This is a genomic window from Microcystis sp. 0824 (genome assembly GCF_003112475.1).
Lineage (GTDB): Bacteria > Cyanobacteriota > Cyanobacteriia > Cyanobacteriales > Microcystaceae > Microcystis > Microcystis aeruginosa_C.
In genome coordinates this window covers 1-57,671 of sequence record NZ_BDSM01000014.1, presented here as the reverse complement: position 1 = coordinate 57,671, position 57,671 = coordinate 1, and the positions used below count along the sequence as shown (strand labels likewise).

The following is a 57,671-nucleotide window of genomic DNA, read 5'->3' as shown; positions in this document are numbered from 1 at the left end:
ATACTTGGTCAAATTTATCGAATGATCTCACCAGTTGGCTCTACGAACAAAATCGCAATCTTGGTTTTACTAATGATAATGAGCGAGTGACACCCTGGCAAATTTGGGCAAGTAAAGTTAATCCCTCCTGGTTAAAACGAGTATTAGAAAGTTTAGCTAATCAACAAGCTTTTGATTCTATCACTGAGGATTTAACTTTAGCCGATTGGGTAGAAACTGCTATTGTTTTTCAATATATCCAGAGAGGACTAATTAACTTTTTTGATCAGCGTATCTATAGCGAAAAACTGGGAGCTAAATTATCCATTTCTACCTTTCTCACCTTTGCTTTAATTTGGTCACTTTTAACCAATAGTTTCGAGCAAGTTAGTAAAAATTCTCTCTATAGTCGGGGCTGTTTTCAGATGGCTTTACAAATTCTGAGAACCTTTGCTCAACGGGATTATTTTCCTTTATACGGGGGAATTTTTGCCTCCTTTTCTGGCAGTTATCTCAAGGAGGCCTTAGATTATTTATCAATTCCTCTGCGTTATGTGGAAGGTACGGGAGAAAAGGCGAGAATTTTAACTTTAATTGCCTATTCTAATCGCATTCGCGGCGACTATCCACAGGCCAGAGAATGTCATCAACAAGCTTTAGAAATTGCTCGTCAACAGCAGGACTCTGCTTGTGAAATAGCTAATTTAAACCATTTATCGCGTCTCAATGCTATCCAAAAAAACTATACAGAAGCGATTAATTTAAGTCAGAGAGCTTTAATTTTAAGTCGTCAACAGGGTAATAGTTTAGGACAGGCTAACGCTTTAGCTAATTTGGGTTATAGTCAGGTACAGGAAGCGCAACAGTTAGAGAGATATGATCACGAAATTTATCAAAGTTCGATCGAGTATTTAAAACAGGGATTAAAGTTAGCAGAAAGTCTCCAAGATTGGCAGAGTAAATCCCTTTGTTGTAGCAGTTTAGGTTTAGCATATCTTGTCCTTGAAAGAACCCAAGAGGCGATTAATATTCTCCTGCAAGGATTGGAATCGGCCAAATACTACGGGGATGTATATCTGCAAGGTTTATTACTAACTTATTTAGGCGAAGCTTACTATCAAGACAAGAATTTTGAACAGGCAATTTATATGGGTTCTCTAGGAATGTATTGGCTACACGAAATCGGTGCAGTAGAATGGCGACAAGCTGCTAGTCTATTAACGGTTATTCGCGGCAAAAATATCGCAGCTTTTGAGCAGACTTTCAGTCTGGAACGTTCCTCCCTGATTAAATCTATTGGACTGGAAGGCTACCAATATATCTCAGAAATTCTCAGCAAATATCAACAGGGTAATTAGTGAATACACAGCATAACCTATTAATTAATCTCTCGGTACTTTTTCCCCAACCCACGGGAATCAGTACCTACATTCTTAACCTCTTACCCTACCTAAAAAATTTAGAACCAACCCTACTAACAGCTAATAGTTATCCCGACTTTAACTGTTATTCTATCCCCAAGGGTCTCGGCCCCGATCGAGGAGCGAAAGGTCATTTAAAACGCTTACTCTGGACTCAATGGCAGTTACCGTCAATTTACCGACAATTAAACGCCAATTTACTCTTTTCTCCCCTCCCAGAAGCGCCAATAAATTCTCACTGTCGCTTTGTCGTCATGGTCCACGATTTAATTCCCCTGCGGTTTCCCAGTCTTACTTCCCCCTTAACCCACTATTTCCGTTATTATGTGCCGCAGGTATTACAACAGGCAAAACATATTATCTGTAACTCTCAGGCAACGGCCAAAGATATCACTGAATATTATCAAATTCCCGCCGATAAAATTACTTCTATTCCCCTAGCCTACGATCATCATCACTTTCGCCCTACTGAAGATAATAAGCCAGAACATCCCTATTTTCTCTATCTGGGTCGTCCCAATCCCTATAAAAATTTACCGCGTTTAATCGCCGCTTTTGCCCAACTGCCCCCAGATTTAAGCGATTATCATCTTTGGATTGCCGGCAGCTTTGATCGCCGTTATACCCCCAATTTACAACAACAAGCGCGAGAATTGGCAGTTAGCGATCGCATTAAATTTCTCGATTATATCCCCTACGATGAGCTGCCCAAAGTGATCAGTCAAGCCACTGCTTTAATCTTCCCCAGTCTCTGGGAAGGCTTCGGATTGCCCGTTTTAGAGGCTATGGCCTGCGGTACACCCGTGATTACCTCAAATTTGTCATCTTTGCCCGAAGTCACGGCAACAGCGGCAATTTTAATCGATCCCTATCGAGTCGATTCCATAGCCGATGCCCTGAAAATTATCGCTCAAGATCGACAATTACAGTCAAAATTAAGTCATTTAGGCAAAAAACGAGCTAATGAGTTTAGTTGGCAAAAAACCGGTCTAGCTACGGCCGCAATCTTAAATCAATATCTAGGGTGTGCTTGAAAAGTCTTGCAGTGGGGACCCCAGACAGGTGACAGCGTTTCCCATCAAAAAATAATTTGACAGATCGGCAGCATTTGCTGTAGGATTGATGATCGTGACCTCAATTGGAGAGATGGCCGAGCGGTTGAAGGCGCAGCACTGGAAATGCTGTTTAGGGGTAACTTTAACGAGGGTTCGAATCCCTCTCTCTCCGTACCCAAAGCACCTCATATCTATGAGGTGCTTTTTATAACAGAGTATAGGAGTCAGGATTCTGAATTCACGAGATTACTCTTATTTATTATCTTCTCCCCTGCTCCCCAGTTCATAATTGATAATTTATAATTGATAATTCATAATTCCCACTCCCCACTTCATAATTGATAATTCATAATTCCCACTCTCCTATACTTTTTAAACAGGATTTAGTCTAATTCCTCGTCGGTAAACCATCTTTACACTTAGCCAACCAGTCCAATAAACTATCTAACTGCTGTTGCGGTTTTACCGTTCCTAAACCCCTAACTGTCACCTGTTTGGGACTATAAACAAAGCGTGATTGTATATGTTGGGGTAGGTGTTCTTGTAATAATTTCCACGCTGGTTCCTCCATGGGAGTTTCTAGGATAATATGCTGTTTTCCATCGGGTTTAATGCGCGAAAAACCGAGGGATTTAGCCAGATGTTTTAACTCGATTACCTTAAATAATTGTGCCACCGGTGAAGGAATTGCACCGTATCTATCCACTAAATCGGCGGCAATTTGTCCTAAATTTTTCTGAGAATTGGCAGTAGCGATCGCCCGATAGACATCCATTTTCTGCTCCAGATCGGATATATAATCATTAGGAATAAATGCCGTTAATTTCAGATCGATTTGGGTATCCTCCACTTGGGGAATTTCTTGACCTTGAATTTCCCGCAAAGCTTCCTGTAACATTTCCATATATAGATCAAAACCAATCGCTTCCATTTGTCCCGATTGTTCCGCACCCAATAAGTTACCCGCACCGCGAATTTCCAGATCCCTAGTCGCTAATTGATACCCCGATCCTAACTGGGTAAATTCTTGAATTGCCTTTAATCTTTCCCGAGCGGTTTCTGTTAGTTCTCCCTTAGCTGGATACAGTAACCAAGCGTGCGCTTGTACTCCCGATCGCCCCACCCGTCCCCGCAGTTGATAGAGTTGCGCTAAACCGAATTTTTGGGCATCTTCAATGATAATTGTGTTAACTCTGGGAATATCTAACCCCGACTCCACAATAGTCGTACAGACTAAGATATCCGCTTCCCCATTATTAAAAGCTAACATGGTGGTCTCTAATTCGGACTCATCCATACGACCGTGGCCGATGGCAATTCTAGCACCAGGAATCATCCCTTGAATTGCTGCCGCTTTTTCTTCAATTCCCTCGATTCTTGGTACTACATAAAAAACCTGTCCCCCCCGATCCAATTCATTGCGAATTGCCGTTCTAATCACATCAGAATTATAACTGGAAAGGTGGGTTTGGATGGGACGACGAGAGGGAGGGGGTGTGGTAATTAAACTCATTTCTCGCACCCCAGAAAGGGACATATAAAGAGTCCGGGGAATCGGTGTCGCACTCAAGGTTAACACATCAATATTACTTTTAAAAGCCTTAATTTTCTCCTTTTGATTGACTCCAAAACGCTGTTCTTCATCAATTACCAATAACCCTAAATCTTTAAACTCCACCGCTTTACTCAATAACAATTGAGTACCCACTACTATATCCAATTCCCCCGTTTTCAAGCGCTGGACGATATCTTTTTTCTCGGAATTGGTGCGAAAACGATTTAATAAACCCACGTTGACGGGATAGGGGGCAAAACGCTCCTTTAGGGTGTGATAATGTTGTTGGGTTAAAATCGTTGTTGGTGCTAATAAAGCCACCTGTTTATGACCCGTGGTGACAGCTTTAAAAATAGCACGAATGGCCACTTCTGTCTTACCAAAACCCACATCCCCACAGACTAAACGATCCATCGGGCGATCGCTTTCTAAATCCCGTTTCACATCCTGTATCGCTTTCAGTTGATCAGCAGTGGGTTGGTAGGGAAAAGAATCCTCTAACTCCCGCTGCCAGGGATTATCCATCGGATAGGCAAAACCCGATTTTTTGGCCCGTTGGGCGTAAATATTGATTAAATCAACCGCTAACTTCTTAACTGACTTCCTGACGCGGGCTTTCGTCGCTTCCCACGCTTTGCCAGAGATGTTATGTAATTCTGGCTCTTGACTACCTGTATGACGATAACGGGAGAGATTATCAACAGAATCGGCAGGAACCCGCAATAATCCATCGGCATACTTAATAACTAGATAATCTCGACCTTGCACTACTCCGCTAATTGTGCTTTCCTGCTTTTCTAGTTTGATAAACTGTCCGATGCCATGGTGTTTATGTACTACAAAGTCGAGGGGACGGAGTTTGTTCACGTCCACCTGTACCGAGGCTGCTTGCCGACGTTTGCGGACGTAACCAGCAGTATTTAGAAGATGTTGTCCGAAGAACTCTCGATCAGTAACGACGACTATGCGATAGGTGGGTAGGATAAAACCTTCTAACTCAGCTAATCCTGAGTATTTTAGGGCTGTAGCAGTGTTTTGAATGATTAAGCGCTCGATCGCCCCAAAATCGAGGGGATTGGGGATAAATTGGGCCGGACAGTCGTGTTCCTGTAATAACGAGACTGTGCGGGAGGGTTGGGCAGATATTAACCATGTAGCATACTTATTTACTTTAATACCGCTATAAATCTCTCTTTTTCCCCGTAAAATTTCCGCTAGTTTGGCGAATTGCCCCGGACTGGTGGGAATCCGACGACTGGAGAGATTAAGGCTATTTTCGCAGAGGTGATCGTCTATTTCTGAGAGGTAGAGATGGGGAAATTTGACCGATATTTGCAGAGATTCACCAAAAGAACGGTGAATTTTCGGTAAAGCTGGTTCTATCTCTTGCCAGCGTTCCCCAATATATTCTATCCAGCGATCGCTTCTAGCTTGACAGCTTTCCAGTTCATCAAAGGCAATAAGAGTATTTTCGGGGAGATAATCCAATAAAGAGGCAGGTTGAGGGAAGGACAAGCCTAAAAATCGCTCAATTCCCTCTGGATAAATGCCATTAGCTAATTTTTCCCGCTCTTCAGCCCCTAGATAATCGGCCACTGTCGGGGGGAGAGAAGGGGCAATGATCGCTGCGAAGCTAGTGGGAGTAAGAAGCAGATTGGGGATAGAATCGAGGGATCTTTGGGTGGCAGGGTCAAATTCTCGCAATTTTTCCAATTCATCGCCGAAAAATTCTAACCTGACTGGTAATTCTGCCGAAACTGGGAAAATATCAACGATATCGCCGCGACGACTCCATTGTCCTTCGGTTTCTACCAGTGAAACCCGTTCATATCCTAATCTAGCTAGGGTTAGATCGAGGTTTTTGGCTTCTATAACCCTTCCTACCGCAAAATTATCGCTATATTGCTCGAAAACCTCTCTAGGGGGTAAATGGGGCTGCAGGGCCTTTTCGGTGGTAACGATCGCAATTCCGGCCTCTTGAGGACTGATTAGGGTTTGCCCTGAGCTACGTCGAAGGGACGATAATACCTGCATCTGTCCCCAAATCATCTCCGATTCCCGATTAAATCTCTCGTAGGGGCAAGCTTCCGAGGTGGGATAAAAGAAAACACCTTTCCACGTCATCGCTTCTAATTGTGCCGCCCAACGTGCCGCTTCTTCCAGATTGGCACAGATAATTAAAAGATTTTTTCCTTGACAACGGGCGAAAGCTGTGCTTATTAATCCTTTCGGTAAGCGGGCAAGACCAGTTAGGGTTAAATTGCCGTTTTTCTCCAGTTTTTGGATAAGTTCGGCAGTTAAAGGCGATTTTTCAATGTTGCGAATAACGGAGGCAAAAGTCATTTTTTAGTGATCGGCACTCGGTTTTTGGTTAGGGTTTGCGGCAAAAAGTTTTTCGTGGGGGTAGGGTGTGGGGTGTGGGGTGTGGGGTGTAGGGTTTTACCGATTTTGAGGGGGTCAATTACCTAATTTTCACGGAAAAAGTCCCTGAATTTTCCCCCCGATCACTCCCATGTCCGGTACTTTTTGATTGACAAAAAGTCTGAAAGTTTTACCCAACAAGGTTTTTAGATTTATTCAGCAAGCTCTAGTTAAGCTCTACTGAATTTAAACTGCCTCTTGGGAGTTTTAGTACAAATGCTCAGGCTTCCTCTCCCAACTCCAGCACTCCGGCGCAGTCTTAACGAGTATCAGTTATCAGTTCACCCACTACTTTTTGGAGTTAATTTTTTTGGGCTTTATTTGACTTGACCAGAGGGGGGTCGCAGGCGCACGGATTTTCCATTATCTATATAATATCATGTCAAGCGTTGCTTGGCAAGAGAAATTTTTTAATTGGGAGCGAAAGATCGATGGCAGCAAAACCAGTGCATCTATACCACAATATTTTTAGAATGATAACGATTCTCACCGACTGTGATAAGATGAGAACTATAATCAGACTCAGTTAATCCGATGGGTAAAAATTTCCAGTTAACAGCGATCGCTTTAACCCTGACTATAGCCAGCTTAACAGCTTGTAGTAGTCCTTCGGTCAAGGAAGAGGAAGCAAAGACACCCTTACAGGTGACAGTCAGTATCGTACCGCAGGAATATTTCGTCAAACGCATCGGCGGTGATAGAGTCAGTGTTAATGCCATGATTCAACCCGGGACAGATCCCCACACCTATGAACCAAAACCCGAACAATTAAAAACCACAGCCCAATCGCAAGCCTACTTTAAAATCGGTGTATCCTTAGAGGATGCCTGGAAAGATCGCTTAAACAGTGTTAACCAACAGATGTTAATCGTCGATACCAGTCAAGGAGTAGATAAAATCCCTTTGACAGCAGAACATAATCACGATCATGATCATGATCACGATCACGCTAAGGAAGAAAAACATCAAGCTGGAAAAAACACCCTAGATCCCCATATTTGGTTATCACCAAAACGAGTCAAAGCACAAGCAAAGACTATTTATCAAACCCTAGCACAACTCGATCCGGGTCAGGAAGCTATCTATCGAGCTAACTTGGAAAAATTCAGTCAGGAATTAGACGCATTAGATCAAGAAATTCGGCAAAACTTGGCAGGGATTAAAAACAAAAAATTTATGGTATTTCATCCCGAATGGGGCTATTTTGCCCAAGATTACGGTTTAGAGATGATTGCGATCGAAATCGACGGTAATGAACCCAGTGCTGCCCAGTTAAGTCAACTAATCAAACAGGCCAAAAAAGAGAATATTAAAGTTATTTTTACTCAACCAGAATTTAGCCAGAAAAGTGCCGAAACTATTGCTAGGGAAATTGGGGGACAGGTAATCCCTATCAGTGCCTTTGCTCAAAATTGGAGTGAAAACCTGCGACAAGTTTCCCAAAAGATGGCCACAGTTTTAAATCAGTAATTGTTTGTATATGTAGCTAGACACAATTAATTGCACATATCTAACTACCTCTTGCCTATTGCCCATTGCCTTTTGCCTATCCCAACCAAGAAGTTAATTTTGCCCTAAGTAGTCGGACATAAATTTTGTTGTCTATCTTAAGAAATGTAAACTGCCGCAATTCTTACTGACTCCTGACTCCTGACTCCTGACTCCTCACCCCACAGTTAACTTTACTTTTGTCCAACTACTTATTACTTATGTCAACGATCATTACCATTAATAATCTCTGGGCCGGCTACGAACAGGAACCCATCCTCGAAGATATTAATTTAACCATTGAAGAATTGGATTTCCTGGGAATTATCGGCCCGAATGGAGGAGGAAAAACTACCCTCCTTAAGGTTTTACTGGGATTAATTAAACCTTGGCGGGGAGAAGTCAGTATTTTGGGGCAAAATGTCGAAAAAGGTCGGGAATTAGTCGGTTATGTGCCGCAGTTTGTCGAATGCGATCGCTCATTTCCCATTACTGTGGGTGAGGTGGTGAAAATGGGGAGATTGAGCAGCAAAAAACTCTGGCAAGGCTATAGTAAAAAAGATGAGGTAAGGGTAGATAAAGCTTTAGATAGTGTGGGAATGTTAGCGTTGAAAAAAAGATCGATTGCTGAACTTTCAGGAGGACAGCGCCAACGGGTTTATATCGCTCGCGCTTTAGCGGTAGAACCCCGTCTCTTGATTTTAGATGAACCCACTGCCAGTGTCGATCCCCAAATGCGTGCTAGTATTTTTTCCCTGTTGCAAGAATTGAATGAGTGGATGACCATTTTAATTATTTCCCATGATCTGGGAACCCTATCTACCTATGTTAAATCGATCGGTTGTCTCAATCGTCGTCTCTATTATCACGGCCAAAAATCTCTCACTGCTGCTATGTTAGAACAAGTGTATTGTTAAAAGGTTTCTCCCTTTCTACTGTCAAAACCCTTGACAAATCCCCGCACTTGACATATACTTATATATACAATGGGAATCCGTGCCTTCCTACAGACCCTCTTTTTTTAGGTTAGATAAGCGTCAAGAAAATAAAAACCTAATACCTGACCAGCGCTAAGGAGGATAGGTTATGACAACTAAAGACCTATACGAACAAGACTATCTTGCTTGGTTAGAAGAAACGGCCAAACAACTGCGACAAAAACAGACAGATGTATTAGATTGGGAACATCTCGAAGAAGAAATCGAAGCATTGGGGAACGAACAGAGACATCAAGTAGATAGTTATCTCCTAAAATTGCTCATTCATCTGCTTCTTTACCAATACTGGCTGGAGGAACGAGAAAGATGTGCGCGGGGATGGCAGGACGAAATCGGTAACTTTCGGGTGGAATTAGAACTTTTATTGGAGTCAAAAACCCTTTATAACTATTTTTTAACCAGAATCGCCGTTATTTACCCCAAAGCAGTGAAGCGAGTCCGACAAAAAAGCCAATTACCGGCCGCTATCTTTGCCGAAAGCTGCCCCTATAGTCCCGAACAAATCCTCGATTCCGATTTTCTCCCCTGAAATTCTGGCAGATTTTTTCAAAAAAACCCTTGACAAATCCCCGCCCTTGACAGATACTTATATATAGAATGGGAATCCGTGCCTTCCTACAGACCCTCTTTTTTCAGGTTAGATAAGTATCTAAGCACAATTAATTACACATCTAAGCCACTACTCCGTCAGGCTTCTGCGGTGGTGAGCAAACAGAGAACTGAAAACTCAAATCCGATCCCTAATAGCTGTATCCCCTCTCCTGTCTCCTGTCTCCTGTCTCCTGTCTCGACTAGGAAATTAATTTTGCACGACTACTTGAGCGTCAAAAAAATAAAAACCTGATAACCGATCCCTAACTACCTATAAGCTTTTCACCCAATCACTAATCAACTGGTTAACCTCTGTGGGAATTTCATCGTGGGGACAATGACCGGCAGTTAGATAATATTCTGTCAGAGAAGGATAGTATTGACGGAATTTGGCCCCGCGTTCCCTAGTATTCATCCAAGGGTCCCCCTCACCCCATAACATCAACAGGGGACAACTTAACTTTTGCAGGAGAATATCCACATTTTCCCCCCGGGGAGATTTAAACACAGAAGCAAAAACTTTGGCTGCTCCCGCATCCAGGGAAGGACGACGGATATCTTCTATTAACTGCTCAGTAATGGCACTGCGATCGAGATATACTTTCTCTAGGGTTTTGCGGATAGTTTTGGGTTGACGGGTATAGAGAAATAAGAGATAACTAGCCCAGGGTTGCAGCAAGACTGATCGCAGTAATTTTTGTGCTAAATTAGGCTGACGATTGCTTTCTGTATCGCTAAAGGGACCGGCGCTATTGAGGAGAATTAATCCCCGAACATTCTCGGAATGATTAGCAGCCACACAGAGAGAAGCGTAACCCCCCAGAGAATTACCCGCTAAAACCGTCGGTTGGCCCACAACTTCCTTGATAAAATCGTTTAATTGTTGCTGCCAAAGATTGCCACTATAGACAATATCCGGTTTAGCTGATCTACCAAATCCTAGCAGATCGATCGCCCATACTTCCCATTCTGAGGCTAAACCTTGCACATTTTTTCGCCAATGGTCGGTGGAAGCGCCAAAACCGTGGACTAATAGTAACGGGGGTTTTCCCGCAACTCTAGTACCCGCTTGCACATAGTGTATAGAATTTCCTTGCCATTGCCAATTTTGCCTTATCGTCAGAGCAGCTGTATTCATCTGGTGTTTTGTTAAGTAATGTGAATAATTCTTAGTCTAACCGATTGGGAAACTGGAGACCAAGCTAGAGATTTTTAGCCAAACCCCTTGACTGAAAAGGGAACTTGACATATACTTATATGTAGAGTGGGAATCCGTGCCTGCCTGCAAACCCTTCATTTTTGGGCAAATAACCCTAAAAAACACTCTCAAAAAAAATCTTGAGCGGGATTAATCTGCTGGTATGGGTGGCTAACCCGGGAGAATTACTCCTGAATCACTGGGACAGTTTTTTCCTAATTCCGATAACAGCTATGAAGATTTTGACGATTTTACAGGGATTAATCGACAAAAATCCCTTAACTGAGGCGGATCTAGAAGATTTACTAGCGATCGAATCCTTAAATTTTAGGGAGACTAACCCTCTCATCCTACAGGAAAGGGCGGAACTATTAACGATTCTCTGGCCGCGAGTCTGGCAAAAATGTCAGGAGTTAGGGATAAATCAGCAAAATCAGATTTTGATCAGCTGTTGGCGCTTGTGGATTCCCTGGGCGCTAGAGCTACGCAGCCACGCAAAACCGTTGATTCAAGGCATTTTGGCTCCTCAAGGCACGGGAAAGACCACCTTAACATCCATAATGTCGATTATTTTAGCCTATTTTGATTTAAAAGTAAATAATCTCTCTTTAGATGATATTTATAAGACCTATAATGAGCGAATAAAATTACGTCAAAAGGATGAAAGATTGCGCTGGCGTGGTCCACCGGGTACTCATGATATAGCATTAGGAATTAAAGTTTTAGAACAGGTTTGTCAGCAAGAAAGTCCGATTTTAATCCCGCGTTTTGACAAGTACCTGCATCGAGGACAAGGAGATAGAATTGCAGCGGAACAAGTGGAGCGAGTCGATATTCTTTTTTTCGAGGGTTGGTTTGTGGGCATGAATCCAATAGAAGAAACAGTCTTTGATCATGCCCCCGATCCGATTAATAGCCAAGAAGACCGACAATTCGCCAGGGATAATAATCAAAGATTGCGGGAATATCTACCCCTCTGGTCAAAAATCGATCGCTTACTGATTCTTTATCCCCTTGACTACCGTTACAGTTTACAATGGCGACAGGCGGCCGAAGCAAAAGGAGGTATGAACCCATCAGAAATCGAGGAATTTGTCAAGTATTTTTGGAAAAGTTTACATCCGCAATTATTTCTGCCACCCCTGCTCAAACAAGCGGATATAGTGGTAGAAATTAATCGCGATCATAGTCTGGGAAAAATTAGTTATCAGTGAGCAGTAATCAGTAATCTGTGAAAAGAAAGCCCTAAACTTGTCACTTAACACTATTGACTGAAAACTCCCATCTGATAACTGGTAACTGATAACTGATAACTGATAAAGCTTATGATTGAAGTCGAACATCTGAGTAAAATTTATGGTTCTACCACGGCAATCAGTGACGTGGATTTTACAGTAGAAAAGGGAGAAATACTCGGTTTCTTGGGACCCAATGGAGCCGGAAAAACCACCACTATGAGGATTTTATCCGGTTATATTCCTGCTACGACGGGAACAGCAAGGATAGCAGGATATGATGTGCATCAACAATCCTTAGAAGTGCGTCGTCGCATTGGTTATCTTCCCGAAAATCCTCCCTTGTATCCGGAGATGACCGTGGAAGGTTTTCTTGATTTTGTCGCACGGATTAAAGGCATCTCATCGGGGGATAGAAAAGCGCGGGTAGATTTAGTGTTAGGCAAATGTCAGTTACTAGAAAAAAGAAAAGTTATTATCCGCAAGTTATCCAAGGGTTATAAACAGCGTGTAGGAATTGCCCAAGCGATCATACACGATCCACCGGTAATTATTTTAGATGAACCGACAGTAGGATTGGATCCGAAACAGATTATCGAGGTGAGAAATCTGATTAAAAGTTTAGCGGGAGAACATACAATTATTCTCTCCACTCATATTTTGCCAGAAGTGAGTATTACCTGCGATCGAGCGACAATTATTAATCGGGGTCGCATCGTGGCCAATAATATTACTACCGCTACCCCTGCCGGTTCCAGTTATGAAATTGAGATCGAAGGTGATAGGGATTCTCTGCTAGAAATCCTGCAACAAATACCCCAAGTCGAACAAGCAGCAAAAGTCGGCGATAACCTGCTTAAAATTGTTGGTCAAGTGGGAACAAACCTAGGAGCAGAACTTGCTAGAATAGTTGTCAACAATGGTTATAACCTATTAGAAATGCGTCGCACCCGCAAAACCCTAGAAGATATCTTTCTGGAAGTAATCGGCAGCGGGGAAAGTAATCAGCAAGAGGAGAGACATGATCAATAATATCTGGGCGATTTTTCGCAAGGAATTTCAAAGCTATTTTACCGCCGCCAATGCCTATATCATTATGGGGATATTTTGGTTAGTAGCGGGATTTTTCTTTAACTCCCTTCTCTACGGCATTATTCTCGATATTGGTATCCAAGAACAATCGGGATTTCTGGTAGCCAGAGATACGGTATCTGAATTTATGACCACTTTCATCGGCATGATTTTATCCTCTTTATTGTTGGTAATTTTGCCAGCCCTGTCTATGGGATTATACGCAGAGGAAAAAAAACAGGGAACCCTAGAACTTTTAGCCACTTCCCCCCTGACTAATTGGAGTATAGCCATCGGTAAATTATTGGGAGTGCTGGCCTTTTTTACCGTGATGATTACCCCCCTCTGGATTTATGAAATAGTGGTTTTTAGTACCGCAGTTCCCCCGGTGAATATAGCCAGTATTTTACTAGCTCATCTAGGATTAATTTTACTGGCAGCGGCCATCCTAGCCATCGGGATGTTTATATCTTCCCTCACCAATAGTTCTATCCTTGCTTACATCATCACCTTTATCACCATCTTATTTATCTGGATACTGGATGTAATTGCTAACAATGCCGAAACCTTCTTTCGAGATCGCATCGGAGGAGAAGTGGGAGAACAGATCGGATTTTTCCTGAAAGAATTACTATCCCATCTATCTTGGTATCAACCCTTTAACAATTTCGTGCGGGGAATTTTTGACAGTAGTAGTTTAGTCATCCTCCTCAGTTATATTCTGCTGGGAATCTTCCTAACTACTCAAGCGATCGAAGCGGACCGTTATCAAAGAAACTAACTATGATATACTGGCAAAAATACCGTAAATTTCTCTATATACCCGCCCTATTTCTCGGTAGTGCCGGCCTAACCGTGGGGTTAATTTCTGGTCAATGGTCATCCCTCTCTCTGGGGTTATTAATTGCTGGGGCTATTCTGTTTCTAGGGTGGCTGTTGTTATTAGTAATCACTTCCAAAGACTTTTGGCAAAAAAGAAGTACCCGCACCGGCACTCAAACCCTCATTACTACTATTATTGTCCTCAGCGTTATCGGTTTAATTAACTTTCTCGCCCTCCGTTATCCCTATCGAGTTGATTTAACCGAAAACCAAATCTTTAGTTTATCCCCCCAAACCGAAAGACTATTAACCAATCTGTCAAAACCTGTCAAAGTCTGGATTTTTTCAACCCGGGGAATCAGTGGCAACGAAGAGGAACTTTTAGCCAATTATCAACGCAAAAACCCCCAATTTCAGTACGAGATAGTTAACCCGGAGAAAAAACCCAATATTGTCCAGGAATTTAAAAAACTAGCTGATGATAATCTGTCTAGAGTCTATCTACAGTATGGTGACAAAAAACAACCCCTAAAAACTATTAGTGAAGAGGAAAGTCTCACCGAAGCGAAACTGAGTAACGCCATCGAAACCGCTAAAACTAATCGCACTTTAACCGCTTATTTTCTGCAAGGTCATGGAGAAAATGCCATCAAAGAGCCTCAAGGGGGTTTAGGACAAGCAGTCAATAGTTTAGAAGCAAAAGGTTATCAAGTAGAACCACTTAATCTAGTGGAACGTTCCACCATTCCCAATAATGCCGATGTCATTATTATTGCCAGTCCCAAAAGAAAAATATTTCCCCAGGAAGTCACCGCTTTAAAAAACTATCTTGAGCAAGGGGGCAAAATTTTATTAATGATTGACCCCCAAACCGAAACCGGATTAGAACCCTTATTAACCTCTTGGGGTGTGAAACTAGATAATCGGATTATTATTGATGCTTCTGGTGCCGGGGAAATCATCGGTTTAGGTCCGGCTAGTCCCATTATTACCAATTACGGTAATCATCCCATTACCCGGGATTTTGCTAACGGTATTTCTATCTTTCCCTTTGCTCGTCCCATCGCTACCGTTCCCATCGAAGGAATTGAAGCCATATCTTTAATGATTACCAATGATAAAATGTGGGCTGAGAGTGATTTAAATGATCAGAATCTCCAGTTTAACCCTGAAAAAGATTTAGCTGGCCCCTTTGATTTAGGAGTTGCTCTAACAGGAAAAAAAGGTAAATTAATCGTGATTGGTAATGCCAGCTTTGCCAGCGATGGACTATTTGAACAACAGTTAAACGGAGATATATTTTTAAATTCTGTGCAGTGGTTAGCCAGTGGTGAAACAGCCACCTTATCTATCCGGGCCAAGGAACCAGAAAATAGAAGAATCAATTTAAATCCCCTGCAAGCTAACGCTATTTTTTGGATAGCGATGGTAGTGATGCCTTTAGTAGGATTTACCCTAGCTGGATTGACTTGGTGGCAACGTCGTTAATCGAGTTAGAATCTAGAAAAATCATCTCTCTTATTTACCCTAACTGCCATGACCACAACCCAAACTATCCCCCAATTGTTGACTTTTGATGACTATATCAATCAATATCCCGATGATGGACAACAATACGAATTAATCGCAGGAAAATTATCGGCCATGATGCGACCGATCGGAAAACACGAAGAAATTGGCGGTTTTATAAGCATGGAGTTAGGATTGGAGATTAGAAGACGGCAATTGCCCTATTTTATCCCCAATACTGCCGCAGTAAAACCCCTTCGCCCCCATACGGGTTATCTACCCGATATTATTGTCCTAGACAGAGAAAATCTAGTTAATGATCACTACTGGGAAACCGCTTCCTCAATTTCTCTGGCAACATCAGCTAAATTAATTATTGAAATTGTCAGTTCCAATTGGCGAGATGATTATCTAAAGAAATTCGACGACTACGAACAATTAGGAATTGCCGAATATTGGATTATCGATTATTTAGCCAAAGGTTCGTCCCGATATATTGGCAGCCCCAAAGAACCCACCATTTCTATCTATCAATTAATCGATGGAGAATATCAAGGTAATTTATTTAAACAGGATCAACGTCTTATTTCAGGGATTTTTCCAGAGTTAAACCTCACGGCTAATCAAATTTTTCGTGCTAGAGCTTAAAGAAAAAACCGTATTTTTAAGTAAGTAGTTATAATTAAATTGAAGATAGATTTTGCCTCTGATCCCCCCTGCCCCCCTTGATAAGCTATCCCTTATAGGGATCTTTCTTAACAATTTTTGCAGTAAGCACTCCAACCCTTATCCTGAATTGATTTCAGTTTTTTCCTTGTCAGTAAGGGTGTCAACAAGGAATATTACAGATTGTTAACCGAGTCTTGAAAGCCTTGTGCTACAAAGGTTTGAAATGTTAAGAAAGATGTGACTAAAGGACAGCCTTGATAAGGGGGGTGTCTGACAACTTTTAACACCTACCTACTTAGATTAATTACTATTTTCTTCAGGAGGAGAAGGTGATAAAACAGGAGGAGCGATCGGTTCAATTTTATCCTCATTAACCGGGGGATTAATCACCTCTGGAACAGGGGAAGGAGAAGGAGAAGGGGAAGGAGAAGGAGAAGGGGAAGGAGAAGGGGAAGGGGAAGGAAGGGGAGAAACTTGAGGACTCGGCTCTGTTTCAGGAAGGGGAACAGGAATAGGAATTACTTCTTCTGGGGTGGGACTAGGAGTTAATTCTGGAGTCGCTTCTGGACTAGGAATCACCTCTGGGGTAGGAGTCGGGGATGGAGTAGGAGTCGGGGAATAAATGGGAGTCCGTTGACGAGAAGGTCGTCGGATAGGGGGAAAATCTTGGGAGGGAGGAGGAATGATTTCAGGAATAGGAGAAGGTTCGGGGGTTGGTGATGGTTCGATTTCCTCATTTTTGGGAAAAATAGCCATAAATCCCCGATATCCTAGGACAAAAGCCCCAATTGTCACTGCAAAAATCAGCAAAATCCACGGCCAAGTATTCTTTTTTTCCCCAGAATTGGGTTTAATAACCACAGTGGGGGAGACGGTTGGTTTTGGGGGTGTAGAGGACTTTAATCGGGGACTATGGGGAGAAACTGCGATAGTCGGTTGGGTGGACAAATCGGGGGATATTTCTCCTAAAGCTGCCAACATTTCCCTAGCAGTAGCAAACCGATCGCGGGGATGAAAACGGATCGCTCGATCGATTACCATAGCTAAATTAGGATTAACATTTTCTGCCTCCTGTCGCCAGAGAATTTCCCCCGTGCGCGAGTCAGTTTCTAGATATTGGGGAGTTTTTCCCGTTAATAAAAAAATCGCCGTTAAGCCTAAGCTATAAAGGTCACTAGAAAAGACCGGTCTCCCAGCAGCCTGTTCCGAAGCCATATAACCGGGGGTGCCAAGGGCGATCGAATAGGCACTTTTTCCCGTAGGATCGAGTAAGGTGGCCACTGCCTCTTTCATTACCCCAAAATCGATTAAAACGGGCAAATTATCACTATTTCTTAAGATAATATTATCGGGTTTCACATCCCGGTGAATAATGCGGCGACTGTGAATAAAATCAATAACAGGCAGTAAATTCTCTAAAATCGTCCGCACTACCGAGGAGGATAATTTTCCCTGTCGTTGCTGTTTTTGGGTTAGTGTCTCCCCTTCAATCCACTCCTGCACCAGATAGAAGTGATTATCTTGGGCAAAATAACCGTATAAACGGGGTATTTGGCGATTTTGCTCCCCCAATTCCTCTAAAACGCTTGCTTCTTTCTGAAAACGTTCTTTTAACCATTCTGGCATCTCCTCACTTTGAATAGCCGGCTGCAATTTTTTAATCACACAGCGCCGTTGAGAAGGCATATTCGTATCGATAGCGATATAAGTTTCCCCAAATCCCCCCCTAGCAAGGATACTAACAATTTGGTAGCGATTGTTTAAAAGCACTAGATTCATTACCCTGAGAGTGCAAGCGTGGTCATCGAAAATTTGGGTCTGAAACCCCGTCGTTCTACGACGGCTTTACTGTTAAATATTAGCGCATTTACACGATATATGCTAGAATGCGAGACATGGAAAAAGCCTATTCTTACCGATTTTACCCAACACCAGAACAAGAGTCGCTATTGCGGCGCACTTTGGGCTGTGTAAGATTGGTTTACAACAAAGCTCTCCATCTCAGAACACAAGCATGGTATGAAAGACAAGAAAGAGTAGGCTACGCTCAAACTTCTTCAATGCTAACTGATTGGAAAAAACAAGAAGAATTAAACTTTCTCAATGAAGTAAGCTGTGTACCTTTACAACAAGGGTTAAGACATTTACAAACAGCTTTTACTAACTTCTTTGCTGGTCGTACTAAGTATCCTAACTTCAAGAAAAAACATCAGGGAGGAAGTGCCGAATTTACCAAATCTGCTTTTAAATTTAAAGACAGACAAATCTATTTAGCCAAATGCACGGAACCCTTAGCGATTCGATGGTCAAGACAAATACCAGAAAGCTGTGAACCAAGCACAGTAACAGTCAGATTACATCCTTCTGGACGTTGGCATATATCAATTAGATTTGATGACCCAACAATTAAGCCATTACCAGTAACAGATAAAGCCATTGGAATTGACTTAGGAATTAGTAGCCTCGTGATTACCAGCGATGGCGATAAAGTGTCTAATCCTAAGCATTTTAAGAAACATTATCAGAGGTTGCGAAAGGCACAAAAAAATCTTTCTCGAAAACAGAAAGGGTCAAAAAATCGGGAAAAAGCAAGAATCAAAGTAGCCAAAATTCACGCTCAAATCACCGATAGCAGAAAAGACCATTTACATAAGCTAACCACTCAATTAGTTCGTGAAAACCAAACGATTGTGGTTGAGAATTTAGCCGTCAAGAATATGGTCAAAAACCCGAAATTATCTCAGGCAATATCTGATGTTAGTTGGGGAGAAATCACTCGACAGTTAGCCTATAAATGCCGTTGGTATGGGAGAAACTACATCGAAATAGATAGATGGTTTCCTAGTTCTAAAAGGTGTAGTAATTGCGGGTATATTGCCCTTGAAAATGCCGTTAAATATTCGAGAGTGGGATTGTCCAGACTGTGGGACTCACCATGACCGAGATGTTAACGCTAGTAAAAATATTTTGGCCGCAGGGCTTGCGGTGTCAGTCTGTAGAGCGACCATAAGACCAGAACAGAGTAAATCTGTTAAGGCAGGTGCGAAAAATCCTTCGGGAAAGAAGCAGAAACCTAAATCGTGAGGTTTGGGAATCACCGTCCGTTTACGGCGGTGAGGATGTCAAAAATTGTTCCTAGACTAACATTCTTTCGTTAGGGAAAAAGTCAAGGGAAAAACTAGAGTCAAGTCTAAGGAATCCAGCGACGGATTTTCGTCCACAAAGGTGCATTATCTTGACTACTCATCTCCTGAAAACCTTGATAACAATCGTAGGCGCGATTAAGATGGGCAGTGATTTCTGTAGCATTGGGATGGGAATTGCGATCGGGATGCCAATAACACAAGAGAGTTTTATAATTATTCTCAATCCGGCTAGTCGTGCTAAAAGGAGTAATCCCCAAAACTCGCCACCAAACGGGATTAGCGGACTCTATAATCATCACGGCCAAGGAACGGGGCGAAGGATAGAGAATTTGGGCGATTAATGACCAATCTGACCCATAACACACCCGATAAACCGCTTTAACCCGCTCTTTTCCCAACTGTTGACAAGCTTGTAAATGCCATTGACGAAAATCCCTCCGCATCTGCTGATGAGTTCGCAAATCTCGCCAGGCAAATCTGCCCTCAGCTAGTTTATTAGTCCCGATAGTGTTAAAGTTACCATTAGCGATCGCTTTTAGATCCCAGTAAAGATGATAAAAAGGATCTTGACCCAAGGCGAGACTTTCCAGAATTTCCTTAGCGTAACCTCTAGCCGGATTTAATTGCAATAATTCCCGTAATTCTCGACAAAACTGCTCATTTTCGGGCATACCGCGCCATTGCCAATAGTTAACATCCGGTTTTGCCAGAGACTGCCTATATATACTACGCCAAACTTGCGGAACAGTACAGGCGATCGGGGTAGCCAAGGGAGTAGCCAGGGGATAAAATTGACCCTTTAAAGAGCTTTCAGGAGCATCTTCTAGCAAACAAGCAAGATGATAAGCTGGATGACTACGGGGCTTTTTTTGGGGGCTAATAAACCAAAAAGCCGTTAAAATGACAATTAAGTACAAGAGTAGAGAAAGAATTTGCTCCGCCATCGCAACTTTTAGTTAGTCTGCTCAGTTACCCGAAGAATTATAATTGGTGCTATGGTCGCTGAAAAGTTCTTTGTATCTCAGCTGATTGTCAGGAATCCACACTCTACGATTCTGTTGCCCCTAAGCTTTCTGTTCCTGTTTAGATTTATGTAGGGGATCCATATAAATCTCTAAGCGCTTAAATACCACGGAGGAAAGGGTAGTTAAAACCAAATAAACCAAAGCAACAGCGATATAAATATCGAAAGCTTTATAAGTAGTGGCTACCATTAATTGACCTTGCCGGAATAATTCTTCAAAACCGATTACTGCCGCTAAACTGGTATCTTTAATTAGGGTGATAAATTCATTCCCCAAGGGTGGCAACATCCGGCGAAAAGCTTGGGGAAAAATCACCTCGCGCATGGTTTGCACTGAGGACATTCCTAGACTAGAACAAGCTTCCCATTGACCATTATCGATCGATTGAATACCGCCGCGCATAATTTCAGCTAAATAGGCCGCCACATTTAAACTGAGGGCAAATAAGGCCGCTGGTAAACGATCTAAGTCGATATTTAAGCCAATTTCTCGGAACAACCCGGGCAAACCAAAATAGATCAAGAATAATTGCACCAGCATCGGTGTTCCCCGAAAGAAATCCACATAGATGCGGCAAATTATTTTTAACCATTTGTAGGGAGAAATCAAGGCAATGGCCACTAAAGTTCCACCAATTAACCCGAACAGAAAAGACAGAACCGTTAACAGAATTGTCCAGGGAACCCCTTTAAAAATCAGGTTATAGAATAATTCTCCCCAGTTAAAACTCGATTCCTGTAAATTCTTTAAAGCCGGTGCAACTAAAGGTAATTCTGGCGGTTTTTCTCCAAACCATTGCCTAAAAATAGCATCGTACTGACCACTTTCTATGACTCGACCGAGAGCATTATTAATTAACTGGAGATAGGGAGAATTTTTGGGTAAAGCAATCCCGTAGAATTCTTCCGTTAATAATTCTCCGACTACTTTTACTCCCCGTAAACCCGCTTGTTTAATTGCATACAAAGTCACGGGTTTATCGTTAACTACTGCCTCAACTCGACCATTAATTAATTCCTGCAAAGCTAAAGCCGCCGAGTCAAATTGACTAACCACTGACCCCGGTATTTTTATCGCTTCTAAGGCTCCCGTCGTGCCAATTTGGACGGCAATTCTTTTGCCTTTTAAGTCTTCAAAATTTTTAATCGTTTTATTATCTTCCCGAACAGCTATCGCTAAACCAGCCTTAAAATAAGGTCGAGAAAAAGAAATCGCCCGGGCCCGTTCGGCGGTGATGGTCATGCCACTAATAGCGGCTTCCACTGTTCTCGCTTGTAGAGCCGGAATAATGCCATCAAAGGGTAAATTTCTAAAGTCAATATTGAGATCAGCTTCCTTGCCAATTGCCCGCATTAAATCGATATCAAACCCGGTTAATTGTCCCCCTTGTTGAAATTCAAAGGGCGGAAAAGTTGCTTCTGTGGCGACTCGAAAGGGATTAGGAGGGGTCTGGGAAAAAGCGGGAATAACACTTAATCCGAGCGCCAAGACTAATCCTAACAAGGCAAAGATGACTCTCTGCACCGCCCGCCCTCGCCAAAATTTAATCATTTTTTAATTGTTTCTCCTTGATTTTTTTGCTCAATTAGGTTAATAATTTCGTCCTACTTCCCACCCAAGACAGATGTAGAAAGACTATTTGAGTATTATGATTATTCCCTTTGATAAAATGTCGTCAAGGATACAATCTGGCAGAAACTAATCTCGATACCTTTGTACAGAATGTAAAATTTTTTACGAGAGGACATCATGACCACTACCACCCCTGTGATTGTTAGTGAAGGTTTACGCAAAAGTTACGGCTCTTTAGAGGTACTTAAAGGAGTTACAGGCACTCTTTATCAAGGGGATGTGGTATCGGTAATCGGTCCCTCTGGCTGCGGCAAAAGTACCTTTTTACGCTGTCTCAATCGTTTGGAAACAATTAACGGCGGCCGCTTGGAGGTGATGGGAATTGACATCTCTTCCCCGAAGTTAAATCAATCAGTCCTCCGCAAGTTACGCAGCCGGGTAAGTATGGTGTTTCAACACTTTAATCTTTTTCCCCATCTCACCGTTTTACAAAACTTGATGTTAGCGCCCAAGCAAGTGTTACACCACTCGGAAAATGAGGCTAAGGATACGGCAATTCATTATCTGGAAAAGGTGGGATTAGCACCAAAAGCCGATGTTTATCCTGACCAGTTATCGGGAGGCCAAAAACAACGGGTGGCGATCGCTCGCAGTCTCTGCATGAAACCAGAGGTGATTTTATTTGATGAACCCACTTCGGCCCTGGATCCGGAATTAGTCGGGGAAGTGTTAAACGTTATGCGTCAATTGGCCGATGACGGTATGACTATGGTAGTCGTCACCCACGAAATGCAGTTCGCTAAGGAAGTCTCTAACAAGGTTTTGTTCTTTAATCAAGGTGTCATCGAAGAAGCAGGCGATCCCGACACTTTCTTTAATAATCCCCACAGCGAGCGCCTACAAGCTTTTTTAAGTCGTATCAATAGTAATTAGGGTTGGCTGAATTCAGGAGGCAAAAGGCAAAAGGCAAAAGGCAAAAGGCAAAAGGCAAAAGGCAAAAGGCAAAAGGCAAAAGGCAAAAGGCAAAAGGCAAAAGGCAAAAGGCAAAAGGCAAAAGGCAGCTTTATTCTCCCCACACCCCACACCCTATTTTCCCAACAATTGTAAAGAAATATTACAATTATGCCGTTATGACAGCTTACCATCTTGACAGGGAGGAAAGACAGTGGTTATAGTAGAGACACATACCCGGGTAAACCAATTTAGTGATATGCAAGACAAGCAAAAAGTCACACTGTACCTTCCCCCTGGAGTCCATCGTCAACTAAAGATCAGAGCCGCGATCGATGAAGAATCGATGTCAGGGCTGGTGGAGAAAGCGATCGCTTTTTACCTGAAATACCCCGAAAAGGTAGAAGAAATCGAAGCCGCCGCCTATGGCAAAACCTATCAGGTTCATGTCTGTCCCGAGTGTGATGCCGCCTTAGTGATGAAAGAAGATCGGCTAAGGTCGATCAAACGCCAGCCCGGAATAGTCGGCGACGAGTTCCCGCTCGAAGTTCCCGAACCCGTTGGCGTTCAAGGAACCACAGAGGGAGAAGCAGCCTTAGTTCCCTGCTAAACTCTCAGTAGCCGAACAAGGCATCCACAGCCATCAGCCGCCCAAGGTCAAAACCGTTACCACAAATAGGGTCGATGTTATGAAAGAAGAGCTAGAAATTCTCGTCAAGGCTCAGTATCCGCTGATTTACCTCGTCACCTCCGAGGAGGAAAGGGCGGAAGAAGCCATCAGCAAAATAGCCCAACTAAATACACAACATCGACGGGTGTTTGTCTGGACTGTCACCCACGGCATGATCGAACTAGGTCAACCGCGCCAAACCAGTCAACATAATACCGTGTCTCCAGAAGCGGCGATCGAATGGGTAGTGCGTCAACGGGAAGCGGGCATCTACATCTTCAAAGACCTGCATCCGTTCATCACTTCTGCGCCGGTCACTCGCTGGTTAAGAGATGCGATCGCCAGCTTTAAAGGAACCGAAAAAATCATTATTTTAATGTCTCCCCTGCAAGAAGTCCCCATAGAACTAGAGAAAGACGTGGTAGTTCTAGATTTTCCCCTGCCGGACATGGGAGAGTTAGATACAGTTCTCTCGCAACACCTAGCCAAAAATAAAAATCGTCGTACCACCACAGAGGTCCGGGAAAAACTCCTGAAAGCGGCCTTGGGCTTAACCAAAGATGAAGCCGAAAAGGTGTACCGCAAGGCCTATGTAAAAGCGAACAAATTGACGGAAGACGAGGTAGAAATCGTCCTCTCCGAGAAAAAACAACTGATTCGCCGCAACGGAATCTTAGAATACATTGAAGAGGACGAGACCATCAATGCCGTCGGCGGTCTGGAAGAACTAAAAAAATGGTTAAAACAGCGCTCGAACGCCTTTACAGAAAGAGCCAGAGGTTACGGACTCCCCCAACCGAAAGGGATGCTAATTTTAGGAGTACCGGGCTGTGGTAAGTCCTTAATCGCTAAAACCACCTCGCGCCTCTGGAGTTTGCCGCTCCTGCGCTTAGATATGGGACGGGTTTACGATGGTTCCATGGTGGGACGGTCTGAGGCTAACCTGCGTAATGCCTTAAAAACTGCCGAATCCATCTCTCCGGCCATTCTTTTCATCGATGAATTAGATAAAGCTTTTGCCGGTGGTACAGGATCCGCCGATTCCGATGGGGGAACCTCTAGCCGCATCTTCGGCTCCTTCCTGACTTGGATGCAGGAAAAAACCTCGCCCGTCTTCGTCATGGCCACAGCTAACCGGATTGAACGGCTACCCGGGGAATTTCTCCGTAAGGGGCGCTTCGATGAAATCTTCTTTGTCGATTTGCCCAATTCCGAAGAAAGACAAGATATCTTTAATATTCACCTGACTAAACGACGCTCCGACATTTCTCGCTTCGATTTGGAGCAGTTAGCCAAGGTATCCGATGGGTTTTCCGGTGCGGAAATAGAACAGGCGCTGATTGCCGCCATGTATGAGGCCTTCGCCCAAGATCGCGAATTCACGCAATTAGACATTATTGCGGCGATTAAGGCGACTCTGCCCCTATCTCGCACCATGACCGAACAGGTAACTGCCCTGCGTGATTGGGCCAGACAACGCGCCCGACCTGCTTCGGCCTCCGTCGCTGAGTACCAGCGATTGGAGTTCTAACAGACTTTCGCCCGGTCCCAACGGGATGAAAGGCTAGTTCTCAGGGACTAGCAATGCCTCGAAAAGCCGCTTGGCGGCACTCTTTAACTCTCAATCTGTTGTTGTTAATTCTTAATCTACAAAGAGGAAATTCCAATGTCTCATTTCAGCACTCTCCGGACCAAAATCACCGATGCCGAAATCCTCAAAGCTTCTCTCCGCGACCTCGGTATTAGCGTAAAAACCGAAGCTGATGTTCGTGGTTACAACGGTCAACGGGTTCGCTCCGACATCGTTGCTGTTCTCGATGGCGAATATGATCTCGGTTGGTCTCGCAATACCGACGGCAGTTTCGATTTAATCGCCGACCTCTGGGGTGTAGCCAAAAAACACAATCAAACCGAATTGATCAACTCGATTAACCAAAAATACGCTGTGAACAAAACCCTATCCGAAGTGAAACAGCGCGGTCTGCAAAACGCTAACGTTAAGCTAGTCGTTCAAAGCTAAGATTTACAGCGCGTTCCCAAGCCTAGGGGTTGACCAGTTCGGTTAACCCTTTTTTCAGTCTCTGGGGTATGTTAAGAATAGTAAAATTAACTTGACAAAAATGCTCCGACCCGAAGAAAGAACTAAACTCGATCCGACGAAAGACAGCGATTTTTATGCTTTTCCCCGCTTTGTCACCCACGTGGATGAGGGTTTTATCGATCAATTAACCGCTCTCTACCGAGAGATCTTATCGCCGAATACACGCATTTTAGACTTGATGAGCAGCTGGGTGTCCCATTTACCGGAAGAGATGGAATTTGAGCATATCGAAGGTCACGGGATGAATGGGGAGGAGTTAGCCAAAAATCCCCGCTTGCATAGTTATTTTGTCCAAGACCTCAATGCACAGCCAAAATTGCCCCTAGAGGATAGTTCTTTTGATGCGGTGTTAATCACGGTGTCGGTGCAGTATTTGCAGTATCCAGAGGCGATTTTTGCGGAACTGTATCGCATTTTAAAGCCTCATGGTCTGGTGGTGGTTAGTTTTTCCAATCGAATGTTTTACCAAAAAGCGATCGCTGCTTGGCGCGATAATAGCGATTTAGGCCGGGTAGCGTTAGTGAAATCCTATTTTAAATCGGTGGCGGGATTTAGGGAAGTACAGGCGATCGTTCGTCCTGCTACTACCCCCAGTTTCCTGCAAATGTTAGGAATTATGGTCGCTGATCCCTTCTATGCAGTGATAGGAAAAAAAGAATCCTCTCTAGGATTATAATCACCGTTAAGTAGGGAGGCACAATTATTTGTAGGACGGGTTAACGGTAGCGTAACAGGATCAGGCGTTGGGTTTCATGCTTCAACCCAACCTACGTTCTAGTGCCTTCGGTATCGCACTTTAACCCACAGTTTCAATCAATGTGCATGGTGCGTTCCCCAAAAATCTATTAGTGGAGCAATAGGAGCCATATTAGGGAACGCACCCTACCAGCTGAATTCACCCGCCATTTTGGTCTATTTTCCAGCATCAGTCGCTTTTTATTAGTCGGGTGCAATGATTTGTTAGACCTCAAATTCGATTACAGTAGCAATGGAGGCTACAATTTCCAGCATTGTAATTTCAGAAACGCTTCCTAATTTATGAATAAACCTTTGTAAATCCACCCCTCTTAGTTGAAGAGTATCAATTGCAGAAGCTTTATTCAATCCATTGATACTGTTAGGTTCAATTTTAACGTGCCAGAAATTTGCTGAAAAATATGTTTTCCAGTCTGTAATAGGAGCAATAAGCTTGATAGGAAGCTTTCCTACTGAATCGGAACTGATGACGACAGCAGGACGCACTTTTTTGATTTCTGCACCCACAGTAGGATCGAAGTTGACTAACCAAATTTTTCCACGTTTTGGCAGCTCAGGGTTAATAGTCAATGATATCACCTGCCATTAACTCCTGCCATTCAGAATCTTGTTGATAGTGAGAGAGCATTATATCGGCTTGACTTTTGAGAATATTCCTCCGTTCAGTCATTGGTAACTTCAGAAAAGCAAGACGCTGTTTTAAGGATGGAGAGATATATTCGGTGGTGGAATAATCAGAACTAACTTCTTCAACCAAAATAACCACCTCAACAGTTTGTCCTACAGTCAGATCTGGAGATTCAATTTCAATTCTATTTCCCGGTAGGACTTTTGCTGTCGTGTACAAAGTTGATTTAACCATTTTAAGCCTTCTCTTTAAGTATTGTTGTTAATGTAGCTTATTAAGATCGGCGACCGCACTTAAACCCACAGTTTCAATCAATGTGCATGGTGAGTTCCCCAAAAATCTATTAGTGGAGTAGTAGGACTTGCATTAGGGAACGCACCCTACAAAATTGCCTTCGGCATCGCACTGACGGGAGCAAGCAATTAATTTCTAATTTTAAGCACTTGCATAGGAGTCAAACGTCTTTGCTCTGTCTTGTCAACATCTTGATCAAAACTCACAATAGTAGCTTTTTCAAGCTCGGCAGCAACATATTGGTAAGCATCATCAAAATCCAAGCGAAAGATATCTATTATTTCTACGACTCTCTTCATTTGGTTAGCAGGAACACTGACCAGCAAAACACTAGCATCAATCAAAACGTCATCCACAAATTTGATAAAAACGTCTCTTTGATTCAGCCGATTACAGATCACCCCGATAGAATGCAAAGTAAAATCAGTCATACACATATCAGAGGGCGAGAGCGTATCAAGTAGCTCCGCAACAACCTCCGCCTGTGCTTGTCCTAATAAGCGTTCTAGCCAAATATTCGTATCCAGAAGAAACACTAGCCATTTCTCCATTCAACTGCAAGATGCTGTAACTCAATTGATGTGTAATCAGTTTTAAGCATCCCTGCCCAGTCTTGACGGAGTTTACGTTTTATAGGTTGGTTAGATTTACTTAAAAGTGACTCTACAAACGTTTGTACTTCAACCTTTAACTGGGGCGATAATTGTCTCACCAGTTCTTCTAGTGATTTTGCTGATGTACTCATGTATTTTACCAATTCAACTTTTTGTAGTAGTTGATAACTGCTCTTACCATCAGTCTAGCATAGGATTTGATTAGAAATAGCACTAATCTTGAAAACCCCTATAACCCAGTATCGCGCCCTAAAGCAAGCCCTCCAACCCCATCTAGGGGGGCTACCCAGTGCCTTCGGTATCGCACTAGCTTTGGAGCATAACGATCGATTTCACCGACATTTTGGATCCTAGCGGAAAAATGTCAGGTACAACGATTTGTTATACCTTATCTTTCTTTGTCAGTTAAATCAATATATTCAGTTTGTATTCGTTTATTCTTGATTAGTATTCTAAAATACGGACATTTCCCATTTACTGATAAATCTTTATCATCATTCCCTTTCCTGAATTTAATTATTTCAAATTGGTCGGGATTAAATTTATGTAAAAATGTTATTGGCACTCCCATATATCCCTTATAGTCTATTGGTATGTCTTGTGTTTTATTAATATTAATCCCATCATAATTGTCATATTAAAGCCTGTTAGCCAGATTAGCCTATTGTCAAAAACCTTGTTTAACTAAATTCCTGACAATTTAGGCTAATTCTAGCGACGATTATTTGATCTGACCGCACCCCTTGACAAAAATTTATAATTATTTGATTCGTTTAATTGTCGGGGGCTTCTGTAAAGATTTTTTACCGTGAAATTATCATTCAAACCCGATACAAGTACCCACCCCACACCCACCAACAAACTTTTTGCCGCAAACCCTAATTCAAACCTTTGCTCCTGTACTTTTAGCAGCACAGGAGCAAAGCTGAAAATAAAAATTAATAATTGTCCTCATCGGTGATAACTTCCACGGGAATCACTTCTTCTAACACTTTCTCCTGCATTTCTTGGCGACGAATTGGTATTTTGGTTTTTTCCAATTCCGGTAAAGCAACCAATTCCCGTTGTTTTTCCCGGACAGTATTGGGTAACAACATCGGTAAAGGTTCGGGGGTTTCTAACCAGTAGCTGGCCACCGGTAGGGTATGTTCTAAATCTTCCAATAAACGGGGAATAATCATCACCGCGTGCAGTTCACCGATTTTCTCTGCTTCCCGCATTCCCGCATCAATGGCCACGGCCACATTAGCGACGGAACCCCGGATAATGGCCGTACACAAACCATCCCCAATCGTTTCGTAGGAAGCTAACTGCACATCGGCCGATTTTAACATGGCATCGGCTGCCCCCACCATAGCAGGAAAACCGCGGGTTTCCAAGAGACCGATCGACATATTGCTCAGTTTGCTGAAACCCCGTTGACTTTGGGCAATTTCGGCTAAACGGCTACCAATGGGGAAAATTACCTCTAAATTGGGCATCGGTCGGGGAATAACCGATTTAGATACCAATTGTCCGAACTGTGCGGCGGTTTTTGCCCCTTCTTCCACTGCTAAACGCACATCGGCAATATTACCACGCACGATCGCCGTACAGTGACCACCGCCAATTTTTTCGTAACCCACGAGGGTAACTTCTGCCGATTTTAGCATCATATCCGCCGTCCCGACGATCGCCGGAAAGCTGAGGGTAGAGACTAAACCCAAGGCGCTATCTTTGGGGTGACGCTTGGTTTTCATCGTCCTTTGACCGGGGTTAGTTGTGGACGAGGGGGGAATGCTTCCATTAACTCTTAATCTAGACATTGAAGATAAACTTGCCCTAACAGGTACGAAGGGGGTGATTGTCAGCTATCCTGTTACTATCTAGTCTATCCTGTTAACCTTAATTGCTATTGAAGATTTTTGAGGGATTAGATAAATTTTAGTTATTGTAGCTTGATCAAATTGTCTATGACAGAACAGCCTCGCAGTACAGATGATCGAATCAGCGAAACGGAAGCGACCGAATTAATGCGCTCGCTGCTTCATAAGGAAGGAAATTGGGTGAATTGGGGGCAAAAATGTCAAAAACTGCAAAAAGCTGGCTACGATTCCCAGTTAATCTTTGAACAAACGGGTTTTCAAAATGCCCAACAAAATTTAATTATTGTCGCTGCCCAAGTTTTTGAGAGTTTAATCAAAGCAGGAGCAGATGAAGATTTATTAAGTTACTACATCGGGCCGCGCAGTGATGTGCTATACGAATTACGGATTCTCAACCAAGAACAAAGATTGGGGGCAGCGAAATTAGCGGCAGAAAAAAGGATTGAGGTGGCTGAAGCACACGATATCGCCAAAGCTATCCAAGATTTTTCCCGTTTATCCCAGATTCCCAGTGAATTTACCCGTCATCCGGGAGATGCGATCGCTTACCAGTGTTGGAAACGGGGCAAACAAAAGCGAGATTTAGCCGAAAGAGCGAAATTAATCGCTAAAGGTTTGAAATTTGCCCATTCTGACTCGGCCAGACAGGCGATCGAGTCTTTACTACAAGATTTTACCGTTACTCCCTCCCGTAGCGCACCGTTGCTACCCGTCCATCGTTTACAGGATGAGGACGAATTAGCCAGAATTATTCCTTTAGTGGGAAGATTTCCGGTGACGGTAACTGATATAAAACACACAGAAAGTTTGAGCGTCGAGGAACCTTTTCGACTGGTAACGGTGGGGGATAAACAAACGATTGTGCCTCTCCCCGGTTGGCAAGCAATTCTCAAAGCGATCGATCCTGTAGCTATTTTATGGCCTAGTGATCAATTACCTCGATCGATTGCCACCAGATCCGAGGAAGTGTTATTAGTGATCGATCGAGTTTTGGCCGAATGGGACGTGAACAATTATTATCTAGTAGAGAGAGATAATTCCGTCTTTTTACAATGGTTTGATAGTCCCCCCGATGTCACCATCTTAGGTCAATTAGTCTTGATTTTAAGAGCAAAAAATATCCTCGATGAAAAAAACATCACCGAACCCTGGCAAATGGACGACTAAATCAGTGATCAGTGATCAGTAACCAGTGATCAGGTTTAAGCTATTAGTTATGAGTGGGAATAAGAAAATAGATAAACTGAACACTGAATCGAATAAAACTGGTCACTGCTAACTTGTAGCTGACAGCATAACTTAAGAAACTAAGGGACATTTTTCAAGGAAAAAGTAACAAAGCGGACAAAGGAGACAGGAGACAAATTCACCATACTTTTGCCTTTTGACTCTTGCCTTTTTCTGGCTGACAACTGATAACTGATAACTGATAACTGATATATGCGTGCAGTAATTTGTGGATATTATGGGAGAGGAAACGGAGGAGATGAGGCATTATTAGTGTCTCTATTGCAGATGTTACCCTCAGCAATTAAACCCATTGTTTTGTCAAATAACCCCAGAGAAACCAGTCAACGTTATGGAGTAGAAACCTGTCCTAGTCGGGATTGGTGGCAAATTTTGCAAACTCTGAAAAAAGCAGATGTATTTATCTGGGGTGGCGGCAGTTTAATGCAGGATGTCACCAGTTTTGCCAGTCCAATTTATTACGGTGGTTTAATGGCTCTTGCTCAATTATTGGGCTTAAAAACTATTGCTTGGGGCCAGGGAATTGGACCATTAAATAGACCTTTTACCCGTTGGTTAACCAAAAAAGTCTTAAAACAATGTAGTTTAGTTACTGTGCGCGATGATATATCGGCTCATTTAGTGGCTGATTGGGGTATTAGTCCGATTGTTGCCCCCGATCCAGTATGGGCTTTGGACGCTCAATCAGTCAAGGGATTATCGGATTTACCCGCCCCAAGAATCGCCGTCAATTTACGGCCCCATCCCCTATTAACCCCAGCAAAATTAGATAAATTAACCCGAGCTTTAATCGATTTACAAATCAGTACGGGGGCGTTTATTCTCCTAGTCCCTTTTCAAAAGTCGCGGGATTTGCCCCTCTGTGAAGCTGTAGCCCGTCAATTAAGGGAAAATTATCAAATCATTAGTTTAGAGGATCCGAGACAGTTAAAAGGCTTATTTCGCGGGGTAGAAATGGTGATCGGAATGCGCTTTCATAGTTTGATTATGGCTGCGGCAGAAGATTGTCGTTGTTTTGCCCTTAGTTATGATCCGAAAGTGTCGCGATTAATTGCCGAAGTACCGATGCTGGGTTGGGAATTAGATCAGTTACCAGAGGCAGTTAATGATATTAGTACCACTTGGATTGATTTTTATGCCAATGGAGAGGGATTAACCAGCGATCGCAAACATTTTTTAATCGATCGAGCTTTAATTCATCGAGAAGTTTTATCTAGATTGGTGAGCTAATTTTTATGTCGAGTGCCATTACCGAAGCGATCACAACTATTGCCCTAGCTGAGACAAGATTTAATCTCTCCTTAACAGAAGATGGGTCATTTTTTCCCGAATGGCAAAGTGATTTACTGGCCCTATCTAGCCATGAAAAAAAGAGTTTGGATGAACTAAGACAAAGATATTTATACCAAAGATCGGCGGGACAGTTATTAGAAGGAACCGTGACTTTATTGTTAGTTTCTCCCTTACTAGCGATTGCGGGTTTTTACGATCCGCCTTTGCGAGTACGCGTAGAGGAATCGGTAAGCTTAACCGTCGATGATGGGGAAGAAATACTATCGGGTAGAATCGATGTGTTAGTCTGGTTAAATCAGTTTTGGGTGGTAATTGTAGAATCAAAAAAACTGCCCTATCGGTTTGGACTGCCTTACCGCAAACCTTAGCCTATTTGATGGCTAATCCCCGGACCGAAAAACCTGGCTTTGCCCTCGTCACCAATGGAGATGATATTTTATTGGTCAAATTGAGAGCTAATGCCCATCATTATGCCCTATCTAGGGTATTTGCTCCCTTTATTTCCAGAGAAGAACTATATAGGGTTTTGCAGATTTTCAAACATATCGGTGCAGCGATCAAATAAAATCAAGATTAGAGCTTATTAGCGAGGAAAAACCTAACCAGAAGAATTTTTAGGTGAATCCTAATTGAGATGGGAGTCTTTGGGAATAACATCCAAACCGAGGAGAACCTTTTGGGTATTGGACATATCGCCGATAATTCTTTGTAGGGGTGGGGGAAGTTGCTTGACTAAAGTAGGAGTTACGAGAATTTTATCCTGTTCCGCTAATTGCGGCTGTTCGAGAACATCAATTATTTCTACCGTATAAAGATCCGATAACTCCTCACGACAGATCCGAAAAATATTAGCGATCGCCCTCTGGGATTTACTTGAATCACCCATAATGTAGAGTTTGAGAAGATATTGACTCATGATTGCGTGTTATTGAACAGTTTAATGTTGCTGAGACCGATATAGTATTTACGATAGAAAGAGACGAGATAACCCATCAATTCCAAGACCATGAGACGACCTTCGCTAACGTAGGCCTGCGCTTTGGCCAGGGTGACATCCTGATTTTTTTGGCGTAGGGTGGTGGTATGAATATCCACCACATCGCGAGGACTCGCTTTTAAGAATCCTAACTTATCGGCCAAGCTTCGCAGTCGTTCCGATAGATTATGTTCCACTTTATATGCTTGTTCTTCTAAAGCTAAATCTAATAACTCTCCGTAATTTTGGACTAATTCTTGAAAAATATCGGGAATACTCTGCCTTATTGCCTCAGAACCGAACATTTTCGCCGTTATGCTAGTTTGTACTCCCTTGATTAACTGTTCCAGTTCGCGAAATTCTTCTTCCTGTTGTTGATGTTTAAGATTGAGGATATATTGCTGACGCTCGATCGCCACACGAATTTGATAGACTAAAAGACTACTATCGATATTATTTAACTGAATATAACCGTCAGCACCCAGTTGAAAGGCTTTAACGACTAATTTCTCATCATTGCTAGTAGTTTGAACCACTATCGGTATATCAGAGGCTAATTCTCTGGTTTTGACTAGAATATTTAAGCCGGGGGGGACGGAGATTTCCAAGCTTAAGAGGATGAGATCAAATTTCTCCCCTGCCAGTTTTTCGGCAGTTTCCTCTAGATCCTGAGCTTGGGTGAGGGTAAAAGTCAACCCCCTGGCCAGGGAACATTGGGGGGCCTTTAACAGCAATCTCTGGATTAATTTAACAGTCGTCGGTTCGTCCTCTATCAATAAAATTCTACAGAGGTCCCTAGTCATACTAAATCCTGTTTAAAAAGCATAGAAGAGTGGGGAGCGGGGGAGATGGGAGAGGGGATTAAAACTGTATATTAACGCTTTAAGAGCCATGGCTGAGAATTATTAATTATTTGCCCTAAAATAGCCAAAATTTCCTCGTACACACTTGATAATTTTTCTCCTGTTTGTGCGTCCATATATCCGCACTGTACGGCAAAATCTAACCATGTTTGTTAAATGCGGCTTGGTATCTAGGTTTACGCCATGTCTCCGCTAGATTAGCACAAACAGAACGAGAATACCGTCGAATTTGGTCGGTTAGAGTATATTTTTCTTCTTTAGGAAAACTTTTCGACAATTGAAAAATTTTCATGGCTGCACAGAAGGCTTTTTGATAGGACTTCCAATCTTTATGGCCCCTAATTGGCTCAGTTGACATTTTTCGCTGCACTTAAGCTTCTAGCTAAATTATATATCTCCCCTCTCCCTTCTCCCCTCTACAATAATTAATCGCAGCCAGAAAGCACGTCCCCATATATCATACTTTGTGCTTTTTGTCAAAAAAACTTTTTTTTGGCAATAAAACTACACAAAAAAAAGATCATCGTTGTGGGTGAAATTGGCTGATTTACCCGTCTTAATTAGGATCACTTTCTAGGTGTGGCAAGGGTTTCAACTATTGCTGCTCAAAAAAGCATAGAATAGCCCATTATGAAATTCTATCAAATCGCTGTAACCATCACAACCTCGTTGTTAAATAAAAATCTTTCTCAATTAATTCTTAAGAATTTGTAAATATTGCGGAATGTTAATTTAAATATTCTCAAGTTTTTGCACTCAATCAATAATTTTTGCTTATCTTTGTCCAACATTGGGTTAGGAGTCAGGAGTCAGGAGGAAGGAGATAGGAGTCAGGAGATAGGAGTCAGGAGACTATTTTTATTTGTTTTCCCTGCTCCCTTCTCTCCCACACCCTACACCCCACACCCCACACCCCACACCCCACACCCCACACCCCACTTCCCCACTTCCCTCACCTATTTTGAGTCGATTCGGCGAATTGCCACCACTGCTGGCCGGGGAGGTTGATTAACTTGACCACTAGGCCAATTCGACCCTAGGGGTACTTGTCGTATTTGTTCAAATTCCTGTCCATTAGTGGTTTTAAGGGCAAATTTACGGTTTTCAAAGGCCAAATCCCGACGAATTCCCCCCGCTTCCCCCGGATGCTGTACTGCCAAAAATAACGTCTCTTGGTCGGGAGTAAAGTACAATCCCGTTAATTCCGCATCCATGGGAGCGATAGCAAAAGGATAGGGATGCTCTTGACCCTTGGCAAACACCCAAGCGCTATTATTACCAAAAATCCCCAATAAATCCCGTTGACTAACCGGGACCCCTTGGGGATAACGAGTTTTCATCTCTCGATTTAACCCACCCGTAGAAATATCGCTAACCATCCAGAGATTTCCCTGTTTATCGAAAGCGAGGTTATCGGGATTAGAAAAACCCTCACCTTTCTCTGTCGGTTCCCCTCCATAAGCGACCACATCCCAACGAAAACTTAAGGAAGCAGCATCGTTGTTATCTTCCCTTAAGCTGATAATCCAACCAAATTCGTAGGGTATTTCGCCATTTGGTCCCTTAAATATCTCCCTATCGGCTCCTCCCTCCGCTTGACTGGGACTACCAGAGGTAAAGGTCATATATAAAGTGCCATTCTCGTCCACTTCCGTATCTTCTGGCCGACCAGTACAAGTGACCCCAACGGCGTTAGCGGCAAAATGAGCATCGATGAGAATTGCCCCCTGTTTTTCCGTCCCATTACCTTCATACAGGTCTGCGAGGGTCTTATATTTAGCTTTGTAGGCTAGAATCTCCTCATCGTCCTTAAATAACAGTAATTGATTATCATTGACCGTTCTTTCGGGATTTGGCAAGGCTACCACCCCATCCCCGCGACTAGCGGCAATTTGACTCGGTAGGACGGGATTTATCTCCGTGTCGGGATTTAAGGGTATCCAATAACCGGTTTTATCGGGGTTGAATTTCGCCCCGTAGAGCATTCCTTTTTCTAGGAGTTTTGAGTTATTTTTCGCCTTAATATCGCTAATTTTGCCCTCGGAAACGAATTTATAGATATGACCGCCTCTGCGATCGCATCCTGAATAAACCGCCAAGGGTTGCCCCGTTTGAGCGAGAAAAGCGACCGCTTCATGGCGAAAACGCCCTAACCAAGTGTGTTTTGTGCCATAATCGTCGGGATTGGCAGGATCCACCTCCACCATCCAACCGTATTTATTTCCCGCTAACCCGAAGACGTTACCCCGGCCATCCACTTCCCCACTATTGAGAATAAAGGGGGTAGTATCGGGATGCAAAGAGGAACCATCTTTTAACACTACCTCGGTCACTTGGTCTTGAAAGTTCTCCTCGGCACTAAATACGGTTCCCCAGGGAGTTGTTCCCCCGGCGCAATTTTGCAACGTTCCGATAATTTTTGCCCCTAATCCGTCATCGTAGCCAAGTTTATCAGTTTTGGTAAAAATTGCTACAGCAGGACCGGTCGCTTTCAGGTAACGACCGTCCTTTAGTCCAGAAATACCGGTAATGCGGCGATCGGCTTTACTATAGGTACGTTGCCATTTTCCCGTTTGATCTTTAGCGAGGGAAATTACGCCAATTCCCTGATCAATTAGTCCTTCTAAGGAGATTTCCTCGATTTTTGCCTTTAAGCTGGCATCTTGCAGGTGATAGGCGGCAATTTCGCCCTTTTCGTTGGTTTTTTCTCGTACTTCCTTGACGGGTAGGGTTTTACCAATCACTTGTTCAAAGGTTTGTAGCCAAGTACGACCACTGATATATTCAAAATTAACGGTTAGATAAACTTGACCCGGACTGGTTTCGATAAAAGATAGATAATCATTGTTATAACCGAAACGGGAATCACCCACTTTATCCCCCCACTGTGCCAGCACATCGTAGGTGAATCCTTGCGGAAGAACGAGATCATCTAGGACTTTATAGGTTTGATAGGCACTTTTTTGGCTTTCATCGCTCATACCGTCAATTTTTAAGGGAATCGGCAGTTTGACTGGGGCAAAGTTGAAACCGAAACTATTAGCAGCGATCGCAGGACTGCTAATCAGAGAGGAATATTTTTTCTCTTGCAGACTGAAAAAAGAGACACCAGCAGTGGCAGTTAAAAAGGTGAGGAAATTACGACGAGAAATACTCATATTTTCAGGAATAAAGTCAAAACTGGTGTTCAGACCTTGATTAGGTTAAATTTTATTACAGACCCTTGACATAGGGATTATAAAGTATCCAAGTTATGACTAAGTTAACAGCCAGTTAAAAGTAATCAGTAATCAGTAATCGGTGAAAAGACAGCAGAAAACAGCCATTTAATACTGCTCACTTAATCCATACTGCACACTTAAAACTCAAATCTGATAACTGATAACTGATAACTGATAACTGAATAATCGCTTTGGTTGTCGCCATTTTGGGTGATGCGGCTAAACTTTTTGGGGTTTTTCCCTCCCATTAGTCCTTTGATAAAATTCCTTGTAAAAAAGCGGTAGTTTTTAAATCAATCCCTGTAATTGCCGTACCAACAACTACCGAATATGCACCAACTTCTAGGGCTTTTTTGGCTTCTTTTGGAGTCGATATTCCTCCTTCACAGATAACAGGAACTGATAAATTATTAACTAATTCTTCTAGGAAAGAAAAACTCGGCGGCTGCAGCTGTTTAGTTGCTTCTGTGTAACCGTAAAGAGTTGTACCGACAATATCAGCACCAGCTGCCACGGCATAAATAGCACTTTCGATCGAGTCTATATCTGCCATGACTAATTTACCAGTTTCCCGATGAATACGATCGATAATTGTGGCTAAGTTTTCATCATCGGGGCGCTTTCTTGGGGTAGCATCTAAGGCAATTATATCGGCACCCGCATCGGCAATGGCAAGAGCATCCTGATATTTGGGAGTAATATATACCGAACAATCGCGATAATTGCGTTTCCAGAGTCCAATTATCGGTATATCCGGCAATTGTTGACGGGTGGCTTTCAGATGAGCGGGACTATCAATTCTTACCCCACAAGCACCCCTATCCACGCAAGCATGAGCCATGCCGGCAATAATTACAGGATCGTGCAGAGATGACTCCACTGGCGCTTGACAGGAGACGATTAAACCCGATTTTAAGGTTTCTATTCTCATAAATTATGAATTATCAATTATCAATTATGAATTAGGAAGTGGGGAATGGGAATTATCAATTATGAATTATCAATTATGAATTAGGAAGTGGGGAGAAGGGAGAAGGGAGAAGGAAGAATATATAAAAATAATCTCCTGAATTCTGACTCCTGAATTCTGACCCCTGACTCCTGCCTCCTAACCCCACCAATAAATTTGTTCAGCAAACCTTACTTATAAGCAGCAATACACTGTTCAACTAAAGCAGTTACTGCGTCCACATCTTTCCAACCGAGAATTTCTGTGACTTTTTTCTCTAGATTTTTATAGGTTTTGAAAAACTCGGCGATTTCCTCCAAGCGATGGGGAGAGACATCTTTGAGAGATTTTACCTCAGCATAACGGGGATCTTTAGCGGGAACACAGAGAATTTTTTCATCGCGATCACCACCATCAATCATTTCTAACATACCAATGGGACGCGCTGTAATCACACAGCCGGGGAAAGTAGGCTGATCCATGATTACCATACCATCTAAAGGATCGCCGTCATCGGCGAGGGTATTGGGAACAAAACCATAATCACAGGGATATTGTACCGAAGAATAGAGAACGCGATCGAGAGCAAAGGCGTTTAAATCCTTATCAAACTCGTATTTATTCTTACTACCGGCGGTAATTTCCACTAAAACGTTAATTAAACCGGGTTTCGGTTGGGCAGGAATGCGCGATAAATCCACAAGCTTTCTCCAAATACAAGACAATAGCGCCTTTAGAGTCACCTAAAAGCGCAAGCGAAATTAAAACACACTTTGATTAACTCCGATCCAAATTCTACCCATAAGGGGGATCGGGACGAAGAAAAAAATTTTTACTTTGGCAATCGTCTATCTCAATTCTGTCACCTCATTTGCCTCGTTAGGGAGTAGGATGTGTTACCGGTAAGGGGTTCTTCGGTATAGTTAGGCGTGGAGTTATATCCAATCGCTAACAAGGGTAACGTTAGGGTCAGAATTGCGATCATGGTTCCGAGTAAGTTGGCCCACCTATGACTAGGAGGTTCGGAAGTCTTCCCTGACGGGTTGCTTGATTCCATAAAGGGGTCGTTTTGAACTCGACAAGTAAAGAATACGAGAGATATATAGAGCAGTCAGCTATCGGCTTTTAGCTTTTAGCAAATTACTGCTATTTTTTGCTTTTGAGCTTGGTTAACGTCTCGTTAAAAAGCGAAACATTAACAGCAATACTCTCCCTACTAATTATATTTTACCAATTCTTTTCCAGGAGTTCACTCTGATACTTTTCTTGAGGATCTCTCCAGATCATGGTCTGTTGGTGTTTGTCCCTGTTACACTAAATCCGTTGAGTATAGGCTACTTATGAGGACAGGCAAAAGGCAATAGGCAATAGGCAAAAGGAGCAATAGATAATCAGTTTTTAATAACCAGATTTAGTATTACACTGTGGGTGCAAGCACAGCTTCCTTGTCTGATTCCGAAATCAGGTTATTTACTACTCAATCCACAAAAAAAATGTCTGAAGGGCTTAAATATTAAGCGATCCAAACATTTTCTCATTGCAATCGGAGGGTGATATTGACTTTATGTCTTAACTTCGAGCTTACGATAGAAACCTGGCTGTTAATGTAGCCTATTTAACCAAAATATCGATTTTTTGCTTATTTATAGGGATAGACAATCACCTGTTCTTAAATTTATCCGAGTTTAGAGACAATTACTTAGTAATAATCTCCCAATAAGCTAGGTCTCAGAGACCGGCAAGGCATCCTCAAGCCTTGATTTGTCCTTGCTTGCCATGGACGGCGATCACCAAGGGCGGAATTAATCTACCAATACAGATATCATAACTCGATCGAGGGAGAAAAACCAAGAACCTGCGAGAAAATTGCCGATTTATCCCGGCCAATATTACTGCTCAGATCGCCCCAGATGATGCCGTCGGTCATTTTTCAGCGAGAAACCACCTCGCTAGGGGATTCCGATTCCAGGGGGAGAGAGGGTTTAATTATCCCGTGTTTTGTCTCCTCCGGTGTCACTTGACGGATCACCTCCAAAGCTTCCTTAATCATTACCGCCATGGGAACCGCGACAATCACCCCCAGTAAACCGCCCACTCGCGCCCCCGTCAAGACCGAGACTAACACCCAAAAGGGATTTAACCCGGTGACACTGCCCAAAATCCGGGGAGCAATGCCGTTTTCGACAATTTGCTGCACCACTACAGCCACGGCTAAAACTTGCAGAGCTAAACCAATATCGCGCAAAGCTAGTAAAGCTGTCACCGTGACAATGCCTACAGTTCCCCCAAAAGGGATTAAGGCCATGGTACCAATCAAGAGGCCGAATAGGAGACCAAAAGGGACTTTAATCGATAAAAAGGCCGTGACTAATCCCAGGGCCATGCAGGTGGCACAAATTACCTGGCCGACAAAGTAATTCTGAAAACTTAAGCGTAGGGTTAGGGAAAAGGGTTGTTGGACGGGTTTGGGCAACCATTGGATAATACTCCTCCAGATATCGGGACTGTGGAGAAGTAGATAAAAGGTGAGGATAATGGTTAGCAGCACATCAAGCACTCGCACCACGGTAAAAACGGTGAGATTAAGGGCTAAATTAACGCTTCTTCCCGCTAGAATTTGCAATTCTGCCCCTAAACGACTGTTAAACTGAGCGATAACACCATCGAAACTGATCGGAATCGGTAGATTCATCGTGTCGATTTTGGTATCTAGTTGCATCAGTTGGCGCTGTCCCGAGTCTAACCATTCTGGCAATCTGTTGACAAATTGCTGTGCTTGGGTGAAGACTAAGGGAACTAGGGTGATTCCCACGGCCACAAAAATTAAAATCGTGATCAGGGAAACCACGATCGCAGCTAAACCCCGTTTTAATCCCTGACGTTCCAACCAAGTCACTGGATAACCCAAGAGAAAAGATAGAACGGCCGCTATCAGTAAAATAACAAATAAAGATTCAAAATAGCCAAAAATTGCCGATAATGCCCAGGCATTCAGAACTATAAGTGGTGCAGCTAGAGCAATCACCAGTAAGCGAGATAAGGAATTCAGGGATTGCCACCACGTCTGAACCCAATTGCGTTTCGGGGGAACGACTTTAACTTCCACCATGAAGCCTCTTAAAAGGGTTGTTTCAATACTTGTATTCTGACAGATCGAAGCCTAACCCGCTAACTCAATCGGGGGAAGTGGGGTAGTGGGAATTATGAATTATAAATTATGAATTATGAATTGGGAAGGGGGGTAGTGGGGTAGTGGAGCATTTGGCTGAAATTTCCCTAAACCCCTAAATCCCTATCACCCTATCTCCCGACTCCTGAATTCTGTCTCCGCGAGAGATTAACTTGCTTGGGAGGAGACAAAACCCGATAACTCGCGAAAACGGATTTCATCGCGGTGGGGATCAGAGCGACTAACTTGTACTTGAAAGCGATCGCCTAAAGATACCGATCGCTCAAAACGATGGGGTAATTCTAACCCCAATTCCTCCAATAAAATCAAGCCTAAATTTTCCTCTTCCCGCAGCCAGCGCAACACCAAAGCTTGCCAGACTTGATCTCCCTGTCGTCGCAGAAATTCCAAACTCCAATAACGATTAGTTTGTCGTTCCACCGAGGTGGCTTCCAGGGCCGAACTAGCGACACTATAGAGAATTTCCTGCATTCTATCCCGGGTAAAAGGCAGTTGATCGCCCCGGAGATGGGCTTTTAGTTGAAAATGGGTCAAAAGGTCAGTATAACGGCGAATTGGCGAAGTTACTTGGGAATAGGTGTTCAATCCCAGACTAGCATGACGGTTAGGAATCGTCGTCATCTCACTACGCGGCATACAGCGACGCAAGGCACAGGACCGTACAGGACCGGCGGGTAGTAAAATTAATTCCTCATCGGGGGGTAATTCCGGTTGTGGTTGTCCCCGGAAAGGCACGGGTATCTCGTGTTCCTGACAGTAGCGACCGGCGATTTCTCCAGCTAAAATCATCATTTCCGCCACTAATTGCCGAGATGGGGACACTTCCTGCAATTCCACGATAATTTCGTCGTTATCCTTCACCTTAATGGATGATTCTGGCATTTGGATGTTAATCGATCCCTGAGATTTGCGCCATGCGTGGCGTTGTTTTGCCCAACGGTTGAGAATCTTCACTTCCGGTTCATGCTGCAGATCCAGATGTAACATTTCGTCCACATCTTCGTAGGTGAGGCGATAGGTGGGTTTAATTGTACTAGGATGGATGCGATAATCGGCGATCGCCCCTGTTTCATCGAGGATTACCCCAAAACTCAATGCGGGACAAAGTTTACCCTGTACCAAACTCATTGGACCGGCAGCTAACTCTAGGGGAAACATGGGAACCATTCCCGTGGGAAGATAAAGACTGGTACTGCGACGACGCGCTTCTAGGTCTAATTCATCATCGGGAAGCACTAAACGGCTAGGATCGGCAATATGGATCCAGAGACGATGACCACCATCTGCAAGAATTTCTACCGATAATCCGTCATCGATTTCCTCGGTACTTTCATCGTCGATGGTGTAAATTTTTTGGTGGGTTAAATCGAGACGATTGTTGACATCCGCATCCGCAGGGGGATTGAGTAAATTAAGACGCGTCACATCAAGTACCTTTTTCGAGAATTGAACAGGGTAGGAACTGCGTCGCAGGAAAAGGTTTTCGTGACTACTCCACCATTTCAAATCGACTAACAATTCAAAAGCAGCCTCGGGGGTTTGGGAACGGCCCAGCAGGGAGAGTATGTCCATGGCTGCTGGATATTTTTGTTCGGGTTGGAGGATAAATTTTTCTAGAGACTCCAGACGAATTCGATCGCTTTCTGACCATTCTACCGTTTCACCGGCCAAGGCTTGCTGGAGACGTTGGAGAAATTGGCTTTTTTCCCGTTGACGCTGTTGTTCCACCTCTAGCTGGTGTTTGATTTCCTCTACCTGATTTTCCGAGCGGGCCTCGTAACCATCCCCTTTATTTTTAAAATAAACTTTATCATCACTCAAGAGACAATGGGCCGCATAGCAAAACTGCGGACTGCGATCGGAAAAGAGGATCTCGGCCATGGTTTCGGGAGTGACTAACTGATTTTCCCCGGCTAATAATTCCCAGGCCACTTCTAAACCACTAGGATCTAGATAGGGTTGGACTTCCCGCAGAAAATTTCCGATCTCTCTATAGTTGGATGGACCACCCTTGATAATGTAATCGAAGCGTTGGGGACGCAGTTTATGCGGGTTTCCCCCTTGATCGATGACGATCCAATCTTTTTTCCCTTCTGGGCGATCGATCACCCCTAAGCGCCTTTCTCCTTGCACTCGAAATTCTACCAGCGTTCCCTTTTCCACTGTTTTCCTTTACTGCCTATCTATTTTGTCTATTTTCTATCATCCTCGATCGATTACTCGATCGGCAAGAGCAATCATCAATCCCCACCCACTAGATAGGTATAACGTCGCAAACTGCGTTCATAATCCTGTAGGAGTAATTGGGATTCTTCCACAGTCATGCGATTTTCCTGCAAAGCTTGTTCACAACGAAGACGCATTCTTTCTAACAGGTCTTCCGCGGAATACTGCACATAACTTAATACTTCCGTGATCGTATCTCCTTTGACTAGATACTCGATATCGTATCCCTTGGGACTCATCTGAATATGTACCACGTTAGTATCGCCAAAAAGATTATGTAAATTGCCCATAATCTCTTGATAAGCACCCACCAGAAACATTCCTAGATAATAGGGTTCTGGAGAATGTTTACCGTTTTTGTACTCCAAAGGATGCAATTCTAAAACTGATTTTATGTCCCCGCGCAAATCGATAAACTGGGCAATTTTCCCGTCACTATCACAGGTTAAATCGGCGAGAATGCCTCTTTGGGTAGGTTCTCGATCGAGACGATGGATCGGCATAATTGGAAATAGTTGATCGATCGCCCAACTATCGGGAACTGACTGAAAAACCGAGAGATTGGCATAATAAATTGAGGCCATAATTTGCTCTAAGTCTTCCAAGTCATCGGGAACATAATCCTGTTGTCGGGCCACTTGCAGAATTTTGTGACAACAAGCCCAGTACAATTGTTCGGCTCTAGCCCGTTCCTTGAGACTGAGATAACCGAAATTAAACAGACTAATTGCCTCCTCTTTGAACTGTCCCGCATCGTGATAAGCTTCCTGATAATTGCGCTCATCGATACCCGTGTAGGTTTCCCAGAGATTGCGGAGGATAAGATGTTCTTTCCCATTGCAGGGATCGGGAGGATTTTGGGGAACCTCGCTACTTCCCAAGATATCAAAGACTAACACCGATTGATGAGAAGCGATCGCCCGGCCACTTTCACTGATGAGAATTGGGGGTGAAATCTGGGCATCTTCACAAGCTTCTTTGACCTCAGCCACGATATCATTAGCATAATTCTGCATATTGTAGTTTTTTGAGGCGTAGAAGTTAGTTTTTGAGCCATCGTAATCGACCCCTAAACCACCTCCCACATCGAGATAGGTCATATTTGCCCCTAATTTCGCTAATTCCACATAAATCTGACTAGCTTCGCGAATGGCATCCTTAATGACGCTAATAGCGGAGATTTGCGACCCGATATGATAGTGCAGCAGTTGCAGACAATCTAACATCCCCGCTTGTTCTAATTCCATCACCACCGTTAGGATTTCCGGAACGGTTAAACCGAATTTTGCCCGGTCTCCCGTGGAACATCCCCAACGGCCCACCCCTTTTGTCCCCAGTTTCGCACGCACTCCCAAATGTGGGGCAATTCCTAACTGACGACTGACGCGCAGGGTTAAATATAATTCTTCCAATTGTTCGATGACAATCAAAGGCCGATGACCAAGACGAGTGGTCAAAAGAGCAGTTTCCAAGTATTCTTTGTCCTTATAGCCGTTACAAATTAGTAATGGTTGTGTTTTGTCATTTTTGCCGTTTAAGGCAGGTTCTAGGGTCGCTAAAGCAATCATTAGCTCTGGTTTTGAACCAGCCTCCAACCCAAATTGATAGGGTTTACCAAAACGCACTAAAGACTCGACGATGTGACGGTGTTGATTGCACTTGATCGGATAGACACCGCGATAGACATTGGGATAATTATAACGGGCGATCGCTCGGTTAAAACAGGCATTCAGGCGCTCGATCCGATCCTCAAGGATGTCACTAAACCGAATTAGTAAGGGTAAACCGATATTTCGCCGCTTAATCGCCGAAACTAACTCGTATAAGTCCAAAGAACCGCCCCTTTCTCCCTGGGGCGAGACGGTGATATTTCCTGCGGCATTGATCGAGAAATAGGGTTCTCCCCAGCCTTGGATGCGATAGAGATTTTCGCTATCTTCGATCGACCAATGTTTAACGGGGGCAACTTTTTCGAGGTTGTTACCGTCAGAAGGGGTCAAATCCACTGGAGATAGTTGCTTTTCTTGTTTCTTAAGTTGAGTTTTACCCGCCATTGTCTATCGATCGCTCCGTGTGAGACTCCGATCTTCTATCTTAAGTCAGACTTCCTGTCTGCGACCAAGATTCCGATCATGATAGAATTTACTAGCCGTTAGGAGGCAGGATTCAGGAGTCAGGAGACAGGAGGCGGTCGGCAGGAGATAGGAGATTATTTGTATTTTCTCCCCACTTCCCACTTCCCACTTCATAATTCATAATTCATAATTCCTTCTCCCCATCACCCCTATCCCCCAACTCCCCATTCCCTTCTCCCCAAAATTTTATAGTGAACCGCTTATGAATTTATTAGACTCAAAAGGACGTTTATTCGGTAAATTTAGCTTGCTTGATATCGGAGCGGCCTTAGTAATTTTATTGACAATTATCGGTATTTTTGTTGTGCCGGGGACGAGTGGTAAAAGTACGATCGCTCAAGTGACCAAAGAACCCATAGAAGTGGATGTTATTGTCCGGGGTTTAAGTGTTCTTAATCCCAACGCTTTGATTAATCAATTCAATACCGAGAAGAAAACTAATATTGTTATTCGTAATCAACCAGCCGGTCAAGTGGATATAAAAAATGTTAAACCTTTATCGAGAAATGTCTTAGTTCCGCAGCCGGATGGTAGTGTGAAAGTCCTACCCGATCCCCGCACGGAAAACTATTCTCAAGATATGATTATGACTCTCAGTGGTCAAGCGGAAGTTACTGATACTGGTGCGGTTGTTGGCGGTCAAAAGGTGAAAATTGGCACTTTAATCGAGTTGGAAGGAGATAATTATAATTTCAACACCAGTGTTATCGATGTCCGTTTACCAAAAAGGTCTTGAGCAGTGAGCAGTGGGGAATTATGAATTATGAATTATGAATTATGAACTAGGGAGCAGGGAGAATAAATAAAACCAATCCCCTGTCTCCTGAATCCTGCCTCCTGACTCCTGAATCCTGACGACTAAAAAACTGATAAGAGGATTAACTGCTATTTATACACCGCCTTTAGCTCGTTTGATCGAGCAGTTACAAAAATTACCTGGGGTGGGACCCAAAAGCGCTCAACGTCTGGCCCTGTATATTCTCAAACGACCGGAACAAGATGCGTTCGAATTGGCCCAGGCGATCGTGGCAGCCAAAAAACAAGTAGGATTATGTCAGGTTTGTTTTCATCTTTCGGCCGAACCGATCTGCGAAATTTGCCGCAATCCTAACCGGGAAACGGGGACTATCTGTGTGGTAGCTGACTCCAGAGATGTGATTGCTTTGGAGAAAACTAGGGAATATTCGGGCAAATATCACGTTTTGGGCGGTGTTATCTCGCCTATGGATGGGATTGGACCGGATCAATTAAATATACAGTCTTTAGTCACCAGAGTCAGCCAGAAAAAAATTCAGGAAGTTATCTTAGCTATCAGTCCCAGTGTCGAGGGAGAAACCACGACTTTGTATATCGGGGGTTTACTGAAACCCTTCACTAAAGTTACCCGTATCGCTTTTGGGTTGCCCATGGGCGGCGATCTGGAATACGCTGATGAAGTAACCTTAGCGAGAGCTTTAGAAGGTCGTCGGGAATTTTGACTCTCCCCCGCTAACCGCTCGCGCGGTGTAGGGGGGGATTCTCGGTTCTTAGGCTTTTAACTAGATCGACCTGGTTTAACCGGTCGATCCCCGTCAAATCGCCTCCGCGAGCGTTTTCTAACACGGTCAGTCCGACCGCGTTTTTTCCTCGGTTCTCAATTACCTTCGCTGATGCCGTATCTCTCGGTTCAATGTGGCCGCAAGAATCACACCGGTGAACTCTTTCCGATAACGCTTTTTTACCAGTAATTGCGCCACAATTCGGACACTCTTGCGAGGTTCCGTTTTTATCAACCTTAAGATAATATTTTCCCCGTTTCCAAGCGACAAACGGTAGTATCTCGTTAATAAAACTACCGATACCTGAATCCAGAGATTGTTTTCTAACGATCCCTCTAGACCAGGAAACGAAGTTAATATCTTCAACGAAAATATTATCAGCAAAATCGCAAAGGTAATGAGCTAACTTAAAGTGCCAATCTCTACGAGTATTAGACACTTTTTCGTGTAATCTCGCTATCTTATCTTGGAGTTTCAACCAATTGTTCGAGCCTTTGACTTGATGTTTCAAGCGTCTTTGTAGCAATTTAAGCTTACTCTGTACTTTCAACAAAAATCGAGGGGCTTTGATTAAATCTCCCCGTGAAGTAGCAACAAAACTTTCAATTCCCGCATCGATTCCTAAACAGGTCTTCCCCACTGTCATATCGGGAACTAATTCCGTAGATTGGAAAGAAACCGAAACGTAAAATCCCGACGCTTTTTGGATAATTCGAGCTTGTTTAGGCTCGAACCCAGACGGGTATTCTCTAGATTGCCTGATTCTAATTTTTCCCAATTGTGGAAAATTTAAGTATTCGTCACCTAGAAAGCTTTTTGAGAGCGCAGGAAAAACAAAACTCCGCATCTTTTTCTTAAATCTAGGAAAGCCGAAGCCTTTCGATTTTATATGGTCAAAAGCTTTATCTAAAGTTTTTAAGACTTGCTGTAAGACTTGAGCGTTAACCGTCTTTAATATCGGGTAAACTTTTTTAGCTTCCGTTAGATTTTTGGCTTGAACGAAGTAATTTGGATAGGGTTCATCCGCAGGAATTATGTACTCGGAAACTAACGAACAGCGATCCGCAAGACACTTTCGAGAGTTCAACCAATCTTTCCGTTCTGAAAGAGCGTAATTGTAAACGCTTTTGCAAACATCAAGAATGTGGATGATCTCCCGTTCCTGTTGTCTGTTTACCTTTAGTTTGTACTGGTAGGTAAGCGTTATCACTGTCGTTCGCGAGCGTGATGTAAAATTAAATTCTAACACTTACTGCCTAGTATATCAACTAATTACAATCATGGACCAAACTAATCGCTAACCTTAAAACAGTTAGTAGTCGCTTAATTAGAAAGGAATTTCCGTACTTAGCGGCAAAGTATTTCGACAATAAACCTTATTTTTGGATGGGAGCTTATTTCGTGGCTAGTTGTGGAGGTGTTACCATCGAACAACTAAAAAAATACGTCGAGAACCAAAACTCCCCAAAAGTGGAAACGCTACCGCGTTAGTTTTATTCTGGTGGCGATTCATCTCCCGTTAACCGCTACGCGGTTTAACGGGAGTCCTCTCGCGACCTTGAGATAGAGCAGGGTGTAGGGTGTGGGTTTTGAGCAGTTGACTTTTTGGCGAATAATCGAGTATTTGTAATCTAAGATACAGTTTTATACTGCATCTTATGCTTAGTTGCAGAATTTGTAGCTGCAGAAATCTTTGGGGCGGGAATCACGAGCAACTGCACGGGAGCAAGAGCTATCGCGGTTAAATGCTTTAAAGGCTGTTCTAGAATCGCCATTTAGCCGAAACAGTCACCATTTCCCCAGATTTCTTAAGACAATTATTCAGCCCGACTACTCAAAGGGTTATTGAGATTGCCGGTGCTGGGACGTTTAACATTATGGGATTGTAGGAGTGAGATCGCCTGTTGGTACTGGGGATCATCCTTAGTTCCCAGCAAAGAAGGATCATCGCGGAAGCGCAGCTGTTGTTCCCGGGTTAACTCGATCTGCACATCGGGTTTAATGCCTTTTTTGTAGATATTTTCGCCGTTGGGGGGATAATAACGGGCAATTGTCACCGCTAAACCGGAACCATCGGAGAGGGTGTGTACCGATTGGACGGTACTCTTGCCATAGGTCGATGTACCTACTAAAGTCGCCCGTCCATTTTCTTTGAGCGCTCCGGCGAGGATTTCGCTGGCACTTGCTGAACCTTTATTAACCAAGACTACTAGGGGTAAATCGGTAATAGCGGTGTTATTGGCGATAAATTGGCGATCTCCGCCCCTTCGATCGATGGTGCTAACGATTTTGCCCTGTTTCATCCACATGCGAGCGATATCGACACTAGCAAATAGTAACCCGCCGGGGTTGCCCCGCAGATCGAGAACATAGCCGGATACCTGTTGTTGACTTAATTCCTCGATCGCCTCTTTCATTTGTTCGGCTGCGTGGGAACTAAATTCATCCAGTTTGATATAACCAACTTTCACCCCAGCTTCCTGTTTAAGGGTATAGCTAACGGAGGGGATTTCGATATCTACCCGGGTCAAAGTCACTTCAAATACCCCTTGATCGGGACGGGCAAGCTGTAAACTAACGCTAGTACCCACTTCTCCCTGTAGTGCTTCCATTGCCTGTTCTAAGGTCATTAAAGCGGTGGGTTTGCCGTTAATTCTGATCAGGCGATCGCCGCTTTTCACTCCCGCTTCCTTGGCGGGGGATTTTTTCACCGTATCGACAACGACCAGATCGCTAGTGCGTTTATCGAGAGCTAAACGTACCCCAATTCCCGATAATTCTCCGGAAGTTTGACTGGTGAGGACAGAAAATTCACTAGGGGTTAAAAAACGGGTATAAGTATCACCCAATTCCTTTAAAGTTTCCCGAATTGCTGTGTAAGCTTGTTGGGGGTTAGTATAATTTCTACTTAACAATTCTTGACGTTTTTTTTGCCAGTCAATTTGATGAAAACCACGATCTACAAATTCATTATTAACAATTTGCCAAACCTGGTCGATGACTGCTTTCGGGTTATCTTCTAAGGGTTTTTCCCCTTTGGCTGCGGGGGTGAAAACCATCAGGGAACTAACTGCTAGGGTAGCGATCGCACCTCCAGATAGGAGTTTCTGCACGGAAACGAACGAGGGACGCGACTGGTTCATAAAGACAAAGCCAAAATAAGATTGACGTTTCAATAAAGCCATTCAAAAAGCGGGAGCATTTTGCCTTCGAGGGAGGTGAGGAGCAGTGTTAACTACGACTTCTGTATAGATAAGGGAGTTCCTTGTCTGGCTCTAGTATCCACTATAATTCTAGTTCTATAAAATCGAGCAATATCTGGCGATGAATTTTTCCTAAAGGACGAGTCTGATTAATCTTCTGGGAATAGTATTCCCCTTGAAGGATGGCAGCCGGGGGTAATAATGCCAAATCTTGTCCTTCCGTTTGCACTAATTTTTCTAATTCCACGGTCAGGGGTACATGATAAAGATAACGGGAGAGATTATCATCGTTATAACAGCGAAAATGGCGTAAACTAGGGGCTTCGTAGTTAATTTCTTCTTGTAACTCTCGTTTTAACCCTATTTCTGGACTTTCACCCGCTTCTAAGTGACCACCAAATAAACCCCACACCCCCGGATAGAGAATCGTCGGTATGTCGTCGCGCAACTGCATTAAAAAGCGACCGTCCTGTTCTAAAATCGCCAAAGCAACAAATATCATCAGTTATCAGTTATCAGTTATCAGTTATCGGTTTTTGGTATTTTCTTGGCAGGTTTTTAGAATAGCCCAAAGCATTTTACCAATTTCCTCTGCGTGATCATTGATACTTTGAAAGGCTCTTTCCTCTATGTAATTCGTGTCTTTCAATAGAGACAGCCAATACTTTGTTTCTAGACATTCCTTATAAGCTATTGACATTTTAGCTCGAAAATCAGCTTGAGAAATGGCTCCATTAGCCTCGGCAATGTTAGCCCCGATTGAAGTGCCACTCCTTAATAGCTGTTTTGACAAAATATATTCTTGTTTAGTCTCACACAAATATTTATAGCCTTTAACAATCCTAATGGCAAATTTATAAGCTTTGTCATAAACTTTACTCTCCATCTGTTTGCCCCGCTACTGATTACTGATTACTGATTACTGATTACTGATTACTGATTACTGATTACTGATTACTGTTTTTCTCGCTTTGTTTATGGGGTAAAAAGAAAGCATCGAGGGGATCTGGGACGGGTTTAACCACTGCGGGGGGTTTGGGGGGAATCGCTTCCGCGACGGGTTGCGCGGGGGGATTGGGTTTAACAGGGGTAACGACGGGAGTTTCTGGGGGTTTTGTTTCAGCTGCGCTGGGAATTGTCACCTGTCGGGGATTTTCCAGGGGTTTAGTGGAGACTGGGGGAGAATTATTTTCTGGGGGTTTAACTTCTGAGGTGGGGGAAGGTTTAATTTCTGGGGACGGGGAAGGAGTGGGAACCGAATGAACTGCTACTGCATCCATCTGTTCTAATTCCACTACATACAATTCGTTAACGGTTTGGGAACCCTGGGGAATAACTTCAAAGTCAATTTTGCCCTTAATGACGATTTCTTCGCCTTGACGGGGTAATTTATTGCTATTGGTGCGAATCCAAATCTTACCAGACTTATCCTGCAAAAGATAGGCCCCTCCCGCTAAAAAAGGGGCATAATTGCTCACAGTTCCCCTAAGATAAACTAAAGCGCCTTTTGGTTTTTCCTGTAATTGCTCGATCGCTGTTAGGGGAGGATCACCGATGTAGGGAACGGCAATACCGAGGTCAGCAAGGGTACTACAACCGAATAACCCTAGCAATAATAATAAACTGCCGATGCGCCCTACACGAGTCTGGATAGACATTCTTGCTTTAACCTTAACGAGTGCGATTAGCCAATCTTTTTGACCATAGAATGGATCCGAAAGATTTTTGTTCTCGGTATTATCATAGAATGTCCGTAACTACTTGCCAAATTCTCGACGGGAAAGCCTTAGCTCAAAAAATCCAACTTGGTCTAGGAGAGCGCATCCAGACGCTAAAATCTTCAATGGGAAGACCTCCGGGGTTAGCGGTGTTGATGGTGGGGGATAATCCTGCTAGTGCCGTTTATGTACGCAATAAGGAGAAAGCTTGTACTAAAATCGGCATGGCCTCTTTTGGTCGTCATTTTCCCACCAATACAAATGAACCAGAAATTTTAGCGGAAATTGTCCGTCTCAATCAAGATGAGCGGGTGGACGGGATTTTAATTCAATTACCCTTACCCAAGCATTTAGACGCGGTTTCCCTTCTCTACCAAATTGATCCGAAAAAAGATGCTGATGGTTTACATCCTCTCAATTTAGGCGGTTTAGTGCGGAGTGAGGACTGTATCCGCAGTTGTACTCCTGCGGGGGTCATGGCACTGCTGAAAGAATATAATATTCCCATAGCCGGTAAGCACGCGGTGGTGCTGGGTCGCAGTATTCTAGTGGGGAAACCTTTAGCTTTAATGTTATTGGAGGAAAACGCTACGGTAACTATTGCTCACTCACGCACGGAAAATCTGGCAGAAATAACCAGAAGTGCTGATATTTTAGTACCTGCGGTCGGTAAAGCGAATTTAATCACCCCGGATATGGTAAAACCTGGTGCGGTGGTGGTGGATGTGGGGATTAATCGCGTCGCTGACCGTTTGGTGGGGGATGTGGACTATGCTGGAGTTTTAGAAGTAGCTAGTTATCTTACTCCTGTACCGGGTGGTGTCGGTCCGATGACGGTGGCAATGTTATTAAAAAATACCTTGTTAAGTTACGAACGCAAGTTATAAATCCGCAGCTACCAGTATTTTCTAGCCAATGACGAACACAAGAGTTACGCACAAACTGAGAAGTTCTGATAGGGCTTGCTGAAAAAATCTTAAAACCTTGTTGGATAAGGCTTTTAGACTTTTTTTACCTCAAAAAGTGCCGACCATTGGAGGGATCGGGGGGAAAATTCAGGGACTTTTTCCCTGAAAATTAGGTAACTGACTACCTCAAAATCGGTAAAACCCCACACCCCACACCCCACACCCCACACCCCACACCCTGCCCCCACGAAAAACTTTTTCAGCAGCCCCTCTGATAGCTTCATCGAGTTTCTGATATTAGATCTCTTGCAAAAGTAATCAAGATATATCCTTTTGTCGGTAACGAAGTTCGTAATTGTAGATACCAGCAATCAAATTCAATCTCAGACCAAATCGCCGTCTGCGATTTCTGTATCTTGATGAAAGTATCCGAAATATTTTGAGACGACGATGAATATGTTCTATAACTATGCGCCGTTGTGATAACTGACGATTGGCTTTTTTTGGCTCTTTACTTAGTTTTTCTTTTTTCTTTTTTTTATGAGGAATTTGACTGTTTTGATGGAGCTTCTGAATTCCTTGATAGCCTTTATCCCCTAATATTTCTATTTCCTTATTTAACCTTATTTTGCTCTCTTTCCACAGTCGAAAATCATGGACTCTTCCTTTCTCACAACGGACACAGATTACCTGATCGCTTTTTTGGTCGCAAAGCGCTCGCTGCGCGAGATCGGCAACGACTTGCGACTTTAATCTGTGGTATCCCTGCTTGCCACTATAGCATGATTTCTGTTTTTTTTTTGGGTCTTTCTATCTCCTGTTCTGACACATCCACCACTATTACTTCTATTTCACTATTACTTTCTAATAGGGCTTTTTTCGGTAGATTAAACAGACCTGATTTGATGAGAATATTCTCTACTTTCCTAAGAATTATATACGCCTTTGATTCGTTAACAACCCAACTATTTCCCAGATGAAAATAGGTGCGATATTCTCGCCAATATTCTAATGTTATTAGTAGTTGATCTTCCGTACTCAATTTGCTAGGTCTACCTGTCTTTTTTTGCCAAACTTTTTCTGCCTTTAGGACTGTTACCATATCCTTAAATGTATCTGGATACACGCCACACAAGCGTTTGAACTCTGTTGGCTTTAAAGTTTTCACTTGTTCGTAAGTCATCTTTCAATCTTAACTCTTGGACTATTTTATCCTATTTTGTCTAGACTTATGCAAGAGTTCTATTGCTCTGGTGTTCCGTTTTTTAGCTTCGCTTCTAGGACTAGCATCTAACAATCCTCGACCCTTGGATAAGTTAGGTATAACACAGTTTGCCCACAGATAGTGAAATTAAACCGATGCTCCGTTGCTAATATTATGGTCGGATTTCAGCCCCCGCAAAGGTGAGTATCTTGTCGAAAAATGTAGCGGGGGCATTCATCCGACATTTTAGGTAATTTTTACTTCAAATCGAGCAAACCTTGTTCTTTTAACTTGGGATTAAAACGAATTTCCATCTGTACTCCCCGTTTTTCTAGGGTTGATAAAATATCGTTTTCTACTCGTCTGGATACCTGTTTTAATAACTTAATTTTCCCTAATTCATCAGCATTTTGATAAATTTCTTTTTCTGTGTCAGTCATGGCTAATTTAGCATCAATTGGTTCTGTCCATAGTTTTTCATTGCCGATTACTGCCTGACTTTCTCTTAGCCAAGCTTGTTTAATCGATTCGAGAATAGTCCGATTAGGACGCTCAATCACCTGTATTTTTAGCCAATAACAAGCTTGGTGCTGTCGGGCAAGATGTTGTTTTAAACTGAGATAAATATCACGAGAATAGCCGACAAACTCTAAGACTTGCTCTCGATCAAAAATGGCATAAACCCCGATTTTTCCCTGTAAATCATCACAGATATTACCCGTGGCATCTAGGTAGGGAATATATTCTAATTGTTGGAGATTAGCAAAAGTATCAGACTCATTCATAATTAATCGTCGCTAATTGGTTGGAGATAAGTAGTTAGGTGTTAAAAACTTTCAGATACCCCGCTCATCAAGTAGGGTTGATTCGAGGTAGGGTTGATTCAAGGTAGGTTTGATTTATGAATCAACCCTACCCGTTTAAAATTGTACCAAAAAGTCTTAGGCTAAATTAGTCCCCAAAAATGATCAATTCTCAATGCCTACTGCTTCTCTTAACGAAATTGTTCACGCGGCCCTAAGTGGTCAAGTGGTTTCTTTTCCCACGGATACAGTTCCCGCTTTAGCGGTTTCTCCCCCCTATGCGGCCTTAGTTTTTGCCGCTAAAAAACGGACTTTTGATAAACCCTTAATTCTCATGGCGGCCTCAGCAGCAGATTTATGGGATTATGTCAAGGGAAATCAGGAAGAAAGGGAAATTTGGCAGCAAATGACCGAAAAATACTGGCCCGGACCTCTAACTTTGGTTTTACCCGCTTCTGAAAAAGTACCAAAAGTTCTTAACCCTAAGGATCCTAGCACGATTGGTATCCGAGTTCCTGCTCATGCGATCGCAAGGGAAATTCTCGGTCGAACTGGTGTTTTAGCGACCACAAGTGCTAATCTGTCAGGACAAGAGCCTTTATTAACTCCAGAAGCGATTATGACTACTTTTCCCTCGGTGACGGTGTTAGCGCCCACAGAAAGGCAAGCATGGGGAATAATCAATAGTGGACAACCCTCCACCGTCGCACGTTGGCAATGTCAACGATGGGACATCTTACGACAAGGGGCAGTTTTTCTGTAAATATGGACGATATTGACGCTTTAAAACGGGAATTACAGCAAACTCGCCTCGCTTATCAGATGGCCGTGGCAATTAACCACCTCAAAAGCAGTTTTTTGGGACAGGTTGCCCACGAATTGCGATCGCCATTGAGCAGTATGATCAGTCTTCATCAAATGATTCTCGCCGATCTTTGCGAAAGTCCGGCCGAAGAACGGGAATTTATCGCCCAGGGACAACTGGCGGGCCGTAAACTGATGGCAATGCTCGATGAGATGATTAATCTCTCCAAACTAGAGTCCGGTACTATACCTCTTGAGCGAGAAATTTTTTCTTTAACTAAACTCTGGCAAGATTGGGCAGGTTTAACCCATTTACAAGCAGCTAATCGCAATATTCAGCTTAAATTTAGCCCTTTAACCGATGAGATTGCTATTATTGCCGATTATCAGTGTTTATATTCCGCTCTTGTCCTTCTCGTCGATGCAGCGATCGCCGACTTAGCGAGTGGCTCTATTTGTATATCCGTAAGCACTCTTTGCGAGAAAAAAGTCACTATTGTCCTAGAATTTCCGGGGGAAATCCCTCTCTGGCAAATGCCAGAAATTTCCCCTTTGAGTTTAGAATCAAAGCCAGAAGAAGTTAAACAATTTACTCAAGCTCTCGGTCTTTCTCCCAGTCTTAAATTCCAGTTAGCGAAGGGAATTATCGAAGTATCGGGGGGGGAAATGAGCTTAAATCAAATCGATAACAATAGTCAGGACAAGCTCACACAGATCGTTTTTTCTTTACCTCGATCGCCGGATAGGAAAACTCCTCGGGATAACGATTAAATAATACCATTGTCGTGGTGGTGTTGCTTTGGAAACCAATGCGCCGGTAAAAATTTTCTTGATTAGTAGTCATCAAATAGACTCTTTCCACCCGATTTATTCGGGGATGGGCCAAAACTGTTTCTACTAATTTACGCCCTAAACCGGCTCCCTGATAATCGGGATGAACAATCACATCCCAAATAGTTGCCCGATAAATGCCGTCAGAAATGGCGCGAGCAAAACCAATTAATTGCCGCTCATTCCACACCGTCACCACTGGATCACTATAGTCAATTGCGGTTTCTAAATCTTCTAAACGGCGATCTATTGCCCAAAATGCGGTTAAATTAAATAATTCTCGTAGTTGCGATAGATCTATCTTGCTTTTATCCTCGTCAAACTGAATCTGACTACAATCAATCATTGATATTTCCTTAGTCTAAGACTAAAAAACAGGGGAAGATATTTTTCCGAGAAAGAGGATTCACGCTCGATCGGACTGATTTATGAGCAATTTCCCCTAATCTATGTATTTTATTATACTAAATGCCTAAGATAATCTCTAGTTGATTTATCGTCATTTCTTGACAAGTTATTAATTAGTGATCAGGAGATAGGAGTCAGGAGATAGGAGTCAGGAGATAGGAGTCAGGAGATAGGAGTCGGTCGTCAGGAGACAGGATTCAGTCCCGATGAAAAAATTTTCACTACCAGAGATGAAAGAGGTTTTCTTCCCTACACCCCACACCCCACACCCCACACCCCAATTCATAATTCATAATTCATAATTCATAATTCATAATTTCCACCTCCCCCCACACCCCACACCCCACACCCCACTACCCCACTACCCCACTTCATAATTCATAATTCATAATTCATAATTCATAATTCATAATTCCCACACCAATGCTTAACAATCAAAGATCTTCGCCGGTGTCTGTCATTTGTTTAGGGGAAATCCTCTATGATCTAATTGCCGATCAAAGCGATCGCTCTATAGAG

The 57,671-nt window shown here is 43.1% G+C and carries 52 protein-coding genes, 1 tRNA gene and 3 pseudogenes (1 of these 56 running past the window's edge); 27 read left to right on the top strand and 29 right to left on the bottom strand.

Annotation, left to right across the window (positions count from 1 at the left end; translation table 11 throughout):
* From N0824_RS06125 to N0824_RS06115, 3 genes are all read left to right on the top strand, one after another.
* Positions 1-1,337, top strand: the 3' portion of a protein-coding gene (locus N0824_RS06125; protein ID WP_108936103.1) for a tetratricopeptide repeat protein. It extends 493 nt beyond the left edge of the window; only the last 1,337 of its 1,830 coding nucleotides appear in the window; its start codon lies beyond the left edge, outside the window; its stop codon occupies positions 1,335-1,337.
* Entirely contained in the window at positions 1,337-2,434 is a 1,098-nt protein-coding gene (locus N0824_RS06120) for a glycosyltransferase family 1 protein (RefSeq protein ID WP_108936102.1), read from the top strand. The genes N0824_RS06125 and N0824_RS06120 overlap by 1 nt, the downstream gene beginning before the upstream one ends.
* Before the next feature lie 106 nt (positions 2,435-2,540).
* Positions 2,541-2,627 (top strand) — tRNA-Ser (locus N0824_RS06115).
* Positions 2,628-2,843: 216 nt separating this feature from the next.
* On the opposite strand, the gene mfd is transcribed toward N0824_RS06115, so the two are convergent.
* Positions 2,844-6,353, bottom strand: coding sequence for a transcription-repair coupling factor (mfd, locus tag N0824_RS06110; protein WP_108936101.1), 3,510 nt, complete (start codon positions 6,351-6,353; stop codon positions 2,844-2,846).
* A gap of 612 nt (positions 6,354-6,965) precedes the next feature.
* Here mfd and N0824_RS06105 point away from each other — a divergent pair.
* The 3 genes from N0824_RS06105 (at position 6,966) to N0824_RS06095 (ending at position 9,446) form a co-directional block, all read left to right on the top strand.
* Positions 6,966-7,901, top strand: a complete 936-nt coding sequence (locus N0824_RS06105) for a metal ABC transporter solute-binding protein, Zn/Mn family (RefSeq protein ID WP_108936100.1) — start codon at positions 6,966-6,968, stop codon at positions 7,899-7,901.
* 239 nt (positions 7,902-8,140) lie between these two features.
* Positions 8,141-8,836 (top strand): metal ABC transporter ATP-binding protein, encoded by a 696-nt coding sequence (locus N0824_RS06100; protein ID WP_108936099.1) that lies wholly within the window; start codon positions 8,141-8,143, stop codon positions 8,834-8,836.
* A 169-nt stretch (positions 8,837-9,005) separates the two neighbouring features.
* A complete protein-coding gene (locus N0824_RS06095; RefSeq protein WP_108936098.1) occupies positions 9,006-9,446 on the top strand; it encodes a DUF29 domain-containing protein in 441 nt (146 codons plus the stop codon).
* Between the two features lie 333 nt (positions 9,447-9,779).
* On the opposite strand, the gene N0824_RS06085 is transcribed toward N0824_RS06095, so the two are convergent.
* Positions 9,780-10,646 carry an alpha/beta fold hydrolase gene (locus tag N0824_RS06085; RefSeq protein ID WP_108936096.1) on the bottom strand — a complete coding sequence of 289 codons (867 nt, stop codon included), beginning with the start codon at positions 10,644-10,646 and terminating at the stop codon, positions 9,780-9,782.
* Between the two features lie 293 nt (positions 10,647-10,939).
* Here N0824_RS06085 and N0824_RS06080 point away from each other — a divergent pair, with 293 nt between their 5' ends.
* From N0824_RS06080 to N0824_RS06060, 5 genes are all read left to right on the top strand, one after another.
* Entirely contained in the window at positions 10,940-11,920 is a 981-nt protein-coding gene (locus N0824_RS06080; protein WP_108936104.1) for an ABC transporter ATP-binding protein, read from the top strand.
* A 111-nt stretch (positions 11,921-12,031) separates the two neighbouring features.
* A complete protein-coding gene (locus N0824_RS06075) occupies positions 12,032-12,973 on the top strand; it encodes an ABC transporter ATP-binding protein (RefSeq protein WP_108936095.1) in 942 nt (313 codons plus the stop codon).
* Positions 12,963-13,793 (top strand): ABC transporter permease, encoded by an 831-nt coding sequence (locus N0824_RS06070; protein WP_108936094.1) that lies wholly within the window; start codon positions 12,963-12,965, stop codon positions 13,791-13,793. Before N0824_RS06075 ends, N0824_RS06070 begins: the two co-directional genes overlap by 11 nt.
* Before the next feature lie 2 nt (positions 13,794-13,795).
* Positions 13,796-15,322, top strand: a complete 1,527-nt coding sequence (locus N0824_RS06065) for a Gldg family protein (protein WP_108936093.1) — start codon at positions 13,796-13,798, stop codon at positions 15,320-15,322.
* 48 nt (positions 15,323-15,370) lie between these two features.
* Positions 15,371-15,991: a Uma2 family endonuclease gene (locus tag N0824_RS06060; RefSeq protein ID WP_108936092.1), complete on the top strand. Its 621-nt coding sequence runs from the start codon at positions 15,371-15,373 to the stop codon at positions 15,989-15,991.
* A 321-nt stretch (positions 15,992-16,312) separates the two neighbouring features.
* Here the strand turns inward: N0824_RS06060 and N0824_RS06055 are convergent, their stop codons facing one another.
* Positions 16,313-17,791: a serine/threonine-protein kinase gene (locus N0824_RS06055; protein WP_108936091.1), complete on the bottom strand. Its 1,479-nt coding sequence runs from the start codon at positions 17,789-17,791 to the stop codon at positions 16,313-16,315.
* A gap of 116 nt (positions 17,792-17,907) precedes the next feature.
* Between N0824_RS06055 and N0824_RS06050 the strand changes: the two are divergent.
* Positions 17,908-19,096, top strand: a pseudogene (locus N0824_RS06050) (RNA-guided endonuclease InsQ/TnpB family protein).
* A 106-nt stretch (positions 19,097-19,202) separates the two neighbouring features.
* Here N0824_RS06050 and N0824_RS06040 read toward each other — a convergent pair.
* Positions 19,203-20,102, bottom strand: coding sequence for a J domain-containing protein (locus tag N0824_RS06040; RefSeq protein ID WP_108936090.1), 900 nt, complete (start codon positions 20,100-20,102; stop codon positions 19,203-19,205).
* Positions 20,103-20,222: 120 nt separating this feature from the next.
* A complete protein-coding gene (locus N0824_RS06035; protein WP_108936089.1) occupies positions 20,223-21,734 on the bottom strand; it encodes an ABC transporter permease subunit in 1,512 nt (503 codons plus the stop codon).
* 198 nt (positions 21,735-21,932) lie between these two features.
* On the opposite strand from N0824_RS06035, the gene N0824_RS06030 reads away from it, so the two are divergent.
* The 5 genes from N0824_RS06030 (at position 21,933) to N0824_RS06010 (ending at position 26,153) form a co-directional block, all read left to right on the top strand.
* Positions 21,933-22,688 carry an amino acid ABC transporter ATP-binding protein gene (locus N0824_RS06030; protein ID WP_108936088.1) on the top strand — a complete coding sequence of 252 codons (756 nt, stop codon included), beginning with the start codon at positions 21,933-21,935 and terminating at the stop codon, positions 22,686-22,688.
* A gap of 277 nt (positions 22,689-22,965) precedes the next feature.
* Complete coding sequence (locus tag N0824_RS06025) at positions 22,966-23,316, top strand: hypothetical protein (RefSeq protein ID WP_036385817.1); 351 nt, start codon at positions 22,966-22,968, stop codon at positions 23,314-23,316.
* Between the two features lie 79 nt (positions 23,317-23,395).
* The gene (locus N0824_RS06020; RefSeq protein ID WP_108936087.1) at positions 23,396-24,907 is read left to right on the top strand and encodes an AAA family ATPase; all 1,512 of its coding nucleotides are present in this window, start codon (positions 23,396-23,398) and stop codon (positions 24,905-24,907) included.
* Positions 24,908-25,042: 135 nt separating this feature from the next.
* Complete coding sequence (locus tag N0824_RS06015; RefSeq protein WP_002731874.1) at positions 25,043-25,396, top strand: DUF1257 domain-containing protein; 354 nt, start codon at positions 25,043-25,045, stop codon at positions 25,394-25,396.
* 100 nt (positions 25,397-25,496) lie between these two features.
* The gene (locus N0824_RS06010) at positions 25,497-26,153 is read left to right on the top strand and encodes a class I SAM-dependent methyltransferase (RefSeq protein ID WP_108936086.1); all 657 of its coding nucleotides are present in this window, start codon (positions 25,497-25,499) and stop codon (positions 26,151-26,153) included.
* 284 nt (positions 26,154-26,437) lie between these two features.
* Here the strand turns inward: N0824_RS06010 and N0824_RS06000 are convergent, their stop codons facing one another.
* The 6 genes and pseudogenes from N0824_RS06000 to N0824_RS05975 form a co-directional block, all read right to left on the bottom strand.
* On the bottom strand, positions 26,438-26,812 hold the full coding sequence (locus N0824_RS06000) for a type II toxin-antitoxin system PemK/MazF family toxin (RefSeq protein WP_199224886.1): 375 nt from the start codon (positions 26,810-26,812) through the stop codon (positions 26,438-26,440).
* Positions 26,793-27,095 carry a hypothetical protein gene (locus tag N0824_RS05995; protein ID WP_108936084.1) on the bottom strand — a complete coding sequence of 101 codons (303 nt, stop codon included), beginning with the start codon at positions 27,093-27,095 and terminating at the stop codon, positions 26,793-26,795. The genes N0824_RS06000 and N0824_RS05995 overlap by 20 nt, the downstream gene beginning before the upstream one ends.
* 188 nt (positions 27,096-27,283) lie before the next feature.
* On the bottom strand, positions 27,284-27,691 hold the full coding sequence (locus tag N0824_RS05990) for a PIN domain-containing protein (RefSeq protein ID WP_233256370.1): 408 nt from the start codon (positions 27,689-27,691) through the stop codon (positions 27,284-27,286).
* A complete protein-coding gene (locus N0824_RS05985) occupies positions 27,691-27,900 on the bottom strand; it encodes a DUF2281 domain-containing protein (protein WP_002760653.1) in 210 nt (69 codons plus the stop codon). Before N0824_RS05985 ends, N0824_RS05990 begins: the two co-directional genes overlap by 1 nt.
* Before the next feature lie 257 nt (positions 27,901-28,157).
* Positions 28,158-28,406: pseudogene (locus N0824_RS05980) on the bottom strand (adenine-specific methyltransferase EcoRI family protein); the annotation flags it as partial.
* A 301-nt stretch (positions 28,407-28,707) separates the two neighbouring features.
* Positions 28,708-29,508 carry a carbon dioxide-concentrating mechanism protein gene (locus tag N0824_RS05975; RefSeq protein ID WP_002753877.1) on the bottom strand — a complete coding sequence of 267 codons (801 nt, stop codon included), beginning with the start codon at positions 29,506-29,508 and terminating at the stop codon, positions 28,708-28,710.
* A 213-nt stretch (positions 29,509-29,721) separates the two neighbouring features.
* On the opposite strand from N0824_RS05975, the gene N0824_RS05970 reads away from it, so the two are divergent.
* The 4 genes from N0824_RS05970 (at position 29,722) to N0824_RS05955 (ending at position 32,740) form a co-directional block, all read left to right on the top strand.
* Positions 29,722-30,801, top strand: coding sequence for a RuBisCO accumulation factor 1 (locus N0824_RS05970; RefSeq protein ID WP_108936082.1), 1,080 nt, complete (start codon positions 29,722-29,724; stop codon positions 30,799-30,801).
* 273 nt (positions 30,802-31,074) lie between these two features.
* Positions 31,075-32,112: a polysaccharide pyruvyl transferase CsaB gene (gene csaB / locus N0824_RS05965; protein WP_108936081.1), complete on the top strand. Its 1,038-nt coding sequence runs from the start codon at positions 31,075-31,077 to the stop codon at positions 32,110-32,112.
* Positions 32,113-32,117: 5 nt separating this feature from the next.
* Positions 32,118-32,543, top strand: a complete 426-nt coding sequence (locus tag N0824_RS05960; protein ID WP_199224887.1) for a hypothetical protein — start codon at positions 32,118-32,120, stop codon at positions 32,541-32,543.
* Between the two features lie 8 nt (positions 32,544-32,551).
* Positions 32,552-32,740 carry a hypothetical protein gene (locus N0824_RS05955; protein ID WP_108936079.1) on the top strand — a complete coding sequence of 63 codons (189 nt, stop codon included), beginning with the start codon at positions 32,552-32,554 and terminating at the stop codon, positions 32,738-32,740.
* 60 nt (positions 32,741-32,800) lie between these two features.
* Here the strand turns inward: N0824_RS05955 and N0824_RS05950 are convergent, their stop codons facing one another.
* The 9 genes from N0824_RS05950 to speA all read right to left on the bottom strand — a co-directional run bounded on the left by N0824_RS05950 (position 32,801) and on the right by speA (position 45,654).
* Positions 32,801-33,091 carry a circadian clock KaiB family protein gene (locus N0824_RS05950; RefSeq protein ID WP_002752661.1) on the bottom strand — a complete coding sequence of 97 codons (291 nt, stop codon included), beginning with the start codon at positions 33,089-33,091 and terminating at the stop codon, positions 32,801-32,803.
* Complete coding sequence (locus N0824_RS05945; protein WP_108936078.1) at positions 33,088-33,954, bottom strand: response regulator; 867 nt, start codon at positions 33,952-33,954, stop codon at positions 33,088-33,090. Before N0824_RS05945 ends, N0824_RS05950 begins: the two co-directional genes overlap by 4 nt.
* A gap of 199 nt (positions 33,955-34,153) precedes the next feature.
* Positions 34,154-34,372: a four helix bundle protein gene (locus tag N0824_RS21715; RefSeq protein ID WP_108936077.1), complete on the bottom strand. Its 219-nt coding sequence runs from the start codon at positions 34,370-34,372 to the stop codon at positions 34,154-34,156.
* Positions 34,373-34,970: 598 nt separating this feature from the next.
* Positions 34,971-37,172 (bottom strand): PhoX family phosphatase, encoded by a 2,202-nt coding sequence (locus N0824_RS05930; protein WP_108936075.1) that lies wholly within the window; start codon positions 37,170-37,172, stop codon positions 34,971-34,973.
* A gap of 310 nt (positions 37,173-37,482) precedes the next feature.
* Positions 37,483-38,166 carry an N-acetylmannosamine-6-phosphate 2-epimerase gene (locus tag N0824_RS05925; RefSeq protein ID WP_108936074.1) on the bottom strand — a complete coding sequence of 228 codons (684 nt, stop codon included), beginning with the start codon at positions 38,164-38,166 and terminating at the stop codon, positions 37,483-37,485.
* A 209-nt stretch (positions 38,167-38,375) separates the two neighbouring features.
* Positions 38,376-38,885, bottom strand: coding sequence for an inorganic diphosphatase (locus tag N0824_RS05920; protein WP_002760578.1), 510 nt, complete (start codon positions 38,883-38,885; stop codon positions 38,376-38,378).
* A 1,229-nt stretch (positions 38,886-40,114) separates the two neighbouring features.
* Complete coding sequence (locus tag N0824_RS05910; protein WP_108936073.1) at positions 40,115-41,293, bottom strand: AI-2E family transporter; 1,179 nt, start codon at positions 41,291-41,293, stop codon at positions 40,115-40,117.
* Between the two features lie 228 nt (positions 41,294-41,521).
* Positions 41,522-43,537 carry a ribonuclease catalytic domain-containing protein gene (locus N0824_RS05905; protein WP_108936072.1) on the bottom strand — a complete coding sequence of 672 codons (2,016 nt, stop codon included), beginning with the start codon at positions 43,535-43,537 and terminating at the stop codon, positions 41,522-41,524.
* Positions 43,538-43,614: 77 nt separating this feature from the next.
* The gene (gene speA, locus N0824_RS05900; RefSeq protein WP_108936071.1) at positions 43,615-45,654 is read right to left on the bottom strand and encodes a biosynthetic arginine decarboxylase; all 2,040 of its coding nucleotides are present in this window, start codon (positions 45,652-45,654) and stop codon (positions 43,615-43,617) included.
* A gap of 283 nt (positions 45,655-45,937) precedes the next feature.
* Between speA and N0824_RS05895 the strand changes: the two genes are divergently transcribed.
* Both N0824_RS05895 and recR read left to right on the top strand, forming a co-directional pair.
* Complete coding sequence (locus tag N0824_RS05895; RefSeq protein ID WP_008200075.1) at positions 45,938-46,471, top strand: DUF4330 domain-containing protein; 534 nt, start codon at positions 45,938-45,940, stop codon at positions 46,469-46,471.
* 151 nt (positions 46,472-46,622) lie between these two features.
* Positions 46,623-47,213, top strand: coding sequence for a recombination mediator RecR (gene recR / locus N0824_RS05890; protein WP_108936070.1), 591 nt, complete (start codon positions 46,623-46,625; stop codon positions 47,211-47,213).
* Positions 47,214-47,223: 10 nt separating this feature from the next.
* On the opposite strand, the gene N0824_RS05885 is transcribed toward recR, so the two are convergent.
* Complete coding sequence (locus N0824_RS05885; RefSeq protein WP_108936069.1) at positions 47,224-48,483, bottom strand: RNA-guided endonuclease TnpB family protein; 1,260 nt, start codon at positions 48,481-48,483, stop codon at positions 47,224-47,226.
* 74 nt (positions 48,484-48,557) lie between these two features.
* Here N0824_RS05885 and N0824_RS05880 point away from each other — a divergent pair.
* Positions 48,558-48,764, top strand: a pseudogene (locus N0824_RS05880) (transposase); the annotation flags it as partial.
* A 326-nt stretch (positions 48,765-49,090) separates the two neighbouring features.
* Here N0824_RS05880 and ctpB read toward each other — a convergent pair.
* The 4 genes from ctpB to N0824_RS05860 form a co-directional block, all read right to left on the bottom strand.
* The gene (gene ctpB / locus N0824_RS05875) at positions 49,091-50,416 is read right to left on the bottom strand and encodes a carboxyl-terminal processing protease CtpB (protein ID WP_373456616.1); all 1,326 of its coding nucleotides are present in this window, start codon (positions 50,414-50,416) and stop codon (positions 49,091-49,093) included.
* A gap of 142 nt (positions 50,417-50,558) precedes the next feature.
* Positions 50,559-50,978 (bottom strand): NUDIX hydrolase, encoded by a 420-nt coding sequence (locus tag N0824_RS05870; RefSeq protein WP_108936067.1) that lies wholly within the window; start codon positions 50,976-50,978, stop codon positions 50,559-50,561.
* A 24-nt stretch (positions 50,979-51,002) separates the two neighbouring features.
* Positions 51,003-51,362, bottom strand: a complete 360-nt coding sequence (locus N0824_RS05865) for a four helix bundle protein (protein ID WP_108936066.1) — start codon at positions 51,360-51,362, stop codon at positions 51,003-51,005.
* A gap of 61 nt (positions 51,363-51,423) precedes the next feature.
* On the bottom strand, positions 51,424-52,134 hold the full coding sequence (locus N0824_RS05860) for an OB-fold nucleic acid binding domain protein (RefSeq protein ID WP_108936065.1): 711 nt from the start codon (positions 52,132-52,134) through the stop codon (positions 51,424-51,426).
* 89 nt (positions 52,135-52,223) lie between these two features.
* Here N0824_RS05860 and folD point away from each other — a divergent pair, with 89 nt between their 5' ends.
* Complete coding sequence (folD, locus tag N0824_RS05855; protein ID WP_108936064.1) at positions 52,224-53,081, top strand: bifunctional methylenetetrahydrofolate dehydrogenase/methenyltetrahydrofolate cyclohydrolase FolD; 858 nt, start codon at positions 52,224-52,226, stop codon at positions 53,079-53,081.
* A 113-nt stretch (positions 53,082-53,194) separates the two neighbouring features.
* Here folD and N0824_RS21260 read toward each other — a convergent pair whose 3' ends face one another.
* From N0824_RS21260 to N0824_RS05840, 3 genes are all read right to left on the bottom strand, one after another.
* Positions 53,195-53,386 (bottom strand): hypothetical protein, encoded by a 192-nt coding sequence (locus N0824_RS21260; RefSeq protein ID WP_108936063.1) that lies wholly within the window; start codon positions 53,384-53,386, stop codon positions 53,195-53,197.
* Positions 53,387-53,420: 34 nt separating this feature from the next.
* A protein-coding gene (locus tag N0824_RS05845; RefSeq protein ID WP_233256368.1) for an IS5 family transposase occupies positions 53,421-54,285 on the bottom strand; the annotation gives its coding sequence in 2 pieces (ribosomal slippage) (positions 53,421-53,906 and positions 53,908-54,285; 864 coding nt in all).
* A gap of 278 nt (positions 54,286-54,563) precedes the next feature.
* Positions 54,564-55,091 carry a GIY-YIG nuclease family protein gene (locus N0824_RS05840; protein WP_108936062.1) on the bottom strand — a complete coding sequence of 176 codons (528 nt, stop codon included), beginning with the start codon at positions 55,089-55,091 and terminating at the stop codon, positions 54,564-54,566.
* 193 nt (positions 55,092-55,284) lie between these two features.
* On the opposite strand from N0824_RS05840, the gene N0824_RS05835 reads away from it, so the two are divergent.
* Together N0824_RS05835 and N0824_RS05830 are read left to right on the top strand one after the other, a co-directional pair.
* Positions 55,285-55,872 carry an L-threonylcarbamoyladenylate synthase gene (locus tag N0824_RS05835; RefSeq protein WP_046662722.1) on the top strand — a complete coding sequence of 196 codons (588 nt, stop codon included), beginning with the start codon at positions 55,285-55,287 and terminating at the stop codon, positions 55,870-55,872.
* Complete coding sequence (locus N0824_RS05830) at positions 55,827-56,684, top strand: sensor histidine kinase KdpD (protein ID WP_108936061.1); 858 nt, start codon at positions 55,827-55,829, stop codon at positions 56,682-56,684. Before N0824_RS05835 ends, N0824_RS05830 begins: the two co-directional genes overlap by 46 nt.
* On the opposite strand, the gene N0824_RS05825 is transcribed toward N0824_RS05830, so the two are convergent.
* Positions 56,620-57,090 (bottom strand): GNAT family N-acetyltransferase, encoded by a 471-nt coding sequence (locus tag N0824_RS05825; protein WP_108936060.1) that lies wholly within the window; start codon positions 57,088-57,090, stop codon positions 56,620-56,622. The genes N0824_RS05830 and N0824_RS05825 overlap by 65 nt on opposite strands.
* Positions 57,091-57,671 lie beyond the last annotated feature (581 nt).

What these genes read in the sequence shown, in the direction of transcription:
- mfd (WP_108936101.1), bottom strand. Translation starts at nt 6,353, where the DNA reads ATGACTTTTGCCTCCGTTATTCGCAACATTGAAAAATCGCCTTTAACT.
- N0824_RS06105 (WP_108936100.1), top strand. Translation starts at nt 6,966, where the DNA reads ATGGGTAAAAATTTCCAGTTAACAGCGATCGCTTTAACCCTGACTATA.
- N0824_RS06100 (WP_108936099.1), top strand. Translation starts at nt 8,141, where the DNA reads ATGTCAACGATCATTACCATTAATAATCTCTGGGCCGGCTACGAACAG.
- N0824_RS06095 (WP_108936098.1), top strand. Translation starts at nt 9,006, where the DNA reads ATGACAACTAAAGACCTATACGAACAAGACTATCTTGCTTGGTTAGAA.
- N0824_RS06085 (WP_108936096.1), bottom strand. Translation starts at nt 10,646, where the DNA reads ATGAATACAGCTGCTCTGACGATAAGGCAAAATTGGCAATGGCAAGGA.
- N0824_RS06080 (WP_108936104.1), top strand. Translation starts at nt 10,940, where the DNA reads ATGAAGATTTTGACGATTTTACAGGGATTAATCGACAAAAATCCCTTA.
- N0824_RS06075 (WP_108936095.1), top strand. Translation starts at nt 12,032, where the DNA reads ATGATTGAAGTCGAACATCTGAGTAAAATTTATGGTTCTACCACGGCA.
- N0824_RS06070 (WP_108936094.1), top strand. Translation starts at nt 12,963, where the DNA reads ATGATCAATAATATCTGGGCGATTTTTCGCAAGGAATTTCAAAGCTAT.
- N0824_RS06065 (WP_108936093.1), top strand. Translation starts at nt 13,796, where the DNA reads ATGATATACTGGCAAAAATACCGTAAATTTCTCTATATACCCGCCCTA.
- N0824_RS06060 (WP_108936092.1), top strand. Translation starts at nt 15,371, where the DNA reads ATGACCACAACCCAAACTATCCCCCAATTGTTGACTTTTGATGACTAT.
- N0824_RS06055 (WP_108936091.1), bottom strand. Translation starts at nt 17,791, where the DNA reads ATGAATCTAGTGCTTTTAAACAATCGCTACCAAATTGTTAGTATCCTT.
- N0824_RS06040 (WP_108936090.1), bottom strand. Translation starts at nt 20,102, where the DNA reads ATGGCGGAGCAAATTCTTTCTCTACTCTTGTACTTAATTGTCATTTTA.
- N0824_RS06035 (WP_108936089.1), bottom strand. Translation starts at nt 21,734, where the DNA reads ATGATTAAATTTTGGCGAGGGCGGGCGGTGCAGAGAGTCATCTTTGCC.
- N0824_RS06030 (WP_108936088.1), top strand. Translation starts at nt 21,933, where the DNA reads ATGACCACTACCACCCCTGTGATTGTTAGTGAAGGTTTACGCAAAAGT.
- N0824_RS06025 (WP_036385817.1), top strand. Translation starts at nt 22,966, where the DNA reads ATGCAAGACAAGCAAAAAGTCACACTGTACCTTCCCCCTGGAGTCCAT.
- N0824_RS06020 (WP_108936087.1), top strand. Translation starts at nt 23,396, where the DNA reads ATGAAAGAAGAGCTAGAAATTCTCGTCAAGGCTCAGTATCCGCTGATT.
- N0824_RS06015 (WP_002731874.1), top strand. Translation starts at nt 25,043, where the DNA reads ATGTCTCATTTCAGCACTCTCCGGACCAAAATCACCGATGCCGAAATC.
- N0824_RS06010 (WP_108936086.1), top strand. Translation starts at nt 25,497, where the DNA reads ATGCTCCGACCCGAAGAAAGAACTAAACTCGATCCGACGAAAGACAGC.
- N0824_RS05995 (WP_108936084.1), bottom strand. Translation starts at nt 27,095, where the DNA reads ATGGTTAAATCAACTTTGTACACGACAGCAAAAGTCCTACCGGGAAAT.
- N0824_RS05985 (WP_002760653.1), bottom strand. Translation starts at nt 27,900, where the DNA reads ATGAGTACATCAGCAAAATCACTAGAAGAACTGGTGAGACAATTATCG.
- N0824_RS05975 (WP_002753877.1), bottom strand. Translation starts at nt 29,508, where the DNA reads ATGAAAACCAAGCGTCACCCCAAAGATAGCGCCTTGGGTTTAGTCTCT.
- N0824_RS05970 (WP_108936082.1), top strand. Translation starts at nt 29,722, where the DNA reads ATGACAGAACAGCCTCGCAGTACAGATGATCGAATCAGCGAAACGGAA.
- csaB (WP_108936081.1), top strand. Translation starts at nt 31,075, where the DNA reads ATGCGTGCAGTAATTTGTGGATATTATGGGAGAGGAAACGGAGGAGAT.
- N0824_RS05960 (WP_199224887.1), top strand. Translation starts at nt 32,118, where the DNA reads ATGTCGAGTGCCATTACCGAAGCGATCACAACTATTGCCCTAGCTGAG.
- N0824_RS05955 (WP_108936079.1), top strand. Translation starts at nt 32,552, where the DNA reads ATGGCTAATCCCCGGACCGAAAAACCTGGCTTTGCCCTCGTCACCAAT.
- N0824_RS05950 (WP_002752661.1), bottom strand. Translation starts at nt 33,091, where the DNA reads ATGAGTCAATATCTTCTCAAACTCTACATTATGGGTGATTCAAGTAAA.
- N0824_RS05945 (WP_108936078.1), bottom strand. Translation starts at nt 33,954, where the DNA reads ATGACTAGGGACCTCTGTAGAATTTTATTGATAGAGGACGAACCGACG.
- N0824_RS21715 (WP_108936077.1), bottom strand. Translation starts at nt 34,372, where the DNA reads ATGTCAACTGAGCCAATTAGGGGCCATAAAGATTGGAAGTCCTATCAA.
- N0824_RS05930 (WP_108936075.1), bottom strand. Translation starts at nt 37,172, where the DNA reads ATGAGTATTTCTCGTCGTAATTTCCTCACCTTTTTAACTGCCACTGCT.
- N0824_RS05925 (WP_108936074.1), bottom strand. Translation starts at nt 38,166, where the DNA reads ATGAGAATAGAAACCTTAAAATCGGGTTTAATCGTCTCCTGTCAAGCG.
- N0824_RS05910 (WP_108936073.1), bottom strand. Translation starts at nt 41,293, where the DNA reads ATGGTGGAAGTTAAAGTCGTTCCCCCGAAACGCAATTGGGTTCAGACG.
- speA (WP_108936071.1), bottom strand. Translation starts at nt 45,654, where the DNA reads ATGGCGGGTAAAACTCAACTTAAGAAACAAGAAAAGCAACTATCTCCA.
- N0824_RS05895 (WP_008200075.1), top strand. Translation starts at nt 45,938, where the DNA reads ATGAATTTATTAGACTCAAAAGGACGTTTATTCGGTAAATTTAGCTTG.
- ctpB (WP_373456616.1), bottom strand. Translation starts at nt 50,416, where the DNA reads ATGAACCAGTCGCGTCCCTCGTTCGTTTCCGTGCAGAAACTCCTATCT.
- N0824_RS05870 (WP_108936067.1), bottom strand. Translation starts at nt 50,978, where the DNA reads ATGATATTTGTTGCTTTGGCGATTTTAGAACAGGACGGTCGCTTTTTA.
- N0824_RS05865 (WP_108936066.1), bottom strand. Translation starts at nt 51,362, where the DNA reads ATGGAGAGTAAAGTTTATGACAAAGCTTATAAATTTGCCATTAGGATT.
- N0824_RS05860 (WP_108936065.1), bottom strand. Translation starts at nt 52,134, where the DNA reads ATGTCTATCCAGACTCGTGTAGGGCGCATCGGCAGTTTATTATTATTG.
- folD (WP_108936064.1), top strand. Translation starts at nt 52,224, where the DNA reads ATGTCCGTAACTACTTGCCAAATTCTCGACGGGAAAGCCTTAGCTCAA.
- N0824_RS21260 (WP_108936063.1), bottom strand. Translation starts at nt 53,386, where the DNA reads ATGAAGCTATCAGAGGGGCTGCTGAAAAAGTTTTTCGTGGGGGCAGGG.
- N0824_RS05840 (WP_108936062.1), bottom strand. Translation starts at nt 55,091, where the DNA reads ATGAATGAGTCTGATACTTTTGCTAATCTCCAACAATTAGAATATATT.
- N0824_RS05835 (WP_046662722.1), top strand. Translation starts at nt 55,285, where the DNA reads ATGCCTACTGCTTCTCTTAACGAAATTGTTCACGCGGCCCTAAGTGGT.
- N0824_RS05830 (WP_108936061.1), top strand. Translation starts at nt 55,827, where the DNA reads ATGTCAACGATGGGACATCTTACGACAAGGGGCAGTTTTTCTGTAAAT.
- N0824_RS05825 (WP_108936060.1), bottom strand. Translation starts at nt 57,090, where the DNA reads ATGATTGATTGTAGTCAGATTCAGTTTGACGAGGATAAAAGCAAGATA.